Below are 57,671 nucleotides of genomic sequence, written 5' to 3' on the forward strand. Positions count from 1 at the left end.
AACCTTTACCTGATCCTCCACCTGGAATACGATCATGGAGTCGCAACCAAAGCGTCGTTCCATAGTGCCGTCATTCACCCTGGCAAACCATTTTGAGCTCAGTTTAAGTGAATTAAAGCTATAGTGGTTAAACACGCCAAATGGATAGCTCAGGCTGTGCGCCAGGCGGGATACATAATCTCTTTCATCCGCTATCAAGCCTCTTGACAGGTCGAACCGGGTTTGAATATCAAGCCGGTAAAACAGGTCGGCTACAATTTGGGCTTCCGTTGCTGATAACATAATTCGATTATTTGTCTATCCACCAGTCAAATTTTACCGGGTCCGGAGCTATGTCATGGATATGATCCATCTTCCTGGCAAAGAACCGTCGCAGCTTTTCTCCGTCCTGATCCGTTTTGCGCAGATCGGCAACATAATTATTCAGGTGCTTTTTGAGCAAATAATGCAATGCAGTCCTCAATACTTTGATTTTGTTACCACTGCGAGTGATAAAAACCTGCTGTCCGGAAGGCATTAATTCTTTCGATGTCGCATTGATATACCATTCGCCTTTTGTTCGTGCTTCATGTAAAAGACCGCAACGCACTTTGTCATAGAAGTCGAGCGCCTTAAACGGCAGATCCGGTAATTTTTTTCCGTTCTTCGCCGTCCAGAAATGGTTTTCGAATATCTCTGCTGACTGAAGAAAGTTGGTAAATACTTTTGCACTCTGCTGGTAATGAAAGGACGGCGCCCCGGCTCGTTTTTGATGATGGAATATTTGCCCTGTCCTGAGCGTCGCAAAAGTTTCGATCAGTGCGCACTGGGCCGTTAAAATGGTGAATCCTTCCCCTTTACGCTTAAGGTTCAGGATCATGTGCTCCATCGGTAAAAAATACTTTCTCTCGAACCGCTTGGTCAGTATGTCAATGGCATACTCCCAGTCCGTATTGTACTGATAATTATGGATAAGTTTAAAACGGCATTTCTCCCAGGAATCCCTCTCCTGAATTTCTATTTCCATTGTGTTACTTCTTAGGTCTGGCCGGTAAATGTAATTATTATAAAGATCATCTCCATTCCATGTATTTGCCCGCTCCTGCAGTGCTAATGTAATAATGCATTCGATTTTGACAGGATGAGATGAACAATGGCCAGGTTTTGACGAACAAAAATAGGAGGGCCGTTCTACCTGATGAAGATAGCGCAATACATGAGTTGTTTGAAACCGGTTCAGTTAAGGTTTTACAGAGCGCAGGTCCGGTTCAATGATCCTTAGTTTATCTGGGATAAAAAATAAAAAAGCCGTACAAACAACAACGCAAAAATCGTGATACTTAACTTGGTCTTGAGCACTCGGAGGGCATTGTTCAGTTGCTTGGATACATTGTTCTCTGAAGTACCTAGTTGCTGTGCGATGTCCTTATGGCTTAGGTTTTCTTTCCGGCTCATCTCGAAAATGAGCTTCATTTTTGGCGGAAGCTGCTGAACGGATCTTTCAATATAGGCCTCCAGCTGTTTTTCTCTGATGCGATGATCGGTTACTTCCCCGGAATGGCTTTCCAGGTAATTGGATAAGGAATCAAAATATTTCGTGGTTACTTTCTCATGGGCGAACAGGTCAAATATTTTGTTTCTGACAGCAGTAAAAAGGTAGCCGGCAAGGTTGATTGCGGGTAGGTTGGTTTCTCTTTTAAACCATAACGTGGCGAAAACGTCCTGGACAACGTCTTTTGCTTGTTCTTCGTCGCGGAGCTTTTTATAGGCGTGGGTGAAAACCAGGTAGAAATAACGCTCATAGATCTCGTTAAAGGCGGAATGGTCCGATACTTTAAGAAGGTCGGTGAGTTGAATGTCTGAAAGGGTTTTACTACTCGTCATCCGCTAACATTTTAAAATGTAAGCCCCAGACAAATTGGACTGGACGTCATAATACGGCCGGAACCCACTTGTCAGGTACGAGGCTCTGGTAAAGCCGTCCTCTTTCGAGGTTCCCCCATGACATAGGTGAGCTCCGGCCCTATTGATATATAGGGAACGGAGGCTACACTTACCGTCGCGGGAGATTTACCAGATTTCGTGCGAGGCTCGTTAGCAGTCCTTATTTATAATATTAAGAAGCTGCAAAAATAATTTAAATCCTAATGATTAAGCTAAGTTAAAAAACTTACCCCACATGTAGGGTATTGGCTGGCTTTTTTTTGTATTCTTTTATAGTTGATGTCGGAAATAGTTAAATTATCAACCATAGAGCAGCATGTAATTAATTTCGTAACTGAATTGCGAATAAAACATCAGTTGACTCAAGCTGATATCGGAGCTATTATTGGCGTTGGCAGATCATTTGTTAACAAGGTGGAAGACAAAAAAGAACGCGCAAAATATAACTTAAATCATATTGATAAATTAGCAGATCATTTTGGTCTATCTCCAAAAGACTTTCTACCCGAAAAAGCAAATCGACATTTGTAATTGGGCGTTACCTTCGGCCCAGGCTTTCGTTGCAAGTCCTCGCTATCGCTGTAGGCTTTTCACACAATCCTTAACGCGAAGAGCGACCGATTTTTTACTATCGTATTTTAACTTTATCTTTGCATTGTAAGTACTACAAATCGCACACGCCTTTATTGCCGTTCTGGCAATTTTGGGAAATCGAACACATATATGGAACTCTTCAACTATCTAAAAAAGGAGGCATAATGCTGCTTTGGGGTTTTGCTATATCTGTTATTGCTAACGTGATGCAGATAGCAGATACTATCAAGGGTTGGGTTAAAAAATAATCCTGCCGGAATAGTAAAATTAAAGTCACAAATTATAAGTGACCAAGGCTGGAAACAAATTCCAGCCTTTTCGTGTATTATACGGACGATGAATTAATACTTATTGGTAAGTGTTTGAGACAGTCGATATAATAGATGCTGCTTTATTGATTGTTTTAAAAAACTTGTTCTGAATTGCATAACTTGCCTAAACTAAACATTTCATAATTCAAGATGAACGAACTTGTAAGACGTAGACTTATTGCAGTAGCTAGGGCTAAAGGCGAACAAACGATTACCTATCAAGATCTGTCAGATCAGTGCCAGTTGGGCTTAATTATGCGGGAATCAGAGTTTGCAAGGGCGGAAATAGGCCGGATTCTTGGTGAAGTATCTGCATATGAAGAATTGAATCACAGACCCTTACTAAGTGCGCTCGTACTATCCAAAGGTAGTAGCTACGAAGGCGATGGGTTCTTTAAACTCTGTGAAGAACTAAACTATGGTCCTTGGAAAAAGTTACAAAAGGACATCACTTTCCCCATTCTTCAAATGAGACGCTGTTACGACTTTTGGAAGAATGATGATAATTTCACGTTGTATTACTAATCCAACCTATGAAGTATTTTAAGGCAGATCGACTTCCTAATAAATATCTCGAATCAGAAAATATTTATCCTGGTCAAGAATTGAAAGAAATGCTTTAAGAGCTCTATCCTAACGATAAATTTTAGCACAAGCCGATAATTGTAATTTACTATGACAATAAAAGAAGCTATCTTAAAAAGCCTTGACGATATCAAACTACTGGCCAATTATCTTGAAATTTATAATCACATTATAGAAAAAAAATATTACAGTTTTGGGTCTAAGACACCTGTATCAACACTATCAGCCACACTTGGTGACCTTATCCGAGACGGTGATTCTAGAATAAAGCGTTTAAGACAACCTGGCGAAACATATTTATATTATTTAACCAAAAATGAGTCGACCATTGGAATTGAAGTGTTAACTGGGGCTACCGAACCCGAGCCCGAAAAGGAATTGATCAAAAGTTCGTTGCCTCCGAAGTCCAAGACGTATGATGAGCGCTCACTTCATAAATTACTAACCAGTTATTTGAAAAATACGGAGATTTATTCAAAGACGATCTTCCACGAGTTATCAAGTAACAAAGACGCAAATCAAATTTGGACACATCCTGACATGGTCGGAATTAAGTTCCTAAATTTGAAGAATAAAGTAAGCCGAAATTTTTTAAAGACTGTAAGTCGAATAGACACCTTCGAATTAACTTCCTACGAACTTAAAAGAGAAATCAATAGTGATACAGACCTGAAAAGAGCTTTTTTCCAAGCAGTTTCCAACTCGAGTTGGGCACATTACGGCTATTTGGTCGCATTTGAATTTAATAGCGCCCTTGACGAAGAAATGGCTAGGTTAAATCGTTCTTTTGGGATAGGGATTATAAAATTGGCAGCAAACCCTTATCAAAGCAAAATACTATTTCAAGCTAAACTCAAAGGGTTAGATTTTAACACTATTGATAAGCTTTGTAAGATAAATCGAGAGTTTGAAAAATTCATTGAGCAAGTTGAAAAGTTAATGACTGCAGAGGATAGATATTATAAATCTACGGAGAAAGAACTTCAAGAATTTTGTGATGGGTATTTTTCAAATGATACGGAATTCGAAATATACTGCAAGGAACGGTACATTCCTATGCAGGAGCCGTTATAGAATTCAAAATTGAAATCGTTTAGCATTTCAATTTTGGACAGATAGTAATATTGTTATATCTATACAGGAATATATTTAAAGTTTATTAATTGCTTATTTATATTTACTAACTTTTATAAGTAAGCCTTTCCACAATGAAACTTCCTCAAAGCGTTATAGACCGGGATATATATTATTCAGAAATCAACAAATTGTTGAATGACAAGGATTGCTATATTATTATCGATACAAATATCCTGGCCAGCTTTTACCGGCTGCATGAGAAAGCCCGTAATGAACTTTTTGCCTGGCTGGATCCATTTGTTAAATTAAACCGCCTCAAAACACCGGTTTGGGCGCTGAATGAATATACAAAGAAATTTATTCGCGGTCAGGTTAGCGATTACCTCAGTTCAAAAAAGAAACTTGATACAATCAGTAATGATTTTGAGGAGGCCAAAAAGTTTTTGTCCCTGCACATAGACGTCTCCAATCTGCCAGCGGGAATATATAAAGATTCAGCAGAATACGTAGATGACCTTAAAGCCATTGCTGCCAAGGTAAAGAAACTTCAAACACTTGTTAAATCAAGCGGCACACCGTACATAAATGCGATAAATCAGCAACTTAAAACGCAGTTTGACGGAACATCTCTAGAGAGTGATATTTTTGCCTTGTCTGAAAAGGTTAGCGCCAGCGGGCCAACTAGGTTTTTAAACCAATTACCCCCAGGTTATGAAGATAAAACTAAGGGCTTTAATCCCTATGGTGATTTAATAATCTGGGAAGAGATTATTGGGTTTGCGCGAGATAAAGGGGCTGAAAAAGTTATTCTTTTGACCAATGACATGAAGCGGGATTGGATGTACATCCCTCAAAAAATCGTTATCAAAGGTATTGAAAGACCTAACCAGGAATTTAAAATCGTTGATCCGCGCTTGGTTTTTCAGTTCAACCTGGCTTCGGGAACTGATAATTTTCACATAATTAACCTTGAGCTGTTGGCTCACATTTTAATAGATGGCGGCAACACGGGGGTATACGAGTTGGCAGGTGCACTTCAGATTGAACGTTTAGAGGAGCACAAAGAAGCCAAGAAAAAAGCAGAGGAAACAAAGTCGGAGGAGGTTTCTGCCTCGGAAAGCGATGCGATCATTCCGGAAGAAAAGCTATTAGAGAAACAACTGCAAGTTAATGAAGCTCCCTTGCCTGAAGAAGATGCTAAAATAGAAACGCCTGCAACAGTAATAGATGAACCCCAAATTCTCGTTACTGAGGCGGAACAATTTCAGGCGGTTGACGCGTACCAACCGCCGGGCATAGAGAGTGGTTCTTATAGCTATTATGCTTTAGCTGATAAAGAATATCTGGAATATAACGATGCGCGCATCGGCGCCATCATTAACAAATTAAGAAGCCATAATTGGTATGTTCAAAATCCGGCGATTGAAGAGATGGCCGAGATATTTTCATCGCCGCAAAAAAATAGTGTATTCTCTAAAAATGATCTTTTCGTTTTAGGACGGAACATTTACCAGGCAGCTGCTGGCGGTGCGTATACCGCTGTTCAATATCTTGAAGAAAATTCACTTAACTCAATTAATAACAATAACATTCAAATACATTTGGTGGCAGGTATGGTCTATGAGATATTTTTCAACTGTCAGGGATATTTGCGCCGCCCGGATTACAAATCTGCTTTCATTGACCCTGTATTTGCTCTTCTTAAAAACTCGCTATACGCGCCTGTAGTTGATTTTATCCAAAAAACACTTCAACCATTTAAGGATACACTAATTGAGCTGCCTTCTGCTGATCCGAAACCTGTAGGTTTCGAGGTTTCATTATTGGCAGAAAAGGATGAAAACGTAGATATTCAAGTTGTCGACGGAATCTACTTTAACAATGAGCAATTGTTTATTGCCAACAATGGTGCTGTTCGTTATGTTGTGAAGCAATACTTGCATGAGAAAGACATTAGGGAAGAACTAAAACGTGCTTTTGCAATACCCGGTTGGCAGCAGATAATTACCTTTAATCCGGCAGTAGATAAACAAATTTTGGTAGCCCGACCTAACAAGATACTTTGGCGCGGTCCCTTACCAGCAGCCCCTGAAGTAAAAAGCACGTCAAGCGACTTTTAAATCAGAATTGTCTTATGACTGGAATTAGTAATTTTACAATATATGAAAACCGGGCTAATTTATTTTGATAATAATGCCACAACGCGCTTAGATCAGGAAGTGTTGACTGCAATGTTGCCGTATTTCACCGAGTTGTATGGCAATTCTGCCAGTCAACATCATTTTGGTTTGGAGTCAGCGAAAATCGTTGACCAGGCGAGAGCAAATATTACTTACAATATTGGTGGTTCTGACGGAAAAATCATATTTACATCAGGCGCGACAGAAAGTATCAATATCGCTTTGAAAGGAGTTGCTTTTGAGGCATCGGAAAAAAAGACTAAGATTGTTACATGCGCTACCGAACATCAGGCAGTTTTGGATACCTGCGCTTATTTAGAGCAGATTGGCTTTGAAATTGCCTTTCTTCCTGTAGATAGTATGGGGTTAGTTAGCCTGGCTCACGCTGAACAGATAATTGATGAACAGACATTGGCTGTCGCTATAATGCTCGTTAATAACGAGACCGGTGTCATTCAGCCAATCCGTGAATTAGCACGGCTGACTCATCATCACGACGCTTTATTAATTTGTGACGCCACTCAGGCCATTGGTAAGATTCCCGTTGACGTGGATGAGCTTGATGTGGATATAATGATTTTTTCAGGCCATAAATTTCACGCACCGAAAGGTATCGGAGCACTTTACATGAAAAGAGGCGGGCAACTAGCTGCATATATGCACGGTGGCGGTCATGAATATGGAATAAGGAGCGGTACGCTAAATGTGGCAGGAATTGTAGGATTGTCAAAGGCTTTGGAAATAGCTATTGAAAATCTAGAGCAAAACACCATGCACATTAAACAGAAGCGTGATTTGCTGGAGCGGAAATTGCTTGCCATAAAGGGAACAAGACTAAACGGACACCCGGATTTACGGGCACCCAATGTATCAAATATCAGCTTCCTTGGCATTGACGCCAACACATTTATAAGTGAAATGACCTTTCTTGCGGTAGCCAACGGTTCCGCCTGTACTTCTGCAGTAATTGAACCATCTCACGTACTAAGAGCTATGGGCATCGATAACCAGACCGCATTTGGTGCTATCCGTTTCTCATTGAGCAAGTTTAACACGGAAGCGGAGGTAGAAGAAGTGGTTTCATTAATCAGTCAATATTTGCTACGGGTTACTCCAAACCATTAGCCTCACCTATTTCTCCGTCTGGCTCCTCCATAGAAATAATCACTCCGGACCCCTCGTTTTCAATAGTTATTTCATAGTTCTTAAACTCTGGATCAATATAGTATAATTGCTCTCTAAGTCGCTGACGTAATTCTATCGCAGGTTTCAAACAATGCTCAATAAAATCGTTATCATTGACATCACTTAAATTTGGAAATAACAACTTTAAAAATCCTGCAGACATGCGCATGATCGCCCGCACATCACGGAAGTCTTTAGAGCCGATCATATAGCTTCTTTCTTCCACAAACCTATCAAATTCAATTCGTGAGCGCATAAAGTGAAATATTTCACCTAAAAAATCTGCTTTAAAACCCACACCATCGGAAAGTGCACCAACGGTCATTCGGGGTAGATTCCAGCCCGGCAGAATGCCATGTATCCGGTCCAACAGTGCAGACTCTTGGAGCAGCTTAGGGAGTTCGCCAAACAGGTTGTGCTTATTTACAGGCAATCCCTTTGAATCGATTTGAACGTTCGCAATAAACACTGCACCAGCATCTGCAGAAACCGTATATTTCCCTTTTGAATACTTACCCTGTTCCAAATATCCTTTCAATTTGGCAACTGTTTCATCTGGACTGGAAAAAGAAAGCGTTTGGGCCTCATCAAAAACAACAACATCAAATTGTGTAAACAAGCCAGGGACTTTGGTATTTTCATTGTAGAACAAAACCGCTGGAGAAACTGCGCCCCCTTCAATCAACCTCGAATACCTGGAAAATTGTCCAAATAAGAAAGACTTACCTGTCCCTTTTGGGGCTAATTCAAACAGATTTACTCTTCTTTGCACGAAGGGTAAAAGCCTTGTTAACAACGCTTGTCTTTTCTGTTTAGTTCCATATCCTTTGTCTTCCGCGCTGTAACCTAATGAGTTGATCAACAATTGCAGCCACTCATCAAGGGAAAACTTGTTCCTGTTTTCTACATACTCATCAAAATCAATGGCAGCGGCCTGAAGCGGTTTAAAATCATTAAGCCATACTTCTCCTCCATCATCCGTTCTTCTATATCCATAAATCGCTAGCCCCCATAGTCCACCTTTAAGCAAACGAGGGAATTTACTAAGGAGAATTTCTTCGATAAACGCTTTCTGATTACCCAAACTGCCTGATTCCAAATATGTTTGATCACGATTAAGGTTAACTTTAGGTGATATATACTCTAACACCGAAACATTATCCCCGTTTCTTAAGCGTTGTTTCAGATCTTCTACCTCATCTTTCGTTGGCATGTATTTGTGAATGAATCCAATAACCTGTTGCTTAACACTTTCGTCCCAGTCACCGCCTTTCAGTTGCCGGTCGATAAGCCATTCACCCACAAAAACCGGAATGCTTTGCTCATTTAAGCCCGAACTGCTGTAAAGGCTTTTATCTATGCTTGACGATTCATAAATATTAGTGATCTTATTTTTTAAATTCTTATCCATTATTAAAAGTCAAAATCGTCCTCAAAATCGTCTTTAGTTGTAGCCACTATACACTGCAACTGTTGGCTGATACGCTCGCCCATGATTAAACAATCTATGTTAAAGTTGAGTTCTAATCTGCCGCCCCTTGCTTTAACTTGTAGCTTTTGCGGTATTTTGATTGATCCTTTAACGACAGCGTCTGACTCTGAAGCGATTTGTAACGGCAGCTCAAAAATACAATTTTGATCTTCCGTTACCGATAGTGATAATATTTCTATTGCAGTCGAACCACTATTTTTTATCTTAATGCGGAAATCTTTCTCTGTCTTTCCAAAAGACAAGTCCTTAATACCGATATACCTGAGTTGTACCTGTATTTCAATAGCTGTCGAAACCTCGCAAATCATTAATGGTACGATTGTTTCTTCAGGACTTAATCCACCGTGCCGGTATCCCGAATCATGTTTCCCGAAATATTTATAACCTCTTGCAATTGCCCAGTCAGCTCGGTTCTGTGACACACTACTCTTCAAAACATACATTTCTTCATGATCAATCTGTTCGTGCGATAAACTCCCTTGCAAAGCCACACATCGTTCTCGGGCGCGGTCTTTCACGGCTTCCTCCAAACGAATGTTTTTTATATTTTGCCCTCTACTGAGGCATTTGGTTGCGCCATGGTCAGTAGATATCACAAATTTTATCTTTTTATCAGTTGAATCTTTAATGATTTCGCTGATCATTTTAATCCTCTTTTCGAGTATCTCTTCTATTTGCGCAGCTCGTGAAGTGTCAAATTCAGAATCATTTTTATGAAGCAGAGTATCAATCTCGTGAGTATGCAGGCAGCAAAGATCACTTTTGCGTTCTATGGTTTGCTGAAAATCATTGAGCTTTGTAGTATAATAGCAACGTTTATCATGCAGCGCCTTATTTAGTAATACTTGTCGGTTACCAAAATCCTGCGGCGTGATACTGGTGTCAAATGTCCCCGCAAGCATTATAGGAATACCTAATTCAGTAATAGTTGGAAGGGTGGCCAAACTCCACTTAAGATCGATTTTATTGATGCCATATTTTTTTAATATTCCTCTAAGTGCCGGAGCAAAATAAGCAGGAAAGCCATCTATTATCAACCAGATTACCTTGTATCCTGGGTCATCTAAAATTTCTCGGATCTCGGCAATGACATCCAGATTAGTTAAAATGTTGGTGTTATTCAGTATTGCACGATAATTGTTATAAAGCCAATCTGAATAAAGCGTTGAGCCTTCGTGGATTTTAAGAAGTATTTCAGGTTCTATTTCCGCAAGTTCATCGTAGTAAAACTTAAAGGGAATGAATGATTCAATTGCCCAGCTAGTCCATTTCTCATTTTGTTCGGGGAGTAATAAACCGTCTAATTCGGGCGCAGGGGTGAAAACAGGGCGGCATAATAATCGGAGGCTTTGCTGCTGTGAATAGTTGAGCCTTCCGGCAAATCGCTCGGAAAGTATTTGGTAATCCTCCAGGGCTAATTGCTGTTTTTGATGTATCAAAGCATTTGCTTCACTCGGGTATGCGCCAGAAATTATATTCAAACTGTATGTTTTATTTTCAAAGCTTTCAATGATAAAGCGATACATTGATTTTTCAAAGCGATGGTTCACTGGCAGTTCCGGCATTTGCTGTGTGAGTAATTCCCGAAGCTGTCGCTGATCAATACCAAGATCATGTAGGTAACGAGCATGATCATGTTGCCAACGCTCAAAGTATAGTTTGTTCTTAGCACAGTAGATACTTTCACTAAGAACTTCTGCGTACTCCGTATCAACGTTTAATAATGGGTCAGTCAGCTCATTTAAAAATTGCGTATCAAGGTTCCTTAATGATAATATTAAACTCCGCCAAAGTGATAGCAAATATTCATTATCAAAAGGCCGCTTTTGCTTAGCGCAAATTTGTGATAATGTATAGAGTACATTAACTGTAATAGCATCCTGAGGCATTTCACTGCCGAAAAAGTGCTTAAATATCTCGCGCTCTGAGGGCACAATTGACTCATTAATTAAATCGAGTGCGTAAATTGATGCGTCTGAAAGTTCAGAGGGTAAAATCATCCCGGGATATTTTGCGGCAAGTACGGATCTCGGCGTAACGAGTTCAACAAAGGCCGGAACATCCTCGAACCAACTGGTAAAAGGCGCTTGGTAAATATGGACATAGTCAAAATCTGCCGATCCTTTCATTGCGTAATTTAAAAGCATACCCCTTGCCTGCCGGTAAGTGCTTTCATCAATAACTAAAAAATCTCTCTTAGTAGTTTTGTGCAAATGATAATAATCAATCAATATCTTCATGTGCCTATTTACTTTGATCTGCTAAAACATCCTGTAATATTTTAATGATCTGCGATTTCGAAAGCTCATGTATCTGCTGAATAGCCTCGATCTCGGCGTTGATCTTTGTCTTGGCATCATCCATTCTGGTATCGTGAGGATATTTCCATTTATGTAAATAGGTGTAAACTTCATGCATTTCTTTCACGAATTGACGCTGCAGATCTGCATTCCATAAGTAATAAGACTGGTTTATATGGAACACGATTCTCATACTCTCCACTAAATTATAGAATTCTTCATCTGAGCTAAGCTTACGGACCAGGTTTAGAAACGGTATTGCCCGTAAGTCGGTTAATAAACCAGTTTCGCGGTCCGCGTTCGAACTGAAAGCTTCCATTCCCCGAACATTCTCTTTTAATTGAACGCGAAATTCGCTTACAGAATCTGCCTTTATCTTTAACTTTTTCCCTAAATCTGTCACTACGTCCATTAATGGACGTTTGTAGTCTTCAATACCTGATTTAAGTTCTGCTAAATTAATGATGTAACGTTGAAGTACCTCATCATTCCAATATTTAAACTCCCTCAATCCAAAGCCCGATGGCAACACGTTTAATAAAAACTCCCGGACTTCTTTTTTCTGGATTGCTGTCAAAAGGCCACCTTCTAAACTATTTTCGGGCCAGTTTGCACACCGTGTATTTTCAGTTAAGGCGCCAAACCAGATATCTGAAATTGCCAATTGAAGTTCTTCAAAATTGACCAACCCACCAAGTCCAAAAACCTGACTTATTTCTCTACAAAAAGCTTCTTCAGAAATCGGTGGTTTCCATGAATTTAAAGCCGTTACACATTTGGCATATTGATCGGCGATTACTCCTATTTCTACTGGGCTCCATTCTTCCCATTCCTTGTTGATCACACCTTGGAGTCCGGCCTGAAGCCATTTAAGCGGGATGTATTTTAAGAATTTATCCTTTGTCGGCAGGCCTGTTTGATATTCCTCAACAAATGTATTGATTAATGCATTTTCAAAATGCGGAGACTTACTCAACTGAGGTAATTTGTTCCACCATGTTTCAAAAGTCTCCTTGAATATCGGTTCGGTGGCGCACTCGTTAGCCGACATAGAGAAACACGATCTGGCAATTGATTGATATATAGCAAGCGGACTTCTCGTATAAATTTCAATTTGCGTTTTGTATTTTTCAATTGTGGAGACGTACTCATGCGTTTGGTAAGCGAGATTATTCCAGTCTTTAACAGGCGGGTTCGCTAATTCTTCTAGGTAAAATTTAGCAATGTCGATTGGCTCCGCTGACCGTAATTTTTTTAGCCAAGCCATTATAGCTTGATCTTCAAAAACAGCCAAAGACTTTATAGTATATGATAGATTATTAAACCATAATTTCACGACCTCCCTAAAATCTTCAATGTTTGCAATTGAGGTCTTAAAAACTTTATTAGACAAAGCGCTAACTACTTGCTGTTTAAAGGCAGTTTCCTCAATGTGCGGGTATTCTTTATAATTCTTTAGCTTAGCAATTAATTTGGGAATATTATCAGTGTCATTCTCAAATTCCTCCTTACTTCCGATTGACAAAAAGAAGCCAGGAAGAGTTACCATGAAAAATTCCCTCGCGGCCTTTTCACGATCCACACCGGGCAACGTCGCATTTTGTAAAAATGGTTGAAGAAATTCCTTATAAAATTTTTCTATATCTTCCTTTTGCTTTATTAACTCCCAATTGAGCGGATTGAAAAAGTTGATTAGTCCGTCAAACCTCTTTGATAATTCGCCAAAATCGTTTGCATTCGAATCCTTACTAAATAATGCATTAAGCTGTTTAAGATATTTAATCTCAAAAGACGACATTTCTATTTTACGTATGGTGAGCGCCGAACCATATTTAAACAGATCTTCAACAGTATTCGGATCTTTGTCCAATGCGTAGGCCGGTCGTTTCGGATCAATGATCAATAGGTTTTCTTTATTGGCACGAAGAAAACAAGTAAAAATAAATTTGATCAATGTTAGTGACAGTCCAAACGGTTCTTGTAAAAGCGGTTTTATAAAAGCTGTTGGTGATACCAGTTGATCCACTTTCAATGTTTTATCAATCAATTTAAAAATTGCCTCTGCCGGTGAGCCGGGATCAGGTAACTTGATCTCTCCATAATGAACCTTATTAAGCGTAACTATTTCTGAAGTGATTTTAAGATGGTTAAAGAAGTTACTAATGATCCTGGTTGTCTGTGCCTTATTATTGAGATTAATGAGTGGAATCCTGTTTTTTTCAGCTATAAGTATTTCTGAAAGCGCAGTTTTAACCACTTCCGATTTAGCTTTTGTAAACCACAGGTCATCATCTTTGACCTTTGGCACATTGGTAAAAAGTTCATTAATGAACTCATCCATGCTATGTTCGAAAGCCCTTGGGCTCTTAATTTCAGTACCAGTTCCCAATTTTGAAAAACTCCAAAGCCAATTTATCGGCTCGAAAAGGTTTCTAATTTGCGATGTAAGCTCAGAATACAGTCGGTTAAGCTCACTTTTCACCCGTTGTAAATGGTTTGGGCTACCAGTTACCTCCGTGTTTTTTTCAGCACGGTTCCAAGCCACAAAATCGAAGGTCGTAGAAAATATCTTATTAAATATTGTGGGTGATTTGGTATAAGCGAATACGGTGTATTTCAGTATTTCGGTAAAATGGCTGAGTTTATTTTGATAAATTTCTAAATCATTTTCGTCTTTAGCAAGAAGGTAAATAACATATCCTTGTATTTGTAAGTCTTTATTCTCCCAATGATAACTTTTTTGAAGCGCTTCCAGGGGCTCATCCAACTCATCCGGATTACTGATCCACAATGTTCGGAATGAGCGATTACTACCGTATTGATCATTGTGCTCATCAAATGCATAGGCTTCCGGTCCACGGATTTGTGTCCAGATGTTTTTACTGGTCCCCAATGTTAATGAGCCGATCTTTGATTTTTCTTCCTGTATGATCTTGCTCAGATTCCTTGAACCAAAAGCTGGAAATTCATATATGCCTTTTTGATTCAGTTCCAGAATTTCATCACTAACTAAACTATCCATTAATTCCCTGAGATCATTGGTATGGACATTATCCATCGCCCACAATAATACTTCGAATGTGGGCAGTACTTGCTGCTTGCGGGTTGCGGTCAGTACAAGAATATTTTCCATCACCCTTTTAATGACCGGATCATTCCGTCGGCCTAATGATGTACGATACGCGTCGGTCAGAGAAGCTACATTTTCTGCACGGGCATCAGCTAAGTTCCCCTCAAAAAAAGTTAAAAGCATATCGGGGGTATATAGACTGATTTTTTTGCTGTCGTCGAAAGTAGCCGTTTGTTCAAGATAGTTTTTCAAACTCCCTTCGCGGATTTCTTTCGGACTCAGAAAATTGAACATTGAACGGGTATTTTGGGCATATTGGTTTGAAAGTAGCGGAAGTACAAAAGAGGTCAACGGATGCAATGGATATAAGCCCTTTATTATCTTTTCTGTGATCCAATCATCGGCCCTATCTTCATATAAAGCAAAGTTCCCGGTCTGATCAAGTAATTCACACGAAATTTCAGGAGTGATCAAGTCGTTTTTAGCTATTTCATTTTTCGTTAAAAAGACTTTGCCCATCAGCTCTTCACTTTCAGCATCTTCTATAACCAATTGATGCCTTACAAATCTGCTGTTGATCTTTTCGATATTTTGAAGTTTATCTTCAGCAATGGTAGAGGGATTCTGATGACTGGCAGCAATGAAAATGATATTTGAATTAGTGGTCTTGTTTTTTACATTTTCCAAGAACTCCTGTATCTTGAGAGAGGCGGTATGCGATGTTTTGTTGATTAATTTATCCAAAACACCTGCAAACTCATCATGAATAACAACTATGCCCTTATAGCCACTGCTCAGAATGTGCTGAGCAGTATCAGCAAATGCCTGATAAATATCACCGTGCACCTCTGAAAATTCAGACCCTACAATCTCTTGAAAAATTCTTTTAAAGGTTTCATAGGCGGAGCCATCACATTTTTTTAAAAGCTCAATAAAATCGCTTCCGCTTTTCCCGATGATCTTACTTTCAAATTTGGTATATAAAACTTTATTATTATGCTGCCAGCCTTCGAGCGCTTCTGCGGCCCTTAAGTAATGCGTTTTAGGGCGGAAAGCTAGTTTTTTTTCGGATAATGCAAAGTTGAGTGCTGCGAACATCGACTGTTCAAAGTCTTCAGTCCCGTAACTAGGTAGTACAATAAGATATTCTGAACTGGTTCGCCAATATTCCTGAAGTATGGTTGTCAGACCATCTTTATAAATACCTTCTTTGTCTTCAATCTTTTTCCTTAGATCCAAAAAGTAATCAGGGTCGCAACTACTTAACAAATACGCAAGGATAAGGAGCAGATACGACTTGCCTGTACCATATGACGCAGTGATTAGATGTACTTTACGGCTGTCCCTAAACGATAGGCTCTCAAATATCTGACGGATGATATTACGGGAACTGGAATTAGGCAAATAGCCATCCAAATACTCGTTTTTCCCATTCAGTTTATAGTCAAAATCACGTTGAACGTTGACTTCCGCTGAAAAAGCTGATGAGAGTTCGATTATTTCACTGATTTTCATTATATCAATATAGTGATAGGTACGGTTTAATATTCTTCGTAAATGTGGGTTTCTGTAGCTGTTTGACTAGCATAAAAGTTTCGGAACGTCTCAAATAAGATTTCAGAATAAAAAGCAAGGAATATCGGCAATTTGGGCTCTTTTACAGCCAGCTTAGCAAGCAAGTAATCCAAATATTTAAGATCCTTAAATCTTGGTGCAAGAAATATTTCCAGGTTAAGTAGCAGTGTGGGTTGTCGAGGCTCAATACCCAAGATCAAAGCGATCAGCTCATCATCAGTCATAATGACTTTTTTAAAATCTAAGTATGCGAAATTCAGGAGCTTTAAACCGCAATTTTCAAAATCTTTCAATAGTTCTGGATCGTTTAACAGGATGATGCCGGTCCGTTTCCTAGAAAATGTCACCTCTTTAACAAATTCGCTAATACTCTTCATAATACTTTTCGATTAAGTCACAGGGCGAACCGTTAAAGGCAAATTCGATAAGATGCAGATCGGCATGGTGCACGAGTCTGGTCATTTTGATATTCATTAGGTCGACCATATTTGCTTCCAGTTCCTTAGAATTCCAATTAAAGAATTTTGACACGTTATTTCGTTCATCCAGCAACTCCTGAAAGCTCATAGAGGTCCTTCCTCTGCGCTGAGTGTAAAGGATATAAGCAATAAGATATATATTGACATTATATGGCTCGGACCGCTGGAGTACATCATCAAAAGAATGAAAAAGGTTAAGTGACTGAAAAGCAGCCGGATCAAGGATCCCAGCTTTTGTCCGATTAATCAACCCGTTTAACTTAGTTCCTTCGTAATCTGTCTTAACCATATTCCGCTCCGCCCATTGTTTAAATTTCCTTATGATCCCAGTATCATCCGCAGCCAAGTTCAAGTCATTGATCAAAAAGTTTAAAAAAGGGTTGTTTTCTTTCATTGACCAATGATACAACATCACCCATTGCGTAAATGGATCTTTGAAGCGAGGGTCATTCTGATAGATAAGTTGTCCTATCGTCGTAAATGAATTTTTTTCACCTAAAAGTCCAAAATCACTAAGGTATTCTTTAATGCCGCGAACCTTATTCATCCCAAAACCGGATTCTTTTAAAAGATCTGCATTACTAAGCGGGCCTTTCCCTACTAGATTAAAAACTTTATTAAGTTCTTTTAGATCAATCGAAAATCCTTGATATTCCTTTAAGTATTGCATATTAAATAAAGCAGGCTGCACATCCAATTTCACCGTCTTCGTAATCGGATAAGATATCGATAAGTTTACTTGATATGTTACCCTGTTTTTGCCTGTCGGTTTCTTTTTTTAGATAATCTTCCTTGATTTGCATGATCCGGTTTGGCAGGATGAGTTCAGCCAGTGTTTCATTCTGGTTCCACGTATACCCTTTTTTTTCGTAATCAAGCGCTTTTTGAAATAGATCAGGGTGTTGCTCATAAAGCCAAACCCACTCTATTTTCTGTTGAAAGAAACAAAAATAACACCCGGAGCGGCTCCTGGCGTATTCTCCCTTTTTTCCGTTGACTTCAAATTCTATTTTCTCATAATATTTTGGTACACCAACTCCACTTTCTCTCAATATTCGAAATATATCTTCTTTTACCAGTACCTCATCATTTTCAATTAAAGGGAAATCATCGGTCTGAGCGAGGGGGTAGGAAGTCGTTTTGAGATAGGCGTAGATCAACGCATTGGTTAAAACGATATCCCTTTCCAAAAGCAATTCAGCTTTTTTCTTTATTGTAAATTTAAGATTAGTAGGTCGCTGCAGTAATTCTTCAAAGTCGTGAGTAGGTTTAAATTGCTGTAAGTTAAGTTGCTCCATTAAAAATGGGACATTCTTATTATGAAATGCTTTACTGATTACGTCTTCGCTCCAGATATTTTTTCTAAATGGAAAGATAGACTGTATGTTAGTTTTTTTTGAAATGTACCCATCCCTGTTTTCGTCACCCCTAATACCTACATAGGATATAACAGGATCATCAGCAACAAATTTTTCAAATGGTGCGAGTTTAAGCGTTTGAGTACACCAGCGGGCCTGAGTCGAGGGAAGGTATTGAAATTTAAGGTTCAGCAAATAATCAAAAGAATCGTATCCATGGTTTGCCTCGTCAATACTGGCAGTTAATTGAACGATTTTCTTATCCAAAAATATTTCAAGGTTCTTGATTAACTCATAAGTTTCGTCAAGTTCCTTGCCGGTATCAGTAGTATAGTATTCTATGTCTAAAGATGGATAATGGGTCTTCATGTAAATAGCGAGTGCTGCACTATCTTTACCCCCGGATATCCCCAATACGTGCCTTACTTTTCTCATGATTGTATAAATTCTTTTAACAGGTTGGCTAACGCCACAATATTTAATTGATCATTAGATCCGGAGCTGCTTAAGGCCATCCTTAGCTGGTTTTCAATTACTGAAATCTCATCACGCTTATTCTTGGGTAAACGTATAATAGTCTTGTTGACGCCGTCAATAAAGGAATTGATCTCAAATCCTAATACATCTTCGGCGTGAATATCGAAATCCGTATTCGCAAGATCGGCCAACTTGTCCAGGCTGTTAATCATGGAGACAAATTCATCCTTAAGTAAGAATTCGTCGTCATCACTAAACGCTTCTAATGCTTTTCCTGTTAAAGTCTGTGCAATTGAATTCAACCAAGCTTTTCTATCATCGATATTGGAAGTTACACGTTGTAAAAATATTTTCTGTTCTACAGCTGTAAGATATGGTTTTAGACTTTCATACCTGGCAATTAACGTAGGTTTGTAAATGTCGAATCCTGCGTCTGTCCCAATGATACGGTCTTGTATAGTATTTTCAAACCTGTCTATCAACGTATCATAACATGTCCTGATTTCTTTAATCGTCGCCTCCAAGGCCGCCACATATTTGGGGATAAGCTCAGGGTTTTGCGATAGTTGATCAGTGTGGTATCCCAAAGCTTCCGGGAAATCTTCGAAAAACGTTTGCTCAAGATCCTCTGTGCCTGCAATTACCTTTCTCAGCGACTTGGCTTCCTTACTCAAATTTTTCTTGGTAGCCTTGGTGAATTCCGGCAGTTGACGATAGAAAGATAAAAATGGTCTGATTGTATCAATAAAGTTTTGATTATTAAGTGTCTCAGCGGCCGACTGCTGTAAGAGTTCACGATATTGATTAAACAAAGAAAGTCTCGTCCCCTCGATATCGAAGGCTTTGATTTCGTAGCGTTCCGGATAACGGATGATCAGATCAAGTGTTTCTTCAGTCATAAACGGCACATAGCCATTCTCACCAAAAAGTGCAAACTCATCCCTTTTAATAAACAAAAATGTAGGAACCCAAAAAGAAATCAGTCCTTGTTTGATCTTGAATGGCTTTGTAGAAAGGACCTCAATGAAATCAGTGAGATTTTTCCTTCCTCCCCGCGCACTTTCCAAAAAATCCAATGATATGTTCCATAACGGAGCAAAGTTATTTTGGTTATCCGCTAAATTGATATCACCAATGGAAATAGAAATATTATTCGCTTTTATTAACGATAAATAGATTGTTTTTTCGGGAGGAAATTTATCTTTTTCGAAACCTAAATCGATCTGATCCCAATTGTTAACCAGTGCTTTAAAATAGTTTTTCCGTGCCGATGCAATTGACGGTGATATTTTATGCTTATTCAGCAATTCATTGTTAAATACAGGCGTGTTGGGGTAAGCTGTCTCACAAACAGCTGAAAGCAGCTGATTGAAACTTCGTTTATTGCCTACTGATTGTTCTTTTCCATTCCAAACCCATTTTAAATTTTGGTTATCAGTATGAAGATTGCCTAATATAAAATGATTTAATGTCCGCTGGCTTGCCTCAAGGCTTTCGTTCAATAACCTGACGGCAACTCTATCTTCACCATTTTCTTCCTTTACTTTTTGCAGTTTTTCCAGTTCAAATAGCAGGTCCTTGATGGTTTTTGAATTCTCATAATAAACATACAGGCATGAGGAATCTTCGTTTAACAGCGAATGTGCTTTTACGTCGTCCAGACTCACTTTTTCATTGAATAGCAAATAGATAAAGCCATCAATCTCACCGGCAGCCTGATCAAATCTAAGCTTATCGGTAATCACAAATTCAAATACCCGCGGGGTTCCTGTTTCGTACGAATAGTTTTTTGCCAAAACCGGAGGCAGAGAATAGTAACGTTTTAAAAGATGGGCAACGTCGTTCACTTGGTCAACTTTGCTGGCCGCTTCGATCAAAGCAGCCTGCATATCCAGCGATGTGCCTTCATTTAAAGTGAAACGCTGCAGGTGATCCCGAAAAAGGATAACATTTTTTGATTTCAACTTTTCAATGAGCGGCTTAGGGTCAGCTATTGATAAACATAGCTTGGCATATTTGCTCAGGAAATCGTTATTTAATTTACTACCCTGTGCCGCTGTGAGATTTAATAAGCCAATGGTTTTAACCAATTTGCTTAAGTCATCTACCTGATGGTCAAAGGTGCGCTCAACCTCGTCCAAGATATTCCTGATCGATTTCCAGGCTGCATAATCAGGATTATACTTTGAATGTAGGTATGAATAAAAATTAAAAAGCAGGTAGTCGTAAACGTGTGCCAGACTGAAACAACGGTTTCCGCGCGAAACTTTGGAAATACTGGTGTGATCAGACGAAATAAGAAACGAGAACAGGCTTCTTTCATTTTGACCATAACGTTGCAAGGCAATCGTCAGAACATTTGCCGACAACAAGTCAAGTGGTAGCAGGTCCAAAGCGTCTTCGGATGACAATTTATCTGCAAGTTCAAAAGCTTTAGAGCGTTTAAACAAATCTGAAAGTTGTAGAGCCAGCATTTCATCATCCGCGTCTTTTCGTGTTACTGTGCGTAAATGTTCAGCGGCTAACTTAAGTAATTGTTCAACCGGTTCGTTGAAGGTTAGCTCCTTGAACCTGCCTTTTACTTTGGCCCATTCCTGCCTCTGGGCATTTTTCAATCCAAAAGCGTAGGCATCAAAATTTTGATGTACAGTAGTAAGGAATAGAATATTGTATTCCGGTTTAGAAACAAATTCAGCTAGCTGTTGCAAAAAGTACAATTCCTTTTCCGGATAGTGTTCAGAAGCGTATTCTAAAAACTTACCGAATTCATCAATCATTATGATCAATAAGCCTTGCTTTATTGCGGTCCTATAATGGTAAAAAAGTTTGGAGAATACGTCATTTAGCGACTTTTCAATGTCAGCTTCAAATAGATCTGCGAAGCATTGTATGATCGATCGGTGGTCACCAACCAAACGCAAGACTTCTATATGATCCCGCTCAAAATGGGTCCCTGAAAAATAAGGTTTCCCTTTTACAATATTTTGTTCTAAAGCCCACAAAAAAGAACTTTTTCCCGTACCGAAAGAACCAACAATATTAAAAACATGAGTACCAAGTTTAAAATCGTTAATTATCTGATGAAAGATCCGCTTCGAATTTTCAGTAGGGTAGTAAATCAAATCCCTATCCGCATCCCGGTCAATATTGACAGATGGGCTAAACTGGTTGATATTTGGCTTGAGCAGCATAATAAGTTCTTAATATATCGGCGGATTTAGGTTTATTTTGGAACTGCAGTTCTCGAATGCCTGCTTGTTCACTTAATACTCCGTGACCTAGTGTTTTTACAATTTCTTTGATTTTATTATATAGTCCGGCCTTGGTCAAAGCAAACACACTTCCCGGTGAATTTTCATCAACCTCTAACTGGTTAAGGCTGATCGAATTTTGATAATCTCCATTTTCAAGTATCGCATACAGAACAGCAACCTCGGGAATATCTGGTCGTTCAGCGGGAGCGATGTAGTAAACATTTTCTGATTCTTTTTTGGCATCTTCCTTTTGCTTAACGTAAAAATCTAAAAGGTTTAATTCTGTTAAAATCCCCGAAAAACTATCTTCCTTATCTTTAATTCCGTCGGTGTTTAGGTACAATTTAACAAACACTACAAAATCTTCGTTAACACTATTTTCACTTATGTTTGAAGAGCGCTCCTCCAACTTCAGCTTAATGAAATTGAGGTAGTCACTTTTGGTGAACTCTATCTTACTTTTTCGATATTCGTTAAAGATCAGATTATACGTGGAAGCATAACCTATGGCTACTAAACGGTAGTGCAAAATCCATAGAGTGGCTTCATCTTCCAAAAAAGGATCAAGCCCAGTATCTTGACCAAACATCAGATGTGAAAAGTCCGTCAAGTTATCTTGTTCATCGGTTAGGCCAAATGCTCTCATCCAAAACCGGATGGAACGTACCATGTTGTTACCCACACCTAAGACAATTCCTGCAGCATTTTTATTGAAGTCGTGCCCATTGTATAAAAAATCATATCCCTTTTTTAGCCACAATAGTCGGCATTGGAAGGTATCATGGCCTGAAAAGGAAAATCTGTTACTTTTTTGAATCATTATTTGCTTGGCGTTTAGGTCAAGGGGCAATTATATCGCGCAGTTATTTTAGCTTAATATGAAGCATATGTAAACTTAACTAATTCTCGGTAAAGCATGGTTGTAAAATTACTAACGTTTTACCTTCCCCATCGATAAAAATATTTTTATAACCTAAAAATTATATAAAGTCAGATGATCTCTAAATTTATTGTGGAGAAATATTTGACATGCATTTATTCATACTATAAATTTTCCTAATATCATCTATCTTATTGTTTTGAAGTAATTCCATGATTTTTATTTAGCACCTTAAAAGTACTTTGTTTGATATCTTCAAATGTAAAAGTCCTGCCTAAGTCTTTCCCTTCGGCCATTATTTCATTTAATATGTCATATTTATCTTTGGGATGCATGTGTTTACCGTTTCCTCCTAATTTAATATGAAGTTCATCAAGAGTTCTGAATAAACTTTTAATTCTGGTCGCATTGACAAAATCAACAAAACTATCCCATGTTGATTTCATCTGTTCATCTGTAACGGGGTATATCTTTTCTGCATTGCGTATGCTATTTAATGGTGCCCGGTTCAATAGCTTTTCCAAACCAAAAAAACTTTGTTGTGGGCTTTTGACGTGCGAACTTTTCATATAATAAAACAACGCATATTCTCCTAACAAAAGGCAGTACGGGAACCGGTGTTTTGAATGATAGTAAGTAGCAGTCTCATTTTTATCAGCATAACCTGGAGCGCGCAAAATTACGTATCTGATATCTTCGAACATAGCCTTAGTTGCAGTATCTCGCTCATCTATAACTTCCGCAATTAATAATTTATCAAGTGTAACGCGGAGCCGATTTTCCTCATTTTGAGCGAGTTTAAATCCTAGTTTGCCATAGGCCGATAGTCGCCAAACAATAGAGGTCCAAAAAAGGAATGCCGTTAGTGAAGACTTGGTACTTTGATAAACTTCGGATCCGTCAATATTTAACGTAGGGGCATAAGCGCTTTCTAAGCTACTAAATTTCTTTTCGCATGAGGTACAGTATATGTAATCGGCTATAATATCACTTCTTGAGGCTGTTATATCTTCTTCAGTAAGTTCGCCGAAGACTTCGTCCAATTTGTTTGTACTTACATCACGGCCGAAATATGGAGTCACAAAGTCTTCTGTTATTTTGAAACCAAGTTCTTTATCTCTTCCCTTAACGTGATCTGCATTATCGATTGTTTTCATCAAAAAGTGAGGCACTACGTGAGAACCTGTTTTATCTGCTTCATTAATCAGACATAGTGTGCATTTAGGCATAATCTTAGTGGCTGGATTTTATCTTATAATATAATAAAAAAAAATCATACAAAAAGAAGGGAGGCATGAGCCTCCCTTCTTTATTTAAACGTGAACCTTTGCTTTACGCGACTGCTTTTTTGCAGGAGCATCCTCCTTTTGCTGCTCGCTTTGCTTTTTACCGGTTGTTTGCTGCTGTTCTGGCTTTAATAACTCTTCTCTTTTGATCTTTTTCATTTGATGGTCGAAAAGATCCACGGTCTTGAACTGAGGGCTGGCGGCGATGAAATACTTTTTGTCTTCACCGTTACGCTCGAGGGTAATTTGCTGCGTGTTACCTTTTCTTAGCGAACGGTAGAGGTTCTCAGTACCTTCCGGGGTTGTCAGTTCTTTGATGCCCTTATCTTTCAATACAGCATCAAGGTCAAAGCCATAATTTTCATTAAATCGTTTGATCTCCTTGTTGCCGTTCTGTTTTTCGCTGCTATTATCGAGTTGCAGCCAGGCATGGTAGCCTTCGCCTTCTTTATTATATAGCTGCTTGTAAACGGCACGGCCCTCCATCAGGTTAAAGGCTTCTTTGGCGGTGACACCATTGCCTTTATTGATATAAAAGGTTTGGTTTTGTTCGTTTTCCTTGCCTTTGTGGAGGGTCGTATCGAACTTATTGAAGAAATACATTTCCTGGTTTTCACCAGCCTTAAAATGCAGGTTATAATCAACCGTTTGTTGATTGAACTCATGTTTGGCTGCTAAGTTAAATTCCGGCACTTTCTTGTTGATGTTTTTTTCCAGGTCAGCGTTCACCTGCTCGCCAAATCCAAGGTTTAACAGGCTTTTCTTTAAGAATTCTAAATTTTGCGTGTTCATATTATTTTGATTTAAAAAGTTTGAGATTTTGATGCGATCGAAATAATCCGGGAGCTCGTCAGCGATAAAAGGACCTTCCAGCCCTCTTTGAAGTACTTGCCTGACCTCATCTCTTGATATGTCCGGAGAAAAGATCGCATAGAAATATTTTTCTTGACCAGGGTGATAAATAGCGGCATCCAGATGATCAAATAGCATAGGCCCATTAGTTTCTTGCCGTTGGATATTGAATGAATAATTCGCGACCAGCGAACCGATACTTTCCTGGTAAGGTAGCCGGAAGTCGTAAGTTCCGGCGATGATACGGTCACGCAGGTGGTCAACGATCTCAGGATCCGCGTAACCGAGGTCGGCCAGTTGCGTTTTCAGCTCATAAAAATTTACGGCGGCTGTCATGGGATTATTTATTGATTTTTAAAAGGACGGGGTATTGGTCCCGCAGCTTTACTTTGATCTTTTTTACCTTTTTGCTGAAAAGGTCTTTGGCAGCGTTGACACCACCGGCTGCAGCTTGCGCGCCAATGCTTTGATCCATACTCAAAAATTGCATGCTTTGGATGGCGTTGTCTGCCCCTGAAGATGCTGCACCGCCTAATTCCGCTTCCGGTGCCGGTATCCCGGGCATGCCGTCAAGGCTAAAGACCGTAAGATTGACCGGAATGATCTGTTTATCCAGCCGGATGTTTTGAATGGTCAGTAATAGCCGCTGGTTGGAGACCTGGCAGACACCGAAGATCTCATGCCCTTTAGGCAGGAGTTGATTTTTCAATGTAACGCTATCGGTTAGTTTTAATTTAACCGCCGCCCCGTCTTTCACTTTTTGCTTACCGTCAACAATGGCAGAAATTGCCCTGAAAACTGGGTCGCTTTCCCTTTTTTTCGTGCTTTGGGCTTTCCCGATCTCTGGATTCTGGATAGACTGGATCTTGGTCAGCATATTACTGAGTTGCTTCATTTCCGGGTCGTCGCCACCCGATGATTTCATGGACCGCATCATCTTATGCAATCTTTTGATTTCCGGATCGGGGGCCTGACTGGCGTAGGTTTCCGTTTGCGGCTGGTTGAGTTGCCGGTTGAGTTGAGCCAGTTTAGCTTCAATCTTCGCGGATTGGAGATCAGCGCTGCTGACTGGCGTGCTTAATTTGAGGGCTTTAGCAGAATCAGTAGCAGATACTATTTTCGGATCAAAACCCATGGCTTGGACGAAGTTTTTGCTTACCCCATCTTTTGTGGTGGATGTATCTTTACCTGCTGCCTGGTAAATATCCATTTTGTCTTTTTGCTTATTGTCTTTGAACTGGGCCGATGGAAGTGCTATATCGATACCCCGATCTGGTATGACTGATGCCGATTTTCCGCTATCCTTTCCGCCGCCTAATGCCCAGAACGCCATGGTCAGGAAAGGCAGGATTAATATGGGTATAGCGAGGTAAAACTTGCGTTTCTTTAAAAACTCATCAGTATGCGCCGGAGCAAGGCCGGCTTGCGGTTGATTTTCCATAATGTTATTTTTTAATAGTTAATGAATCTGTTGGCTGTGGTTGACCGGACGGCAGACCAATATGTGTCGGCTGATAGCTGTTGCCCACAATGTTAATAGCGTTTTTACCGTACGGGATAATAAGGCAGAGGATCAATCCGGCTGTGGAGACTGCGCAAAAAGCAAATAGCAGCCATTTCTGGCGTGCCCCGGAAAGGCGGTTAATTCGCGCATTTAACCTGCTTGCGAGCGCTGACTGCCATTTAATAATGTTAAAGGCGATCGCTTTGGCCAATTGTTCAGTTGCCGTATTGGACTGCGGTTGTTTATTCCGGATCATCATTATTGGTTTTGAATGGTGGTATCACGGTTAGCCAGTATTTGCCAGCGCTGGATCAGGAAACCGTGCGGATTGTTGTCTGTCTGTAACTGTATGTCCCTGACCTCTCCCTGAGTCACCAGTTTGCGGTAAACGGTGCCGCTGGAGCGGACCAGTTTTTCTGTAGCATAGCAGGTAAACAGATAAGGGAATTGCTTGCCTTCGAGCGCAGTACTGTCGATCCTGATCTCCTGGGATATGTTAGCCGATATCAGGTTATTATAATACCCGGATTCCTGGAGGTTATCATACTGTCGTTTAGCGGACTCGTCAGCGAGGTAAAGCGCCTTGCTTACATTGGCATGGATCGCTTTATCATCAGGGCTGAGATCAAAAAAGTACTGGTGAAAAGTTTTGATATGGTCGCGTAATTCAACTGGCAGGTTACTGCTCCGGTCAGCCGCTACAGCTTCTAACACTTTACCGTTATACAGGATATGCACCCTGTTTTGCGCCTGGTTGATGACCTGGTTGCTTTTATAGATGCAGAAGCACATGGTGATTACATTGCCGATAATCAGGACAATACTGAATTGCCGGATGTGCTTGAACGCGGTGTCGATATTTTTGAGATGAGTAAACATGGTTTTTGATTTAATGGTGATCGATCTATTTACCCGAGAGTTTTTGCTCCTGGTAGCTATTTGATTTATTATTACCGTCAGCGCTGTTGTAGCCTTCCATGAAGTTTCCTGGTGCACCCGCGAGATTAGCCGCGCCTTGTTGCATACGGCCACCGGCTAAAGAGCCCGTCTGCATCGCCGTGGTGGAGGCATGACTGACCATTGAATTGACTTTTTGAAGTAATCCGTTATTGCCTCCGGCGTTAACGATATAGCCGGCCACGCTGGGGACCGTGAAATACCCGATGATGCCGATAATGAGGAATATAAGGTAAGCTGTGTCTGTCGAACTAAAGAAGGTGTCCCCGGCAGTTTGCACCTGTGAGATGTCCAGCTTCAACATGTTTTCCTGCACTTTGCCAATAATGGCCCCGAAAATGTTGCCGACGGGTAACCAGAGAAAAACATTGATGTATTTGGCCAGCCAGGTGGTCAGCGTATGCTGAAAACCGTCAAAAACGGACAGACCTAATACGATCGGGCCGAGTATGGCCAGGACGATCAGGTAAAAGGTGCGAATGGTATTGATACATAAGGCAGCAGCTTCGTAACATACCTGTAAGATCTCGGACATCCATTGTTTGATGCTGTTCCTGAAATTATAAGATTGCTTGTCCATCCAAAACTTCATTCCCTGGTCGATACTGTCAAAGACCCCGGAATTGCCGCTACCATCTTTGTCATTAGGGTGAGTGTATTTATACCAGCGGTTTTCATCACCGCTGCCATTCTCTCCAACATACATTTGCCAGGTTTCCGTTTTCTCGACAGCTGCTTGTTTGGCCTGTAGGAGTTTCGTTATTGCGGCATCCGAGTTTTTGACCATACCACCGGTGGCGCTGACGGTTGGCGACATCACGCCGTTGATCACCGCGATCACGGTAGGGAAAAGCAGGATACAGAGGCCCAATGCAAAGGGCCTTAGCAGCGGATAAAAGTCGATAGGTTCCGCACTGGCGATCTGGCGGTAGACCCTTGCGGCGATATACCAAAGCGCTCCAAACCCGGCAATGGCCTGGCCTACGCCGATCAGTTGACCGCACATCGGAAACATGTCATTATAAACGCCGTCCAGGGTTGCCTGCAGGCCATGAATGTCGGTTGCGAGGCCTTCCGCCCGGGAAAATAATGGAAAAAGTATCCCCGTTACCGCAAGCATAGCGGTTGTAATTATTGTCTTTTTCATAAGATTGGGATTAGTTAGTTATGCCATATAGCTGCTTAAGCGTCTGGGTATCGGCCGTCGCTTTACTGCGTTGCAGGGATAGGCTGACGCCCTGGTTGTTGAATGAACGCAGGAACTGAAGTTTATCCGAACTGGTTGCATAAATGCGGTCAATCGCTTTGATCCGGTCGGCATCCGACATCCGTAGTTTGTTCGCAGTGATCACATTGGTCAGCTCCCCGATATTATCCAGGGTTTCTGCCACCAGTTTGTTGTAAACATCCCCCATATAATTGAGTTCGCTGGTACTGAAACTCCCGCTCTGGCGGAATTGCTTATAATTTCGTTTGTATTCACTTACGAGACTTGCCTGGATGGAGATAATTTCCGCTATCCGGCCGTAGTTCCGGATTCCGGGGCTAACCGCCATCAACCCGTTCAGGTAGACACTATGCAGGTTAAAATTCCCTTTAGAAAGCGAAGAGATGGTGCCATATCCCTGCTGATAGATCTGGTAACCGGTTTTCATATCGGATAATATGCTTTTCATTTGGGTCAGCTTTTCTATGTTCAGTAACAATTGCTGCAATTCCTGGCCTTGTGCCCGGCAAGTGATTGGCCGTACGGCCATTAAGCCCAAAAGACCGAATATGACCAATATGCCAAATTGTTTTTTCATGACTATTAGCTTAATTAATACCATAAACTTGTTCAGAGACAGCCAGCTGCGCCTGTTCCTGTTCACGCCTGACAGCCAGTATTTTCACCTGCGCGGAAAAGCCGGAAGTGAATTTATAATTTGCCTGCATCGCAGCGTGGACCTTGGTGATCAGGGTTAACCGCTCCGCATCACTCATTTCTACCTTATTGTCACTGATGACATTTTGCAGGGTGTTTAACTGTTGATCACAGTCCGCCAATACAGCCGCACAAACTTTTGACAAGTAGTTTTTTTCGGCTGATGTCATCCCGCTGGATTGTTTGATCTCCTGTGTTCGCTCCAGGATGTCTTGTTGCCAGGACATGATCGCTTTGACCATCGGGTCATTTTTCACCACTGGGTCGGCAGTTTTCAAGCGTTTATAATAAGTCGTGTGTAAACTGTTCTCTGATTGGAGGTAACCGGAAATATTGCCCAACCCATTGGAAGCGATGCTGTAACCTTTTTTGAGATAGCCGGAATAAACCTGCAAAGCGGCGATCTGTTGTAACAGGTACTTTTTCTGCGTTTTCTTTTGAGAAAACCACTCCGCAAACGTCTGGGCATTTGCCTTGGCTGCCATTCCCGTACTGATTGCCGTAATGAGCGAAAACACCAACAACGATCTGGCACGCTGCCGGATACCGGCAGACCGCGCTTTTATCTCTTTAATTGATTCCATAAAGTGCCTGGGTTGTTTTGGTGTCGCCTAATTCTTTACTGCGTTGCAGGCTCAAAACCTGGTTTTGCATGTTAAAACGTCGCAAGTCGTCGTAGTTTTCATCCAGGTGATTACCGGCGCGATTAACCAGTTCCAACCGCTGCTCATCGCTCATTTGGGTTTTTCCCGGGTTAACCACCAGGAGGATTTGATCAAGATTGTCAACGCTTGCTGAAAGTATCCCGGAATAAACACTTTGCATAGCTGACAATTCCGCAGCGTTGAAATGCTGATCTCGTTTGAGCATTCCCCAGGCTCGGTTATATTCAGCAACCAGCGCAATCTGTTTCACTGTCAGGTCTTTGATCCGTTGATAATAAGTGATCGTTGCCTTCACTTTCCACAGCTCATCATAATAACCACTATACAATTGCCGCTGCTGGCTGGTCCAGTTCGAGATCTCGGTAAGCCTTAAGCGCGAAAGCTGATTTTCCAATACTTTCTGTGCGTTTTGCAGCCAGATCGTTTGGTTCTGCATGCGCTGCACTTTTAGGTCGATCGCTTTGATCACTTTGGTCACGGTCAGCTTAATGACCTCGCTAACGACAAATTGTGCATTAGCCTTTTCGGCATTGAACGAGACCAGCACGATAGCCAGGCTCACCGGTAATGTTACTTTTAAAATTTTCATAGCACCTCCCTTTCCGCTGTTCAGCAGATCGAATTTTAATGATGATTTGTTATCGTTTCTTACTTGATCTTTCGGTAAGTGGCACCGAACGATAGTGTGCCTGCAGCTTGATTAATGTAAATTTGTTTGCCAATTTCCGTTTCCTGCAGTGCTTGTTTTTCTTCGTTAAATGTCGCGATCCAGTGCTGTTGCTTATATTCTTTAGGTAAGATTTTCCCCTCGCGAATGCGATGGAAGCCGTCTCTGCGTTCCACCAGAAAAGTTTTAGTTTCTATATTATAAGCCTCAATAATAATGGTATCCGTTGCAGTGCTGTAGTCATTTTTAAAACTCATTACATAAACACCGGCGATAGAATTTTCTCCTCTGTTATTGCAGGCTACAGCCAGCAATAAGTAGGAAATTAAAATGATGAATTTTAACGGTTTCATATCCTTTTATTAGTTAATGTTTGTTTGATTTTCCTGGACCAGGGCTGCAATCCCTTTTTCGATACTGCCATGTTGCAGTGCATATTCCTGCACTTTGACCCGCTCTTTACCCTCGGTCGTATAAGCATAGTATTCTTCGGGACACAGTTCATTCTTGACCACTTTCATTACCTGTCCTCCCAGCTCGATATAGATCTCCCTGTTATCCTTATTGACCGACAAGGCTTGCTGTTTACCCTTGTCAGACATGCCAAGCGTATCCTGGAGTTTATCGAACTTGTTCATGAACTTTCGCATATCCATCATTATCCGGATATCGGAATTATTAATGATGGCATCCTTGATGATCGGCGAACTGATCAGGTCATCCAGTTCCTGGGTAGCTACATTAGGTACGCCATTGAATTTACGCATGGTTTTGAAGGCATATTGGATAAACCCGGCCATACCTGAATTCGCTATAGCTTTCCAGGCTTCGTCAATAGTGAGGACTTTTCGGATGCCTTTTAATTTCCGCATCTTGGAAAGGAACATTTCCATCACCAGCAAGGTGGCAACTGGAAAGAGAATGGGATGGTCTTTAATAGAATCCAGTTCTATGACCACGAACCGCTGATCCAGCAGGTTCAGGTTTTCAGTGGCATTGAGCAGGTAATCAAATTCCCCGCCATTATAATATGGCCTGAGCACGTACAGAAAATTGTCGATGTCAAAGTCTTTATCCTTTACACGTTGCTCCCTTAGGATCTGAACATAGTGGTTTTGCAGGTAGTCATAAAAGGAATTAAAGCCCGGGAATACTGTTTTATTGTTGGCCAAATGTTCATAATAGCCCTGTAAGGCGTTGGATAGCGCCACGTACTCGCTTCGCATAAAACTTTCATTCTCCTGTTTCCAAAGTGTAACAAGTAATGCCTTCAGGCTTTCTTTCTTCTCGGTATCCAGAAACTGGCCTTCCGGTAAATAAAATGGATTGAACCGGATCGGGTTGCTTTCCTCATAGGTGAAGTAATAGCCGCCCACCAGGTCGCATAAGCCTTTATAACTACCTCCGATATCAACCGTTACGCAATGCGCGCCCTGGTCATAGAGTGAGCGCAAAATATGGTTAACCGTCATAGACTTACCGCCACCGGAAGTTCCGCAAACCAGCATACCCATATTGGAAGTGATACCTTTGTTACGCGGTGCGTCAAACAGATCGATATAAAAAGGCTTGCCGGTCAGGCGGTCACAAAAACGAATGCCTGTTGCCGGTGGGTCGCTCCTGTAATTACCCTCCAGGTTTAAAAAGCAGGTGGCCTGTTCCAAAAAAGTGTCGAAGGTATCGTTTACCGGAAAATCCGCAGCGTTGCCGGGAATACCGGCCCACCAGATCTGCGCGGCACCGTCAGATTCTTGTTTGCTGCTTGCGCCAATTTGTGCCATGGCTGAACCAACCATATTTTTAATATCCTGCATACTATCAGGTTGATCGGTCCAGGCCAATACATTAAAATGCGCTTTGACCGGTAAACGCTGCTGGCTGATTGCTTCGTTTAAAAAGTCATTGGTTGCATCCCTGCCGATCGCGTTTTCCCTGCTGTACGCCGATAATGACTGAAGCCGCAATTTTTTGGCTTCCAGTTCTTTGATGGTTTTCCCGGTATCTCCAATAAAGAGATATTGATTGTAAATATGGTTACAGTTCAGCAATAAGTTGAGTTGCGCGGCAAATCCTAGAGGGAATTTTGTTTTATCAGTGCAGTATTTATCGTATGTGATCCGGCTGCCACACAAGGCTGGAAGGTCCTCAGCATCACCAAGCGTGAATAACTGCGCATGCTGGTCACCGATCTGGAGCCGGTCCTTTAAATGAATATCCTTTAGCATCGGTAGTTCGTCCTTTCTTTGCAGGAAACAATATTGTTCCAGTAAACCTGCGGATAACTTTGTTCCGCTTAACTCATCGTCACCAAGCCTTCTGACTTTCACAAACCCACTGTCGCATAGAATGTGCTCAAACTGGCCCGTTTTTTCCAGAAATTCTGGTAAGGCCCTGGCATCCGTCGTTTGTTTAGGGCTGACGTTTTTGCGCATGATGCCGGAGAACCCGCTGTTGGCTTGTTTTCGGTCATCAGCTTTTTTTGTGAGCATCAAATAGCAGGTGTGATCAAGAAAGGCCCGCCCTTTAAAGTGGCGGTCTGCCGACGTGGTTAAAAAATTCTCCGGTAAGCCCTGGGCCCCCGCATAACTGTTACGCATAAAAATATCCTGCTTATGGACGATGCTATGCTTTGGCAATACTTTTACCGCTCTGATCCACGACTGGTGATACGTTTCGTAATCTTCATCTGAGAGCGTAAATATTTCCGGTAAGGCGACTTCGTAGGCCACCGTCAGATCTCCCTGTACAGAAACCATACAATCGTGCTCCACTTTATAGATCGGGAAAATTTTTTCTGCTTTTGAGAATGCTGACATAACTATTTCTTTAATCGGGTAAATAATTTACGTGAGTTGAACTTCAGGTAACCCGGAAGATATCGTTTAGCCGAACGTTTCATCAGTCCGTACTGTCCGTACTTATGGCTAAGTTTAAAGACTTGATAAAAAAGTCCGGTACCTAAAACTGATATAGTGAGAATGCACAAATAAACAGGTAGCCCACATATATAGATGCTTGCGAACAAGACGAGCAGGCCAACCAACCCACCAGCCAGATAGCCGATGTATTGTGCTTTTAATCCTTTAAACTCTATGGGCTTATTAATCCCTTTATTGATTTGATAAACTGGCATATAAAATAATTTAAACCCCGAAAAATGATTTTAAAACGGTAGCAACAACTACCAGGAAAATGCAGCTGCCAAACCAGCTTGAAGCGACCTTGCCGGTATCATGTTCGCCATCGTTCCATTTTTTGTAAACCTTTATGGCACCCACAAGGCCGATGATCGCGCCGATGGCGTACATCAGGTTGGTACCGGTATCGAAATAGCTCTTTACCTGGGAAGTTGCCTGGTTTATTCCGGCGTTGCCGTCCTGGGCGAAGGCGGCCTGCCCGGCCACAATAATTAATCCGATAAGCGTAGACACCCACCTGGATGCCCTTTGTAAGGTCTCCTTAACCTTAAGTGTGTTCTTTTTCATGCTGGTTGATTTTCGTGTGCTTCGTTAGTCCAAAGTGATTGGAGTTCAATTAATGTCAGGGAAAAGGGAAACTGGTCAGCACCTTCGATGATCAGGTAATCGTTTACCTGTTCTTCGTAGGCCGTTCCTGCCAATGAGTAATATTTCTGGATGATCAGCCGGAAAAGCATTTCAAAGTTTTCCTTTGTTTCGCTGGATTCGTTAATTACACGGATGAGCGTTTTAACCTCAGAGAGCATCTCTGAAAATTCACCCAGCAGGTGGATATCCTGCTCATTTTTTACCGGCGTTGGAATGACCGGTGTTTCCGTTTCGTCCGGCGGCCCGAATGACAGATCCTCCTGTGCCACAAAATCCACCTCCTCCGGTTTTATGGCACCGGCAACGCTGTAACCGGGAATTTGAAAATCCCCGTCGGAAAACTTGCTTACGGCCGGCTTCCTGCCTGTCAGGCGATAGATAATGCCATGCAATTCTGTCTTGTAAAAGGTCAATCCTACATATGCGTAATAGACAATTGCTATTAAAAATATAGCTGACCCATAAGTGAACCATGAAATTTGATGTAGCATAATACTTAGTTTATCCGCCCGTTTAATTACTGACGGTGACAGGACAAAATTCTGAATATGGACTGCCGAAACCCTCCGAGTTTGTCCGACTCGGATTGCAAGTTTTTTGGGGTTAAATAAAAAAAGCGGCAATTAGCCGCTTTTTGAACCTTTTACCTAAGCTTTTTTTGCAGGCGCAGCAAAAAGGCGCTTTTCATTTCATCGATATAAACCGTCGGACTGGGCCGGCCGCATAGCCAATCATAGGTGTCGTAGAAGTTCCCCAGGGATATGTTAAAGGACTTCTCGATAAACTTGACGATGCTCTTGAGATTCTTTTTTCCGAATGCTTCCGTAGCATGCCAGCAATAGATCAGTTCGATCAGGGCGCATTTCGTTTGTTTCCAGTCAAAATCCCTGAATTCAGAATCTAGTTGCATGATGGCATCTTTCTGGCCGATCTTCTGGATAGCCTGCTCCAGATGTTCCTGCATCAGTTCGCTGGCCAGCACCTGGGCGAGTTTGTGATCGTGGGTAGTGCTGAACGTAGGATCGAAATCTATGACGCATTGATCCGGATCGAGATGTACATCATAGTTTCCACGCACAAAATAATATTCATCGAGGTAGGTAGCCTGTGTTCGTACATACTGATAAAAAGAAAGGTTGCTCTCGAAGAAATGGTAAAGGATCTTGATCTCATTGGCAAAGTAGTCGGATACCACCTTGCCGTCACCAATAGGTTTCCGTATTTCGATATTCAGCAGGGACTGATAGAAGATCAGCTGCGATTTGAACTTTGGTTTGATGTGTTTGAAAAAGACGATCTCTTCAGCCGGCGTACCGGGGTCGTTCAATTTGCAATAGTCTTTTAATTTACGGAGGTATTTTAAACATACGTGGATTGACCGTTCCAGCCTTTTGATCACCTGATCCTCCTCGAGCACCAATTCATTAAGATCCCTGTTTAGGTCTGCGTATAGCCGCTCACTAAATTTAGTTATCATCGTTTTAGCCTTTTAGTTTTCGGCTTTGCCACCCGTTAGCCGAAACAGGTGTCTCAAACAAAGCCTCGTGTGTATCATTTTTCCATAGTTGTTTTTTGGTTAAGGGAAATAAGTCTTATTAAGATAGCTGAGCATTTTTTGCAGGAAATCACGAACAACCGCAGCGGCAGATTGGTCAAGATTGTAAAAGGCCCGGCCAAAGCTTTTATGCGATATATGCGGCTGCTTCTTCGTGGTGAAATGTTCCGTGAAGAAACGGATGATCATGGCAACATTCTCGACCGGAAAACATCCGGTTTTGTAAAATATCCGGATAAACAAAGCAAATTGAGGTACCGATAGGTTAAGCGGTAACTGAAAGCCAGACTTCCCTTTTTTTATTTGATCGGATGAACCGGCTTGTTCCTGAAGCCACGGAATGATCAGCAGATCAATTGAAAGCAATTCGGTTTGCAGCGCCTTTTCAGGGTTTACAAAAACCCCGGTTAGCGATTTGAGCTGTTCATCGACCAGATCATACTGTTGGTTTTTCGCACCGGCCTGGCTGATTTGTAGTGAAATGTAACGCTGGTACCAATAAAAAAAATGCAACGTATTCAGATTTTGCTGATAAAGCGCATGAACAAGACTTGCAGTGGTCGTATTTGTACCACACAACAAGAGCTGGTGGGTCATACGAAGCAAATTGACCGACTGGTCTGCCTGCCGGTACGATATCCCTGAAACGAAACCCTCTGCTGCTACTTCATGAACTGAAGTGAGGACGACTTCAATCAATGAATGATCCACCGATGGATTTTGATAGGCAATAAGTTCATGCTCAAATGAAGCGAACCTCAAAAATAAAAGGGTGCAATGGTAAATGCTTGCCTTATGGTCAATATCGAAATATTGATAAAAACGATGACGAAGAAATTCAAGTACCTGCTCCAGGTTAGCAGTTAGTTGCCTATAGGCGTTTTTCATTATTTCAACTTCCTCCTCCGAAAAGCCGGAGGCCGGGATTTGCCTGCTGACCTCATCGGCAAGCTGGATGATACCGGCCTGGTGATATTGTACATACCGTTTGATGACCTGCTCTTTCGCATTGCTTAACAACTCATGCGTCCATTTTTTCTTCAGGTCATCGCAAAGCTTTTGGACATAAGTAACCTGTTCAGCTATCCTTTTTTGAAAGCTGATATCGTTCGCGGTGCTCGTTTCATTTATAATTGCACCGACCGAATTTTCGAGTTCATTAATTTCGGATCTAAGCAAAATGCAAACAACTTGGTTAACATATAGTTAATGTATAATTATCGACCCAGACTACATGAGCGAGGTTTTTGAGGACAAACGGCAAATAATTTTCTATGCAGTTAACTTTTGACCAGCCTGATGCGTATTAACAGTTGTTAATGTAATAATGGTAATGTTGGTTGGATCGGTTCCCGTTTCTGTGTCACCAAAGACTGTTCTGATCGTCGGCGATTTGAAATCACAGATCGTACTGATCTCTCGGGTCAGTTTTTTTGACTTATTATTTTTCATGGCGTTAAGTTTTGACTCAAAACTATCCAGTCATGAAATCTCGCTGAAGTTTGTTACGCTGAGAGGGTTTTGCTATATGTAGAAAATTATCAATGGTATTATAATGACATAAATAAAGTTAGTAATGACGAGAAAGCCTATCCTTATTCGCCATCTTATTTTTTGGTTAATATTTATTAGCTACGAGCTGACATTTATTCATTTTACCGTAGGTGCAATGGGGCGGCTGACGAACTTTCTTGTTTTCTATCCGCTTAACATAGTGCTGTTTTATTTAAATGCACACCTTATACTAGATTTTGCATTTTTTAGAACGTCAAAACCCTACCTCATTTCTATCACCCTAACCTTCATTGAACTAACCGCATACTTAATTATCAAATTTTCACTTGACTGTCTGATTGCCAGCCCTGAGCATCCCATCGTTAAACATATCAAGCTTACTGAGGTCTATGCCGTAACAAATATTTGGAGAGGGTTTTATTTTATTGGCTTGAGTATCGCGTATTGGTCCATGCTCTATATGATTCGGTTTAGAGAACGTAATCACCAGATGGAAACTGAGCAATTAAAATCAATCGCCAAAACTTTAGAGCTCGAAAATAAGTTCATTTCCGTTGAGAACGCTTATCTCCAAAACCAGATCAGCCCGCACTTATTATTTAACTCCTTGAATTTTATTTACAATGAGGTTTATAAAGAATCTGCCGATGCCGGAAACAGTGTTTCCCGTTTGGCTGACCTAATGCGCTATTCCCTGGTCAGCGCTGATGATAACCGCACTGTTTTGCTAAGTCAGGAAGTGGGGCAGATAGAAAACTTGGTTGAACTATGCCGCATGCGGTTTCGGGAACATTTTCATCTCCGTTTTAGGAAAAAAGGTAAGCTTTCCACCGTCCAAATTTTACCGCTCATTTTGATCACGCTTGTGGAGAACATGATGAAACACGGCGACCTGGGTGATAAAAAGTATCCGGCTGGCATACTGCTTGAACTGAAGGAAAACCATTTGCATTTTGAGACCCGCAATAAAAAGCGGAATACGAACCTTTATCCGAATACAGGACTCGGCCTTAAGAACATTGAAAAACGGCTTAGCAACTATTACCACCAGAACTACCGTTTGCTGACCACGAATGAAACTGATTTTTTTATTGTAAACCTAACCATTGAACTATGAACATCAGCTGCTATGTAATAGATGATGAAGCAGGAGCAATTACGCTGCTGAAAGAATACATTGAGCGAACACCCGGTCTGGAATTGCGGGGTTCTTCCCTCGACCCGGTGGTTGCGCTGGATGAGCTGACTAGTGCAAACGCACCCGATATTACGTTTGTTGATGTCGACATGCGCCTGCTTTCCGGCATGGAACTGGCCGGTATGGTCAATCTTTATACAACGGTCGTTTTTACCACTGCCTTCCCGCAATACGCGCTGGAGGCTTTTGAAAGAGAAGCGTTCGACTATTTATTGAAGCCAATTACCTATGAACGGTTCGCCAAATGCATCCATCATGCGAAACGGAAAATGAAATTGACGGCTAAAAACGCTTACCCCATCAGGGAAGACTTTTTCACCATCAAAAGCGAGGTAAAGGGCCGGATGGTCAAAATCAAATTTGATGAAGTGATCTATATTGAAGGTGCGATCAATTATATCCAGATCCACACTGTTGACGGTAAGCACATGACTTACTTGACCATGAAGGAGATCGAACGCCATTTGCCTAAACCCCTGTTTGCCCGCATTCACCGCTCTTTTATGATTAACGTTAACTTTGTAAAAGTTATTGAACGCGCCCAGGTCAGAATGCAAAATGGAGAAGCGCTGGTTATGGGTGATTATTACAAACAACGGTTTCTCGACCTGATGGACGAGCATCTTGTTAAAACTGATCGTTAGTTGGTTTTATCGGTTCGTTTGTTACGCCCCTTAACAGACAGCAGGTATTTATGCAGCAGGTAATAACAAATCATTTCCTGTTTACGGGATTCATCCGTGAAAATGCGGTTTAGATGCATATGGATAATGCTGCGGAGGTAGCCTGCATCCTGGGCACCTGCCAATTGCGCCCGTATGGGTTCCATGCTCTTTATGAAATCCCTGCCAGCTCTCAATGAGCCGCTGTGTAAGGCAGGATCGGCAAGCCCAAAAGCATTGATGATTTCAGGTGTTAACTCGCGGTACTTTTTATCCAGTTCCACCTTGATCGGTCGGTCTGTGAACTCTGGCCGGAATTGCTGGAAACTGTTTAAAGTAAAACTGATTTGCTCATCAAGTCCGGGAATGAACACATTGATCATCACTTGAGTGGAGTAAAGCGCAAACATATGCGTACTGGTCGCCGGCTTTGTTTTTACCTGCTGAAGAAAATGCATGACCAGTTCACTGCTGGCCCAAAAAAAGCGTTCGGTATTTTCTATGCCTCCGGCGGCATATCGTTCCAATTCCCGGGTATAGACATCGATCTGGTACTCCCGGATCACATGCTGTTGAATACGGTCTTCCAGCCTGCTCTTAAACGCCAGCAGGACTTCGCTGATCGATACAGTATTAACCTTTAGCCGCAAACGTATATGCGGGGCGTGGTCTTCATAACGGATAAAGAACCATTGCCTGATCTTGTCGTTGTTATATCGTTTAACAATCAAAGGACGCAATCGCAGCAATAAGCGGTTAATGCCGATCTTCGGCGCATATATTTTAAGGTAAAGCCATTCCGAGCCGGGGATATATTTACGCCGGGCATTTGCAGTGGTTATTTTTCGGTCCGGGATTGCGGGAAGGTTGAGCGGACCGGCCGGTAGCAGGAACGCATTATATTGCCTGACTTCTTTCTGATCCAAAAATTCTTTCAGGACCACGTATTTCTTTTGCCGGATACAATTGCAGAAGAATAAAACATCCTCTTCACGATCTCTATCAAAAACCAGCTCCTGGTCTCCTTCTGCAAGGGAGAAATAACGGGCTAAACGGATCTCGTGGCTTAACTTTTTGAAAACTGCTATATTATTATCCTGGTCATAACCTTTGAGTAGGGCGAGCTGTGTATCTTGAATGATCCAGGTGGCAGGTGACAAGATGCTACTCTTATATTCTACCCGGGGGTAAAAATGCAGGTTCGGGAAAAATTGAGACAGGTCCAGTCCGAGGGCAGAGTGAAAGTGCTGATACGGAAGGTCGGCTAAAAAGCGGAACAGCGGCAGCTTATTCAGGCTATGGTTATAAGCAGTGGTTAGTCGCGGTATTACGATCTTTTGGTGCTTTTCCGAAAAGAGAATTACCGTGTTGTTGACCATGCGGATATAAAGATCAGAAAGCTGGATTTGCTGCTCTTCGGGCAAGGTCGAGACCGCCGTGATCGGCAATTCATAAGCATAAACGTGTGCCCTGCGGTTGATATTATCGGTATGCGGATCGGAAAGATGAAGCAACTCTGCGAAGATGATGTTTGGGTTTTGAGCCGCTAAGTTTTGCGCCATCGATTGCGCCGCCGCCGCTATTTTTTCATCCGCCACCGTAAACCGTCCCATTAGTGCCGGAGCATTAACGCCTCCAACGTTTTCTATCAATAGTTTATCGTTCGAAATACGGAATAGTACCGACATGCCAAGCATTTGCCGTGGGGCGGCAATGGTTTTCAGTCGTTCAAGATCTGTATCATTGAGCCGGATCACCGGGTCTGCCAGGTTGATGCTCAGCCAGCTTTCCATTAATAGACTGTGTACCGTTGACCAGTTGCCTTCTGCCGGTAACTTGTTCCTATAAGGAATATGCAGTGTTTCAAGCAACGGGTTATTCCTTTCTGATTCCGGTTGCTGGTAGCCGACGCCTGCCTCCGGATCAAGCGCCAGCAAAAGCGGTACGGCCTGGCCCTCGAAATGCTGCTGATAGTTATGCATGAATTGCGTGAGGGCCGGCACTTCGCCCTTTGGGCAAAGTAATTCCAGTGCAGCTATCCCGTCGCAAAGCGATGCCTGGTGCCGGGTATCAAGAGTAATGCCCGGAGCTTTGTTCATTAAAATCACATTCAACTTATCAGTAGCGGTTTCCCATCCGGTCATTATACCGGTTAGGTCCTGCTCCAGCTTTTCCACGGCAGCCGGGTTAAGATCTATAATCTGATTTTGACGTGCCTTTACAGTCCTTATTTTAGCTTTCATTGGGCCATCGTTCATTTTTGCCGCCAAACGCATCAGATATTCAGGGCCAGTGATCGATGGGCGAAGCCGGTTAACGAGGAGTTGAGAATCAATAAGAAAATCAGCGTACTCTTCAGCCTCTTCCTTTGTACATTGCGCAGCACGCATGATAGCATCGGAGATCTCCGGGCGGGAACATCCATCTCGACAATCGGTAACCAGCTCTTTAAGTAGCCTGGAGAACGCGATGGACTGCAGCTGGTAGTCCCGTTTTTTACCATTTTCATCAAGGCCGGTCCGGAAAAACCGGTATTCATTCATTACCCGGTATATCGAAGGATTGCTCTCAAAGACAGATGCAGGCTGTAATTCATTGTCCAATAAACCCTTGCTTAACAGCGTTTGAAATGCCATGGAAGGGGTAACGTAAGCCTGCAATTGTCTAGAAATAGGTTGGGTCGAAGTTTGAGCTGACCATTCGGCGAGCGATACTGAAGCAAACAGGCCGAAAGGTGTCGGCCGAAAACAATAGCGGTTGATGTATTTTTGTAAGCTGTTGGCTTCCTTTTCAGATAGCCTGGCGATCTGGAAGGCCCTTCTTTCTAATGAAGCGTAAAATGAAGGGCTCGCTAACCTGATTGCTGCCAGGAAAAAGGGATCGCTTAAAAAATGTTTCTGACTTGCAGCGTAACCAGGTGGGCTATTCACCGGCATCCTTAAAAGCACATGTTCTGAGAAAAGATATTTCATGATCAGCCAGGCTAAATCTTTAGTTTTACCGGGCGCAAATCAGCACCTAACTCGATATTTGATTTACCATTATCTGCCTCTGATAGAGACGTTTCCTGATCACGACATTTCATCTGCCCGGTTTTCCCATGCTTGAACCTCACGCAATATATCGCCAAAGGCTGTTCACTTTACCTCAGTTATATCACTCCTTCACTGCAGATGTTGCTTCTGTTACTTGCTTCGCTAACGCTAAAAGCGCCGCTGCATTAATCAAGCCCTCATTTTTCGCGATCAGTTCTCCTTCGGCGTTGATAAAGTATAACGTTGGGTATCCTTTCAGGCTATACCTGGCCGCAAAAGGAATGCCTTCGCCCTTCTCGGCGTCAAGAGAGACATTAATAAAATTGTTATTGAAATAGGCCGCAAGTTCCGGGTCTTTGAACGTTGTTTTTCGCAACTGTTTGCAGGGAACGCACCAGACGGTAAAGGCATCCACAAAAATGATCTTCTGTTGGGCTTTTGCCTGTTGCATAGCCACAGATAGGGAGTTCTCCAAAAAACGAATATCCGCCTTTTTCTTGCCGGCATCCTGTCCGTTACTTACCAGCGGGATATTAATCAGCAGAAAACCCATGAAGATGAATAAATTACGCAGCCTGATTGTATATTTAGGCATGCATTGTCCAATTTGTACTTTTATCATTTTTTTTAATTTATGTCCGGATGGTGAAGTCCGTTAATTAGGTTATTCGTTATTCATCTCAAGTGAGCGACGTACCGGTTCTAATGTTTATCGAGCTTTTTTTCAATACGCTGCTGTAGTTCTTTTTTGAATTTGTCGTCAAGCTTGATGTGCTCATTGGGCTCCGGCTCATGAAACAGATCATGTACCATTTTATTGATGACTAGACTCTGTTGTTCAAAAATCCGGCACACGGAGCAACCCGCCAGGTGTATCTTCAACTCCAGTTTTTCACGCATACTTATGGTGCCGATCTGCTTTTTTTCAATCAGAAACGTCGCTTTCTTGCAGTTATAGGCAATTTTCTTCAATTCACTATCTTCCATCTTCTTCTAATTTAAATCCAGTTTTTTTGCAGGCACGCGCGTAAGTTTAACTTAGCCCTGTGAATGATCACCCAATAATTGGACGAGGTAACTTTAAGTTCTGAGCATATCACTTCTGTCGTCTCCTCATCCATGTGCTTCATGGTAAAAACAGACAGCCACAGTGCGGGCAGCTTTTGCATACATTCTTTAAGAATGTGATTAAACTCCTTACCCAAAAGAGGGTTGTCGGCTTCTAAACCAAAGGCCTGCGGGCGGTGTTGTGCCTTCCAGTGCCCATCGTCCACTTCAAAAAAGTCATCCAAATCCTGGGCTTGTATCCGGGCTTCCTGCCTTTTCAAGAGCCCCGATGATTTTTTACGGTAGACGTCGATGATCTTATTTTTTAAGATCGCGGTTAGCCAAGTGCTTTCCGAACTTCTTCCCTCAAATTTTTCTGCTTTCTCCAACGCCGCTAAAAACGTTTCCTGCACCAGGTCACGGGCGAGTTCCTCATCATTGATTCTGGATAATGTGTAGCCGTACAAATAGTCGGCGTATTTATTTACCCATTGCGAAGGGTCGCAGGTATGTACTTTTATAGCGGTTATCTGACCTTTTTCGATCTGCATCTTAATTTTAAGATTAATCCATAAATAGAATTGTTTCACCAGGCGCTTGCTGATGTGCTATTTGTTTGTGATTGGTCGTAGAACCCACCGAATCCTTACATATCTTTTTTAAATTTTTTGTAAGGATTTGATGCGGATGGCGACAAAACCCAAAAACTCCAACGAAATAGCAATGGTACCATCTATAAAATTTACACTGATAACCTGGTTGGTTATGATAGGGTTTGGTTCACTTTCGTTCGCTTTAAAAGATAAAAAGCGCGCATCCCGCATCCATCCTTCACATGCCGCGAAAAGTGTTAGCTGCATAGAACCCTTAACATCGGTTGACTGTTCCAGTTGCCCACCAGGCTCGTTTAGGCTGGACGGACGGATTACCGGGTAAAGTCCCGCCCGCAACTCATTAAAATTGGCGGCGAACCAACCAAATTCATCATCTATAATCATTAATAACACTTTAAAACATTCAACTATGGTAAAATTAGCATTATTGGTCAGGCTGGAAGCCAAGCCAGGAAAAGAACAGGAAGTCGCAGACTTTATTAAAAGCGCCCTGCCGCTTGCAGAACAGGAACCGGCTACTGTTAGCTGGTATGCGCTACAGTTAGGCCCCTCTACCTTTGGTATATTTGACACCTTTGAAGCCGAGGAAGGCCGTCAGGCTCATTTAGGCGGTGAGATCGCGAAAGCTTTAATGTCCAAAGCTCCTGAATTACTAGCCCAGCCGCCGGTTATCGAACAGGTAGACCTGCTGGCCGTGAAGTAATGATTGAGAAATACCTAAGCGTGGGTTGCCGAAAACCGGCAGCACTGCGCTTAGCTATTCAACAGAAGAAACAATTGCTTTTCAGATGATAAAAACACGGCACTTATTTGTACTCCTCTGCATTTTACTTGTTTTTTCCGCGTCTTGCCGATACCTGCGAATACCGGATAAAAAGGCCAAATTGGAATTTTCCCGCCAGGATCTTTTTCCGCACTTTATGTACATGTCGGTTGACCATGTCAACCTGCATTACGTTAAAGCAGGCAGCGATACCTTGCCAACCCTTTTCTTTATCCATGGGTCACCGGGAAGCTGGAAAGGTTACCGGGAATATCTCATGGATCCTGACTTATTGAAACATTTCCGTATCATCGCTATTGACCGTCCCGGCTTCGGTTACAGTGATGCCGGGCATGCTTATCACCTTTCCGATCAGGCAAGGCTAATCTATGGTATAGTCAAAAAGGAACAAAATGACAGACCACTGCACCTTATCGGTCATAGTCTCGGAGGCCCCGTCGCCGTGAAACTCGCGCAGGACCATCCGGAGGCTTACGCTTCAGTGACTTCATTAGCTGGCTCGATCTCTCCTTACGATGAGCCAAAGGAAAAGTGGCGCGCAATTTTTGTCCATACCCCCCTGCAATACTTGTTGCCGGGACCGTTCAGGGTTTGTAATACGGAGATATGGTATTTTAAGAAGGACCTTTTTGATATGGACACCTGCTACTACAGGATGAATATGCCGGTTACTTTCATACATGGTGACAAGGACAACCTGGTCACCGTTAAAAATGTTGCTTATGGAACTCGAAAGCTATCATTTAACAAAAAAGTGAAAGTAATTATTATTCCCGGAGCGAATCATCACATTCCCTGGGAGCATTATGATATTATAAAAAAGCACTTACTGACTTTAGCTACAAATTAAGTAAGTCATTCGAAAGTTCAATGGCCCGGGCAGCCCTGACCATCCCGGCTTAGTTTCCAACGATCGCTGATTTCAGCTTACCAGCCGAGCGTCTTGTCTTCAAATCCGGTAATGATCTATAAAAATCAAAAAGTTTGTAAGGCTTTCCCGGCGCCTGCGACAAACTGGGAAAAGTAACATAAAACCAACGCATTAGATCATGAAAAAAGCATTCCCGCTGATTTTGATATCTGTCTTCACTGCCGGATTCGCATCAGCACAAAACCCGACTGAATTACACCAAAAGCATTTCAACATTGATAAAAAGGGCCTGGCAATCAATGGGTATGATCCTGTAAGCTATTTCACCGGAAAGAAAGCACTGGAAGGTAAAAAAGATATCACCCTGACCACTGAAGGTATTACTTACCGGTTTGCCAATACGCAGGACCGCGACCTTTTTAAAAGCAACCCGGCCAAATATCAGCCCCAATTTGGTGGCTGGTGTGCCTATGCGATGGGTGCGACAGGTGAAAAAGTTGATATCGACCCGGAGACCTTCAAGCTCATCGACGGCAAACTATACCTGTTCTACAACGCATTTTTTAACAACACCAAAAAGTCCTGGGATAAGGACGAAAACAACCTGAAAACCAAGGCGGATGCCAACTGGGCAAAAACCATCAGGTAATCAACAATTAAATTTAATTCATCCATAAAAAATCAATTCAAAATGAAACGTACCATTCTTATTGCATTCGTTGCGCTGTTCAGCATCGTCCAGGCCAAAGCCCAAAAATCAGAGATCTTCGCGCCGGGTGGCAAAGCCATTAAAGGTTATGATGCGGTAGCTTTCTTTAAACAGTCTAAAGCGGTCAAAGGGGCCGACAGCCTTTCTTACCAGTGGAAGGGTGCCAACTGGCTTTTTGCCAGCCAGGAAGATCTGGATGCCTTTAAAGCAACGCCCGAGAAATATGCACCGCAATATGGCGGATTTTGCGCTTACGGTGCTTCGGATGGCAGCGGGCATAAATCGCCAACCCAGACAGAAACCTGGACAGTACTGAACGATAAGCTTTATTTTAACTATAGCCCTAAAGTAAAAGAGATTTGGGTAAAAGACCAGGAAAACCTGATCAAAAAAGCCGACGTAAACTGGACGGAGTTAAAAGATAAAAATTAAAATATTCCTAATAGGCCGGCCGTAAGCGACCGGCCTTAATTCCTCAACAAATGCCGAAAGAAAAAGACAAGAGGCCGGTTTTGATCACTGCCGGCCCGACCAGAGAGGCGATTGACCCGGTTCGTTATCTTACCAACCACTCTTCCGGTAAGATGGGCTATGCGATAGCGGAAGCTTTTCTCGACAAAGGCTTTGAAGTGGTGCTGGTTTCCGGCCCTGTCGGGTTAAGTCTCACACACAAAGATCTCACCATTATCGATGTCATATCCGCGGATGAAATGTACAATGCATGCCGCGCCTATTTTCCACTAGTTCAAATTGCGGTTTTTGCCGCTGCAGTTGCCGATTATAAGCCGGCAGAAGTTCGTAGGCAAAAGATGAAAAAGTCCGGAAACGAGTTCAGCCTGCAACTGGTCAAAAATGTAGATATCGCTCTTGAATTTGGAAAGGTCAAACAAAAGGAACAGGTATCAGTCGGCTTTGCGCTGGAAACAAACGATGAGGAACAGAACGCGCTCAAAAAACTGTTTACAAAAAATCTCGATATGGTCATCCTGAATTCCGTACAGGACAAGGGGGCTACATTCGGTTACGACACCAACAAGATCACCATGATTAACAGGGATTTTGTTGGCCGGACTTTTCCTCTAAAATCTAAAAAGGAAGTCGGTAAAGATATTGCTGATGCTGCGATCAGCTATGCCAGCAAACAATATGCATTAAATAAAAATCATCATGACCTACACACAATTTAACGTACTGGTTTGGGCACTGCGTCTCGTTGCTGCAGGTATTATGCTGCAAACCTTGTTTTTCAAGTTCACCGCCGCCCCCGAGTCCGTGTATATTTTTAGTAAACTCGGTTTGGAGCCGTGGGGCCGGATTGGCATCGGTTCACTGGAACTCATTGCCTCTGTCCTGATTCTTATTCCCCGAACCACCAGCTTCGGCGCTTTTATCGCTGCCGGTATTATGGCCGGAGCCATGTTTTCCCATTTGACCAAATTGGGTATTGTAGTACAAAATGACGGCGGCCAGCTATTTATTTTAGCGCTCATTGTTTTTGTCGCCTCTTCCTTGCTCCTGGTCATCTTTAGGAAACAGAATTTTCTCAACCTTATTTTTTGATGAAAAATCTTCATCTAACACAATAATGATATGAAACTCAAAGAACCCATCTCCCATTTGTTGAGGCAGCTCCAATATGTACTTGACGGATTGACTGATGCACAATATGCGCAGCCGGTTAAAGTATTGTCCGGTTCAACAACAGGACAGCATACGCGTCATATACTGGAATTTTTTATAGAACTCAATCAGGGCTATCTAAGCGGTATTGTAAACTATGACAATCGCGTGCGCAACCGCCTGATTGAAACGAACAAAGACTTTGCTATACAAACCTTGCTGGAGATTGCAGACGGCCTGGATAAACCTGACCGGATGTTGTTGCTACATGCCGAATACGGTAACGATGAAGCTGAACCCTTTCCCGTTTTTACCAATTACCTGCGGGAACTCGTTTATAACCTGGAGCATATGGTTCACCATATGGCGCTGATCCGAATTGGCGTGAATGCGGTGGCCGAACTGGAGATCCCGGAGAGCTTCGGTGTAGCCGCTTCTACGCTCAAATTCAGGAAGGCATGTGCACAGTAACTTATATTCCGGCAAACGATGGTTTTTACCTTACTTCTAACCGCGACGAAAGCATTAACCGGGCTACGGCTATCCCGCCAAGGGAATATGAGGAAGACAATATCAAACTCCTTTATCCCAAAGACGTGGACAAAAACGGAACCTGGATCGCCGCAAAAAACAACGGCGATGCAGTTGTACTGCTGAACGGCGCTTTTATCAAACACACCCTTCAGCCTCCTTATCGAAAAAGCAGGGGCCTTGTATTAATGGATATCATTAAAGCGGACTATCCGGACCGTTTTTACGCAGCAATGGACCTGGATGAGATAGAGCCATTTACGATCTTGCTGTATGTATCAGGAAAATTGCTGGAGTGCCGCTGGGATGGGGAAAGGAAACATATTGCAGAATTAGATAAAACCAATCCTTATATCTGGTCATCAGCTACCCTGTACGATAAAATGGCTATCGCAAAAAGAAACAGTTGGTTTAATGAATGGCGCAAATTAAGCTATGCAAAGACAAAAGAGGGCATATTGCATTTTCACAGGTTTGGCGGAGCAGGCGATTTAAAGGACGGCCTGGTGATCGACAGAGAGGGAAAAATGAAAACCATGAGTATCACCAATCTAAGCGTTACGCCGTTCGGTACGACCATGACCTATAATGATCTTAAGGAGAACAAACAATACAGTAGCGAACTTGCTATTGATCCTCGGGTTGAATTGAGCGTGGGTAAAGCCCCAAAAAGTCAGTTGCTGGCTTTAAGGATATTTCTCATCAAACTATTTAACTGGGAATTCTGGCCTTTCCGGGTGGTTTATCTGCCCATCATGCCATTTTGGTTTTGGCTGAGCCTGAAGGCCAGATCGCTTTTCTTTTTTAATACCTCAAATCCCTTGATTAAAAATGGCGGTTTCGCCATGGAAAGCAAAGATCAGATTTATAAATTAATGCCGGATCGCTATTATCCCCGTACGTTACTGTTTAATAAAGAAACAGATGCTGCAGTGAACAGTTCAGCTTTGCAGGAACAACGCTTAAGTTTCCCGGTAATTGCCAAACCGGACATCGGCGGACGAGGCGTTTTAGTGAAAAAAATAAATAACGAGGCGGAACTTACCGATTACATTAATAAAATTAAGGTAGATTTTCTTTTGCAGGAATTCGTCGATTTTAAAAATGAGGTAGGCATATTTTATTACCGGATACCGGGCGAAGATAAAGGGCAAATCTCCGGGATTGTGGGTAAAGAATTTTTAACGGTGACAGGGGATGGAGAATCAACCGTTGAACAATTATTGATCAGCGAACCGCGTTTCCTATTGCAGCTTGGGGTATTACAGCATACCCATAAAGCGGTGCTCAAACAGATTTTATTGGCGGGTGAAGTGCGTACGCTGGTGCCTTATGGCAATCATGCCCGAGGTGCTAAGTTCATTGATTTGAGCCACCTGATTAGTGAACAGCTTACGGAAACGATTGACAGCGTATGCCGCCAAGTCCCTGAATTTTATTTTGGCCGGATGGATGTCATGTATAATACCTGGGAAGAACTAAGTGAGGGGAAGAACTTTTCTATTGTTGAATTGAATGGTGCAGGAAGTGAGCCGACGCATGTTTACGACCCTAAACATTCCATATGGTTTGCCTGGAGGGAAATCATCAGGCACTGGAAGCTTTTATACCGTATCAGCAAGCTTAATCATGAACGACAAGGGCTGCCTTATCTGACTTACCGTGAGGGACAGGAAATGCTAAAAAGCAATGCGGCATACGAAAAATTAGTATCATGAGCCTTGCCAGATACACTAAGCTTTTCCTGGTTGCTTTTAGCATCAGTTTTGTTGGTTCCCTGCCAATAGGCACCTTAAATACCAGCGTTGCCAATTTCGCCCTGAACAATAATTTCACGGGCGCTTTCCGGTTTGGATTCGCCGCTGTATTGGTAGAAGTAGGGCTCGTCCGCATCGCCCTGATCGTGATCGATAAGCTGGCTCACCTGAAAAGGCTTTTCCTCCTCCTGGCCATAGCGGCCTGTATCGGTATTTTAATATTGGCTTACCGGACACTGGAAGCCGCCTTTCATATGAAAAACTTCGCAGACGTTTTGCCCTTTGTCGGTAGGAATGCCTTTTATTCCGGGTTGGCCCTCAGTTTGCTTAACCCGCTTCATTTGCCTTTCTGGATGGGCTGGACTGCTGTTCTAAAAGACCGAAAGGTGTTGATCAGTACACCCAGGGCTTACAACCTTTATATTTTGGCTATCGGGTCAGGAACCTCCATCTCATTTATTATTTACGGCATGGCGGGCAATTATTTGATGGACGCGCTTAAGGCACAGCATAACCTGATCAACTGGATCTTGGGCTTCACGTTGTTGATGACCGGGTTAGTGCTGGCCTATAAGTTGTTTACCAAACAGTTTTTAAAGCTTAAAATGGCTCCGGACCGCCCTGTTAAACGAGCTCTGAAAGATCAAACAGAGAATAAAGACAATTGCAGACTGGCCTCCTGACGAAATCTCTTCTCGGGTTTGGCCGGTGAATTTATAGCCAAAACCAGATGGCAGTTACTCTTTTGCGGTTTCTTCAATAGCTCTTATGGCGACACCGGAGCTATATCTGGATATTCCGGATGGCTTAACTAGGCAATTCCGTGGGATGTAGAGCACCGATTTATGTTATCGCTTTAGAAAATCGTAATTATTAATCAATGAGTTGATATGGTCAAAGTGTTACAGAACTAACGGTTCGCTATCCCGGACGTGGCGATTGATGGCTCGTAATATCCAGATAGTGTTATAATTAGATCAATAAAAAACATACTAACATATTTTGATTTTTTGTCAGTTGCGTTTACCTTTGTCCGCAATCAACTATAAAATGGCATCGACCACACTTCTGATTAATGATATTCTCCCGGAACAGATCCTACAGGCCGCGCTGCAACTGTATTTAAAACACGGTCTGAAAAAGGTAACGATGGATGATGTATCCAAGGTTATCGGAAAAAGCAGGAGCGCCATTTATTATTACTATAAAAACAGGGATGAGATATTTGACGCGGTGATGGAAATGCTCATCCGTGATATCATGGACGAAATCAAGCTGGCCGTAGCTAAAGGTGGTTCAACGGAAGAAAAGTTAAAGATCTTCTGCCTGGCCAAAGTAAAGCTATCCGAAGAAAAAAGCGGTGTTTTTGCCGCCATGGAGGCGGGCATGAATGTAGACGAAAGATCCCGGCATGCGACCACCCTGACCGCGGTGCACAAAAAGCTGATGAAAGCCGAATCAGATCTGCTTGCGGCGGTGTTCGCTGCCGGGGTCGAAAAAGGGGAAGTAAAGCGGGTGAAGCCAAATGACCTGGAACGGGTAATTTTTATATTGCTGAGCAGCATTCGCGGTATCCGGCGGGAAATGAAGCAGGATAATGATTTCAGCGAATTAAAGCCGACGGTTGATACGTTAACGGCTATGGCCATGCACTGGATGAATAATTAATTTTTTTTTGCACAAAAACTGACATTTTATCAATTTATGTCAGAATGTTTTTATTTGACATTTTTATTTATGGCAATTTTAGGTAAAACAGATATGTTTAAGGCGTTCAGGAGCCTTAACTACACCTTGTATTTTTGGGGGAGGTCAGTATCGCAATTTGGAACATGGATGCAGCGTACCGCGGTCGTCTGGGTTGTGTACTCCATGACGCATTCTACGTTTATGCTGGGGCTGACCATCTTTGCCGAACAGTTTCCCTCCTTTTTGTTCTCGGTTGCCGGCGGTATTGCGGCTGACCGTTATGAACGCTACAAAATTATCAGGCTGACGCAGATCGTATCCATGATCCAGGCGTGCCTGCTTGCGGTACTGGTGATGACCGGTCATTATGTGATCTGGGAAATACTGGTATTAAGCGTGATCCTGGGTGTAATCAACGCCTTTGACGTTCCGGCGAGGCAGGCCATGATCCATGAAGTGTTGTATGAAGAAGCAGACCTGCCCAGCGCACTTTCCTTAACGTCCGCGACAGCCAGCCTTGCTAAATTACTTGGCCCTGCCTTATCCGGCATTGTGCTTGAAAAGTTCGGGGCGGGCTTATGCTTTCTTTTAAACGCAGCCAGTTTCGGCGCTGTCATGCTTTCACTGGTATTTATGAAATTACCGGCTTACGTTCCTAAGAACATCAAAAAGAAAGCGATCACGGAATTAAAAGAGGGATTCAACTATATCGTCCGGACCCCGGCGATAGGCCTGGTCATCCTGATGCTGAGTATCATCTGTTTGCTGGTCATGCCGTATGACACTTTAGTGCCGGTTTACGCCAAGGTCATCTTTAAAGGCAATGCCGCCACTTTCGGTTATATCACCAGCTTTATCGGCATCGGGGCGGTTTGCGGGACCATTGTCCTGACCTCCTTAAAGAAAGACGCCAATCTCAAAAGACACCTGCTGGTCAGTACCGTAATCCTGGGTATCGGCCTGATCGCCTTTTCACAAAGCGGGAATTTGCTCATCGCTCTGTTGTTCGCCGCCATAGCGGGCTTTGGGACGGTTGCGCAGGGCACGCTCAGTAATATCATCGTTCAGTCCGAATGCGCGCCGGATATGCGCGGACGGGTGATCAGCATCCTGATCATGGCCTTGTTCGGCATGCTTCCCCTGGGCAGCTTGTTGGTAGGCTCCGTATCGCAAAAGATCGGTGCGCCCAACACCATGCTTTGCCAGGGGCTGATCGGTTTGGTGGTCGCGGCAGTGTTTTTCAGGTTCTTGCGTGTTCCTGTCGCGGGCAGCCCCAAACTAATCGCTGACGAAACCGAGGAAGAAATCATAGAAAAAATATAAATCATTTAGCTTAAAATTCAAAAAAATGGAACAATCGACAAAAACAGCTTTTTTGGTAATGGATATGCAATTGGCGCTGTTAAGCCATTTACCTGATCATTCGGCACTGGTAGCCAATGTTAAAAAGGCTATTGCAAAAGCCCGTGACTATAAAATGCCGGTTATTTATGTAGTGGTGGGTTTCCGGCCTGGCGCTCCGGAAGTAGGGTTAGGGAATAAATCATTTTCCAATTTTATAAAGAAGGAACAGTGGAACGCTGAATTTGCATCGCAATTTCTTAATACCCATCCTGACCTGGCTCCGCAAGCGGAAGACATCATCGTGGTCAAGCGCCGGGTTAGCGCATTTACGGGAAGCGACCTCGAAGTGATCTTAAGAGCTCAGGACATTCGACACCTGGTAATGACGGGCATAGCCACAAGCGGTGTAGTACTCTCCACACTCCGTGAAGCAGCGGATAAAGACTACAAGCTTACCGTTATAGAAGATTGCTGTGCAGATACCGATGAAGAGGTACACCGGCTGCTGATGGACAAAATTTTTATCCGGCAGGCTGAAGTACTTGAGCTGCAGAGCTGGTTAGCATATTATTTACGGCATGACGGGTAATTATTTGATGGACGCGCTTAAGGCACAGCATAACCTGATCAACTGGATCTTGGGCTTCACGTTGTTGATGACCGGGTTAGTGCTGGCCTATAAGTTGTTTACCAAACAGTTTTTTAAGCTTAAAATGGCTCCGGTAGATCAAAGTCAACCTCATAAGCCATAGCCCTAATAGAACTAAATATTAATAGAACGGTTATCGATTGTCAGTGTCTCTGCGCTGAAACCTGGTTATTACCTTTCGTCTAAATAAAGGAAAGAATTGTGTGCCCTAAAGTTTAGAAAGCAATAGTATATTGAAAATTGATAACGCCACTCCTCGTCAATCCGTCTGGCCGGACTTTTCTTACGATGAATGGTGTGCCGACCACGATTTCAAAACGGTTCGCGTTTTTAAAGGTTTTTGTAGCCACAATACTTCCGTTTAACGTGAAACCCTGGGACCCATCAATCAAAACGCGGTCACCAAACCGGTTCTCATAGGTATCCGTACCAGTATGATAAATCCCGGAAATGCTAGGCTTCAGTGTAATAGCGGATTGGGGAAGGAAAAAATAATAGCCAATTCTGCCTAAGAGATCACTTTTTCTCCGAAAATTATTTGTTGGCGCAAACTTAAGCGTCCTCGGATCGGTGTATTCGTCCGGGAAATAAGTGCTTTTATTTTTCTGAATCACAGGAACCTGTATAGCTGCGTCAAATTCCCATTTCCGGTTAACAATATAATTAACCCCGCCAATAGCATCATACGTACCAATGCTGGCCTGGTAGTCTAAAGGGAGTGGCTTGCCTGCAGCGTTTTTGCCATTGCCGGAGGTAAGCGGGATTTTTACGCCTCCTATAAAGTTCAGGCTGTTGTCGGAATTGATTTTGGGAGCGTAATTGATCGTTCCGTATACGTCCCCGACATCGAACTTACTACCTAAAAAGCCGGTGGCATAAGTAGCCGTTAGTTTTGACTGAAATGAAAACCGGGAATTGAAATTCACCTGGTATTGTAGGTAGGGATTGATCGTACTCGTGTTTTGTTCTCCTAAGCCGTAATTAACCCCAAAGTCAATCGCATGCCGCTTTTGCCTCGTGGTCACGGAGTCCTGGATGTGATTTTTTAATACCCCGAGGCTACAAAATCCGGCGTCACTACAACCCTGCGCATATCCTTCCAGGGACATGGTTATGATAATCGCCAATGTTAAAAAAGTTTTCATAATTCGAGTGATTAAAAGGTTAGTTGAGAAAAACCAAATAGGTGGCTGTACTGCTGACAATAAATTAGTGCATAGCTATAATCTTTGGGGTTGGCTTCGGCGGGAATATCGTAAATCTGGTTGCCCGAGGTAGCTTTCAAAGATCCAAGATTGACAAAATGTACCGGATCCTTCTCTTTACTGATATATACTTTCAGATCCGGCCCGTTACTTGTCGAAAAGTTTTCGAGGGCCAGTTGGTATTTATCACCTGTTAAAAAAATCCTGGCCGTACCCGTTACCGTTCCGTACTGGCCATTACTAAAACCACCGCCAGTGCTTGCCGGTGTGGATTTCGTCGCATCGATAGTTTCATTTAAAGTGACCGCAGGTGTACTTTCTTTTTTACAGCTGGTTGCCAAGGCGGCTGCCAGTAAAAAAAATAGACAGGGTCCAAAGAGTTTTTTCATACTGTATTGATTTAAAGGTTTTTCCTTTGGTCGGAACTTGACGATAATCCTTACAGTAGAAGTTATATTATTATTCAGCTGTTTAATGGATCTAACAGGGACAACGAAACCTGCAAAAATACCCGGAACAAAAAAGACCGCCTCACTTTTGAGACGGTCTTTTCCTTTGTTTCATAATTTACTTGATCGTTACTTTGATCATTTTAGAGATATCGGGCAACGTGGTAAACGGATTTGGGTTCGGAACAACAGCAATCGGCCTGGTGGCTGTTAAAGGCGTGCCTGCCAGGTTAAATTGTGTTATACCAGCACCGGGAAACTGATCAACAGCAGTGCCATCGTTAAATAGCTGGATCGTATTCGATATGTCACCTTTTTGGGTAGCATCAATGCCATTATCGGTTGAAGCAAAGAACCAGTCATTTGAGAAGCCATACATCGTTGCAATCGCCAGGCGATCTCCTTTAGCTGCCGAAAAGTCAGTTGAAACCAAACCTCCCTGTTGGCCTCCGATTACCGGAAGCAATACTCTTGTGGAAGGAGCGGGCAGAACATATACCTGTTTCACACCTGGCAATGTCTTTAGATATGCTGCTAACGTATCCGCGTTGCCCTGCTGTGCCAGTGGTTTCAATCCTTTACCCCTGTCATTCTCTCCAATCTTATAGATAGGATTATCAATACCATTATATATGACAACCAAGATCGGCGAAAGCGGTGTGAAAATGCCGGTAATACCTTTAATATAAGTTGACAGTAATGCGTTATCGCCCGTCTCCGCGATATTCGATAAGCCATTGGCTGTAGGCTTACCGGCAGTGTAAAGTGGGTTAGGGTTCTGTAAGTTGCCACCAACAATATAGGAGACCGCCCAAACACCTGGACTTAGCGGAGTTTCATTCTTTGTTCCACCGGAAATATTTTTCAGTGTCAGGGTGAATACTGAATTTCCGTTGTATTTTAAGTTTGCGCTAACCAGTTGTGATGCTGCAAGATAGGTATTGCCTTGAGCGTCGATCCCATTCACCTCCGTAATGTTTTTGCTTTCCGCCTCTCCGGGATGATTAACGTTTGCCCCTGGTGCCTGGTTGACACGGGTTCCGTTGTCCCAAAGCTTGATCTGTGAAGATACATCCCCTTCAATAGGGTTTCCATTGCTGTCATAAGGCATTATACCCGGGTTGGCAGGTGCAAAGAACAGGTCATTGGACCAACCGTACATCGTTGCAAAGGTTAAAGCCTCACCCTTCGCCGCTGAAAATTGAATGGTAACAGACTGACCTGGCAAAATCAGGGCTGGTGATCCCGTGCCCTGGAAAGTGCCCGATTCAACCAGTGGCTGGGAGTTAAGCACATTTTCCACGCTAATAGTAGATTTGGTCGTCGCGACAGGCTCGTTGTCGTTGTTTTTTTTGCACGCTGCAAGAAATAGCGGCAATAACACCGCTGCTGTTAGTTTGTAATGTTTTCTGAAGATTTTCATTTACTGTAAAATTTCACACTTAGTCGCCGACTGACTTTTCTCCTTACAATAAATTTTTAATTACAGTATAACCGCCTGTGCGTAAAACGATTATTTTTTCACGCCAACGCCTCTATTTTAACTGGCAAAATTGAAATGCAGGACGTATCTGATTGGACTGTGAGTAAACGGATAGAATAATTTACCAGAGAATACATATACGCCGCACCTAATTTCGACTTGCATTCTTCCTGTTATTAGCGTTTGCCCTTGAACTTGAAAGCTTGGAGTTGTGCGGCCAAAAGATTACCCACTTATTAAAATGCAAGAATATTCGACCTGGTTGTACGCGGATTTAACTTCATCGCTTTGCCATTGTCAGTAAATCTGTCCCAAATGCTGAATTGTTCCTTCGTTTAAAATCACAGTTCCTTCTTCTGAAAAAACCTCCATTTTGTCAAAAGGTTTGGTGGGATAAAAAGTGTCAGTAAATACAATTTTGCCATCATTTGTAAAAAATTCTAACGAGGCTATATCGATCAGCAAGCGCCAACTCATCGTTTTACCGATGTTTTTATATGGGGCCTGTTGTAATGAGGCGTATCGTTCATTAAACTTAATACCCGTTGCATTAGTCCTATCCACAAAAATTTCTCCAAGTTTACGGTCATAATATATCGTGATATTTTCATTTAGGTCATTTTTCAAGCGTATCCCATATTTTCCGGGAAGGTGGTTGGTCGAAAAATCGAGGTTAACTTCGAATGCCAATTTTTCAAACTTCATATATTTTGATAAATCTAAATTGCTGTCTATTTTTTCCCGTTCAACCTTTACTTTCTTCTCCAATAAATCCGATAATTCCTTGATGGGC

At 42.3% G+C, this 57,671-nt stretch carries 57 protein-coding genes (2 of these 57 cut by a window edge); 20 read left to right on the plus strand and 37 right to left on the minus strand.

Annotated features, from left to right (window positions below; all coding sequences use genetic code 11):
- The 3 genes from WC615_RS00230 to WC615_RS00240 form a co-directional block, all read right to left on the minus strand.
- On the minus strand, positions 1-282 hold the beginning of the coding sequence (locus tag WC615_RS00230) for a hypothetical protein (RefSeq protein WP_372976128.1). It extends 603 nt beyond the left edge of the window; the window shows 282 of its 885 coding nt (coding positions 1-282); it begins with the start codon at positions 280-282; the stop codon falls past the left edge of the window.
- Between the two features lie 7 nt (positions 283-289).
- Positions 290-1,006, minus strand: coding sequence for a hypothetical protein (locus WC615_RS00235; RefSeq protein WP_372976129.1), 717 nt, complete (start codon positions 1,004-1,006; stop codon positions 290-292).
- Between the two features lie 251 nt (positions 1,007-1,257).
- Positions 1,258-1,863: an RNA polymerase sigma-70 factor gene (locus WC615_RS00240; protein ID WP_372976130.1), complete on the minus strand. Its 606-nt coding sequence runs from the start codon at positions 1,861-1,863 to the stop codon at positions 1,258-1,260.
- Between the two features lie 339 nt (positions 1,864-2,202).
- Here WC615_RS00240 and WC615_RS00245 point away from each other — a divergent pair, with 339 nt between their 5' ends.
- The 5 genes from WC615_RS00245 to WC615_RS00265 all read left to right on the plus strand — a co-directional run bounded on the left by WC615_RS00245 (position 2,203) and on the right by WC615_RS00265 (position 7,795).
- Positions 2,203-2,454, plus strand: coding sequence for a helix-turn-helix domain-containing protein (locus tag WC615_RS00245; protein ID WP_372976131.1), 252 nt, complete (start codon positions 2,203-2,205; stop codon positions 2,452-2,454).
- Between the two features lie 524 nt (positions 2,455-2,978).
- Positions 2,979-3,353, plus strand: a complete 375-nt coding sequence (locus tag WC615_RS00250; protein ID WP_372976132.1) for a hypothetical protein — start codon at positions 2,979-2,981, stop codon at positions 3,351-3,353.
- 150 nt (positions 3,354-3,503) lie between these two features.
- Positions 3,504-4,487 (plus strand): hypothetical protein, encoded by a 984-nt coding sequence (locus tag WC615_RS00255; protein ID WP_372976133.1) that lies wholly within the window; start codon positions 3,504-3,506, stop codon positions 4,485-4,487.
- A gap of 134 nt (positions 4,488-4,621) precedes the next feature.
- Entirely contained in the window at positions 4,622-6,610 is a 1,989-nt protein-coding gene (locus WC615_RS00260) for a PIN-like domain-containing protein (protein ID WP_372976134.1), read from the plus strand.
- 42 nt (positions 6,611-6,652) lie between these two features.
- On the plus strand, positions 6,653-7,795 hold the full coding sequence (locus WC615_RS00265; RefSeq protein WP_372976135.1) for a cysteine desulfurase family protein: 1,143 nt from the start codon (positions 6,653-6,655) through the stop codon (positions 7,793-7,795).
- Here WC615_RS00265 and brxL read toward each other — a convergent pair.
- The 25 genes from brxL to WC615_RS00390 all read right to left on the minus strand — a co-directional run bounded on the left by brxL (position 7,779) and on the right by WC615_RS00390 (position 37,168).
- On the minus strand, positions 7,779-9,266 hold the full coding sequence (gene brxL / locus WC615_RS00270) for a BREX system Lon protease-like protein BrxL (RefSeq protein WP_372976136.1): 1,488 nt from the start codon (positions 9,264-9,266) through the stop codon (positions 7,779-7,781). The two genes, WC615_RS00265 and brxL, sit on opposite strands and share 17 nt — an antisense overlap.
- 2 nt (positions 9,267-9,268) lie before the next feature.
- Complete coding sequence (locus WC615_RS00275; protein WP_372976137.1) at positions 9,269-11,587, minus strand: hypothetical protein; 2,319 nt, start codon at positions 11,585-11,587, stop codon at positions 9,269-9,271.
- A 4-nt stretch (positions 11,588-11,591) separates the two neighbouring features.
- A complete protein-coding gene (locus tag WC615_RS00280) occupies positions 11,592-16,232 on the minus strand; it encodes a hypothetical protein (protein ID WP_372976138.1) in 4,641 nt (1,546 codons plus the stop codon).
- Positions 16,233-16,258: 26 nt separating this feature from the next.
- Positions 16,259-16,669, minus strand: a complete 411-nt coding sequence (locus WC615_RS00285) for a hypothetical protein (protein ID WP_372976139.1) — start codon at positions 16,667-16,669, stop codon at positions 16,259-16,261.
- Positions 16,656-17,474, minus strand: a complete 819-nt coding sequence (locus WC615_RS00290) for a hypothetical protein (protein WP_372976297.1) — start codon at positions 17,472-17,474, stop codon at positions 16,656-16,658. Before WC615_RS00290 ends, WC615_RS00285 begins: the two co-directional genes overlap by 14 nt.
- Positions 17,443-18,564, minus strand: a complete 1,122-nt coding sequence (locus tag WC615_RS00295) for a phosphoadenosine phosphosulfate reductase (protein ID WP_372976140.1) — start codon at positions 18,562-18,564, stop codon at positions 17,443-17,445. The genes WC615_RS00290 and WC615_RS00295 overlap by 32 nt, the downstream gene beginning before the upstream one ends.
- A complete protein-coding gene (locus WC615_RS00300) occupies positions 18,561-21,797 on the minus strand; it encodes a hypothetical protein (RefSeq protein WP_372976141.1) in 3,237 nt (1,078 codons plus the stop codon). Before WC615_RS00300 ends, WC615_RS00295 begins: the two co-directional genes overlap by 4 nt.
- Positions 21,766-22,680 (minus strand): DUF4007 family protein, encoded by a 915-nt coding sequence (locus WC615_RS00305; protein WP_372976142.1) that lies wholly within the window; start codon positions 22,678-22,680, stop codon positions 21,766-21,768. The genes WC615_RS00300 and WC615_RS00305 overlap by 32 nt, the downstream gene beginning before the upstream one ends.
- Before the next feature lie 251 nt (positions 22,681-22,931).
- Positions 22,932-23,969 carry a hypothetical protein gene (locus tag WC615_RS00310; protein WP_372976143.1) on the minus strand — a complete coding sequence of 346 codons (1,038 nt, stop codon included), beginning with the start codon at positions 23,967-23,969 and terminating at the stop codon, positions 22,932-22,934.
- An 84-nt stretch (positions 23,970-24,053) separates the two neighbouring features.
- Positions 24,054-25,214: a hypothetical protein gene (locus WC615_RS00315; RefSeq protein WP_372976144.1), complete on the minus strand. Its 1,161-nt coding sequence runs from the start codon at positions 25,212-25,214 to the stop codon at positions 24,054-24,056.
- A 4-nt stretch (positions 25,215-25,218) separates the two neighbouring features.
- On the minus strand, positions 25,219-26,319 hold the full coding sequence (traM, locus tag WC615_RS00320) for a conjugative transposon protein TraM (RefSeq protein ID WP_372976145.1): 1,101 nt from the start codon (positions 26,317-26,319) through the stop codon (positions 25,219-25,221).
- Positions 26,320-26,323: 4 nt separating this feature from the next.
- Positions 26,324-26,641 (minus strand): hypothetical protein, encoded by a 318-nt coding sequence (locus tag WC615_RS00325; RefSeq protein WP_372976146.1) that lies wholly within the window; start codon positions 26,639-26,641, stop codon positions 26,324-26,326.
- Positions 26,641-27,261: a conjugative transposon protein TraK gene (traK, locus tag WC615_RS00330; RefSeq protein WP_372976147.1), complete on the minus strand. Its 621-nt coding sequence runs from the start codon at positions 27,259-27,261 to the stop codon at positions 26,641-26,643. Before traK ends, WC615_RS00325 begins: the two co-directional genes overlap by 1 nt.
- Positions 27,262-27,286: 25 nt before the next feature.
- Positions 27,287-28,486 (minus strand): conjugative transposon protein TraJ, encoded by a 1,200-nt coding sequence (gene traJ / locus WC615_RS00335; protein ID WP_372976148.1) that lies wholly within the window; start codon positions 28,484-28,486, stop codon positions 27,287-27,289.
- A gap of 10 nt (positions 28,487-28,496) precedes the next feature.
- Positions 28,497-29,144, minus strand: coding sequence for a TerB family tellurite resistance protein (locus tag WC615_RS00340; protein ID WP_372976149.1), 648 nt, complete (start codon positions 29,142-29,144; stop codon positions 28,497-28,499).
- A gap of 10 nt (positions 29,145-29,154) precedes the next feature.
- Positions 29,155-29,847 (minus strand): hypothetical protein, encoded by a 693-nt coding sequence (locus WC615_RS00345; protein ID WP_372976150.1) that lies wholly within the window; start codon positions 29,845-29,847, stop codon positions 29,155-29,157.
- Positions 29,834-30,517, minus strand: coding sequence for a conjugal transfer protein TraI (locus WC615_RS00350; RefSeq protein WP_372976151.1), 684 nt, complete (start codon positions 30,515-30,517; stop codon positions 29,834-29,836). The genes WC615_RS00345 and WC615_RS00350 overlap by 14 nt, the downstream gene beginning before the upstream one ends.
- Before the next feature lie 59 nt (positions 30,518-30,576).
- Entirely contained in the window at positions 30,577-30,948 is a 372-nt protein-coding gene (locus tag WC615_RS00355; protein WP_372976152.1) for a hypothetical protein, read from the minus strand.
- 9 nt (positions 30,949-30,957) lie between these two features.
- Entirely contained in the window at positions 30,958-33,411 is a 2,454-nt protein-coding gene (locus WC615_RS00360) for a TraG family conjugative transposon ATPase (protein ID WP_372976153.1), read from the minus strand.
- Between the two features lie 2 nt (positions 33,412-33,413).
- On the minus strand, positions 33,414-33,728 hold the full coding sequence (locus tag WC615_RS00365) for a DUF4133 domain-containing protein (RefSeq protein WP_372976154.1): 315 nt from the start codon (positions 33,726-33,728) through the stop codon (positions 33,414-33,416).
- A gap of 10 nt (positions 33,729-33,738) precedes the next feature.
- Complete coding sequence (locus WC615_RS00370) at positions 33,739-34,080, minus strand: DUF4134 domain-containing protein (RefSeq protein WP_372976155.1); 342 nt, start codon at positions 34,078-34,080, stop codon at positions 33,739-33,741.
- On the minus strand, positions 34,077-34,652 hold the full coding sequence (locus WC615_RS00375) for a hypothetical protein (RefSeq protein WP_372976156.1): 576 nt from the start codon (positions 34,650-34,652) through the stop codon (positions 34,077-34,079). The genes WC615_RS00370 and WC615_RS00375 overlap by 4 nt, the downstream gene beginning before the upstream one ends.
- 152 nt (positions 34,653-34,804) lie before the next feature.
- Complete coding sequence (locus tag WC615_RS00380; RefSeq protein ID WP_372976157.1) at positions 34,805-35,488, minus strand: RteC domain-containing protein; 684 nt, start codon at positions 35,486-35,488, stop codon at positions 34,805-34,807.
- Between the two features lie 249 nt (positions 35,489-35,737).
- The gene (locus tag WC615_RS00385) at positions 35,738-36,895 is read right to left on the minus strand and encodes a hypothetical protein (protein ID WP_372976158.1); all 1,158 of its coding nucleotides are present in this window, start codon (positions 36,893-36,895) and stop codon (positions 35,738-35,740) included.
- Positions 36,896-36,988: 93 nt separating this feature from the next.
- The gene (locus WC615_RS00390; RefSeq protein ID WP_372976159.1) at positions 36,989-37,168 is read right to left on the minus strand and encodes a hypothetical protein; all 180 of its coding nucleotides are present in this window, start codon (positions 37,166-37,168) and stop codon (positions 36,989-36,991) included.
- Positions 37,169-37,292: 124 nt separating this feature from the next.
- On the opposite strand from WC615_RS00390, the gene WC615_RS00395 reads away from it, so the two are divergent.
- Positions 37,293-38,348, plus strand: coding sequence for a sensor histidine kinase (locus tag WC615_RS00395; protein WP_372976160.1), 1,056 nt, complete (start codon positions 37,293-37,295; stop codon positions 38,346-38,348).
- The gene (locus tag WC615_RS00400) at positions 38,345-39,073 is read left to right on the plus strand and encodes a LytR/AlgR family response regulator transcription factor (RefSeq protein ID WP_372976161.1); all 729 of its coding nucleotides are present in this window, start codon (positions 38,345-38,347) and stop codon (positions 39,071-39,073) included. The genes WC615_RS00395 and WC615_RS00400 overlap by 4 nt, the downstream gene beginning before the upstream one ends.
- Here the strand turns inward: WC615_RS00400 and WC615_RS00405 are convergent.
- The 5 genes from WC615_RS00405 to WC615_RS00425 form a co-directional block, all read right to left on the minus strand.
- Positions 39,070-42,063 carry a lantibiotic dehydratase gene (locus WC615_RS00405; protein WP_372976162.1) on the minus strand — a complete coding sequence of 998 codons (2,994 nt, stop codon included), beginning with the start codon at positions 42,061-42,063 and terminating at the stop codon, positions 39,070-39,072. The genes WC615_RS00400 and WC615_RS00405 overlap by 4 nt on opposite strands.
- Positions 42,064-42,247: 184 nt before the next feature.
- Positions 42,248-42,748, minus strand: coding sequence for a thioredoxin family protein (locus tag WC615_RS00410; RefSeq protein ID WP_372976163.1), 501 nt, complete (start codon positions 42,746-42,748; stop codon positions 42,248-42,250).
- A gap of 80 nt (positions 42,749-42,828) precedes the next feature.
- Entirely contained in the window at positions 42,829-43,113 is a 285-nt protein-coding gene (locus WC615_RS00415) for a hypothetical protein (RefSeq protein ID WP_372976164.1), read from the minus strand.
- A gap of 11 nt (positions 43,114-43,124) precedes the next feature.
- Positions 43,125-43,724: a sigma-70 family RNA polymerase sigma factor gene (locus tag WC615_RS00420; RefSeq protein WP_372976165.1), complete on the minus strand. Its 600-nt coding sequence runs from the start codon at positions 43,722-43,724 to the stop codon at positions 43,125-43,127.
- A 108-nt stretch (positions 43,725-43,832) separates the two neighbouring features.
- Entirely contained in the window at positions 43,833-44,171 is a 339-nt protein-coding gene (locus WC615_RS00425) for a hypothetical protein (protein WP_372976166.1), read from the minus strand.
- Between the two features lie 25 nt (positions 44,172-44,196).
- On the opposite strand from WC615_RS00425, the gene WC615_RS00430 reads away from it, so the two are divergent.
- From WC615_RS00430 to WC615_RS00490, 13 genes are all read left to right on the plus strand, one after another.
- Complete coding sequence (locus WC615_RS00430) at positions 44,197-44,490, plus strand: putative quinol monooxygenase (protein ID WP_372976167.1); 294 nt, start codon at positions 44,197-44,199, stop codon at positions 44,488-44,490.
- 25 nt (positions 44,491-44,515) lie between these two features.
- A complete protein-coding gene (locus WC615_RS00435; protein WP_372976168.1) occupies positions 44,516-45,421 on the plus strand; it encodes an alpha/beta fold hydrolase in 906 nt (301 codons plus the stop codon).
- 199 nt (positions 45,422-45,620) lie between these two features.
- Complete coding sequence (locus tag WC615_RS00440; protein WP_372976169.1) at positions 45,621-46,091, plus strand: YHS domain-containing (seleno)protein; 471 nt, start codon at positions 45,621-45,623, stop codon at positions 46,089-46,091.
- Positions 46,092-46,133: 42 nt separating this feature from the next.
- Positions 46,134-46,583 (plus strand): YHS domain-containing (seleno)protein, encoded by a 450-nt coding sequence (locus WC615_RS00445; protein WP_372976170.1) that lies wholly within the window; start codon positions 46,134-46,136, stop codon positions 46,581-46,583.
- A 50-nt stretch (positions 46,584-46,633) separates the two neighbouring features.
- On the plus strand, positions 46,634-47,338 hold the full coding sequence (locus WC615_RS00450; RefSeq protein ID WP_372976171.1) for a phosphopantothenoylcysteine decarboxylase: 705 nt from the start codon (positions 46,634-46,636) through the stop codon (positions 47,336-47,338).
- Positions 47,319-47,711 carry a DoxX family protein gene (locus WC615_RS00455; protein WP_372976172.1) on the plus strand — a complete coding sequence of 131 codons (393 nt, stop codon included), beginning with the start codon at positions 47,319-47,321 and terminating at the stop codon, positions 47,709-47,711. The genes WC615_RS00450 and WC615_RS00455 overlap by 20 nt, the downstream gene beginning before the upstream one ends.
- Before the next feature lie 30 nt (positions 47,712-47,741).
- On the plus strand, positions 47,742-48,242 hold the full coding sequence (locus tag WC615_RS00460; RefSeq protein WP_372976173.1) for a hypothetical protein: 501 nt from the start codon (positions 47,742-47,744) through the stop codon (positions 48,240-48,242).
- On the plus strand, positions 48,230-50,020 hold the full coding sequence (locus tag WC615_RS00465; RefSeq protein ID WP_372976174.1) for an NRDE family protein: 1,791 nt from the start codon (positions 48,230-48,232) through the stop codon (positions 50,018-50,020). Before WC615_RS00460 ends, WC615_RS00465 begins: the two co-directional genes overlap by 13 nt.
- Complete coding sequence (locus WC615_RS00470) at positions 50,017-50,742, plus strand: LysE family transporter (RefSeq protein ID WP_372976175.1); 726 nt, start codon at positions 50,017-50,019, stop codon at positions 50,740-50,742. Before WC615_RS00465 ends, WC615_RS00470 begins: the two co-directional genes overlap by 4 nt.
- Before the next feature lie 367 nt (positions 50,743-51,109).
- Positions 51,110-51,727, plus strand: a complete 618-nt coding sequence (locus tag WC615_RS00475) for a TetR/AcrR family transcriptional regulator (RefSeq protein WP_372976176.1) — start codon at positions 51,110-51,112, stop codon at positions 51,725-51,727.
- Positions 51,728-51,796: 69 nt separating this feature from the next.
- Positions 51,797-53,071, plus strand: coding sequence for an MFS transporter (locus WC615_RS00480; protein ID WP_372976177.1), 1,275 nt, complete (start codon positions 51,797-51,799; stop codon positions 53,069-53,071).
- A 25-nt stretch (positions 53,072-53,096) separates the two neighbouring features.
- Positions 53,097-53,681, plus strand: a complete 585-nt coding sequence (locus tag WC615_RS00485) for a cysteine hydrolase family protein (RefSeq protein WP_372976178.1) — start codon at positions 53,097-53,099, stop codon at positions 53,679-53,681.
- On the plus strand, positions 53,671-53,844 hold the full coding sequence (locus WC615_RS00490) for a hypothetical protein (RefSeq protein WP_372976179.1): 174 nt from the start codon (positions 53,671-53,673) through the stop codon (positions 53,842-53,844). The genes WC615_RS00485 and WC615_RS00490 overlap by 11 nt, the downstream gene beginning before the upstream one ends.
- 112 nt (positions 53,845-53,956) lie before the next feature.
- Here the strand turns inward: WC615_RS00490 and WC615_RS00495 are convergent, their stop codons facing one another.
- The 4 genes from WC615_RS00495 to WC615_RS00510 form a co-directional block, all read right to left on the minus strand.
- Positions 53,957-54,886 (minus strand): hypothetical protein, encoded by a 930-nt coding sequence (locus WC615_RS00495; RefSeq protein WP_372976180.1) that lies wholly within the window; start codon positions 54,884-54,886, stop codon positions 53,957-53,959.
- A gap of 11 nt (positions 54,887-54,897) precedes the next feature.
- Positions 54,898-55,335, minus strand: coding sequence for a DM13 domain-containing protein (locus tag WC615_RS00500; RefSeq protein ID WP_372976181.1), 438 nt, complete (start codon positions 55,333-55,335; stop codon positions 54,898-54,900).
- Positions 55,336-55,513: 178 nt separating this feature from the next.
- Positions 55,514-56,818, minus strand: coding sequence for a spondin domain-containing protein (locus WC615_RS00505; RefSeq protein ID WP_372976182.1), 1,305 nt, complete (start codon positions 56,816-56,818; stop codon positions 55,514-55,516).
- A 357-nt stretch (positions 56,819-57,175) separates the two neighbouring features.
- Positions 57,176-57,671, minus strand: partial view of a glycoside hydrolase family 32 protein gene (locus WC615_RS00510; protein WP_372976183.1) — the 3' end only. Its footprint extends 1,058 nt past the window's final position; only the last 496 of its 1,554 coding nucleotides appear in the window; the start codon falls outside the window, past its right edge; the stop codon is at positions 57,176-57,178.

The sequence above is a fragment of the Mucilaginibacter sp. genome, assembly GCF_041663085.1.
GTDB lineage: Bacteria > Bacteroidota > Bacteroidia > Sphingobacteriales > Sphingobacteriaceae > Mucilaginibacter.

What these genes read in the sequence shown, in the direction of transcription:
- WC615_RS00235 (WP_372976129.1), bottom strand. Translation starts at nt 1,006, where the DNA reads ATGGAAATAGAAATTCAGGAGAGGGATTCCTGGGAGAAATGCCGTTTT.
- WC615_RS00240 (WP_372976130.1), bottom strand. Translation starts at nt 1,863, where the DNA reads ATGACGAGTAGTAAAACCCTTTCAGACATTCAACTCACCGACCTTCTT.
- WC615_RS00245 (WP_372976131.1), top strand. Translation starts at nt 2,203, where the DNA reads ATGTCGGAAATAGTTAAATTATCAACCATAGAGCAGCATGTAATTAAT.
- WC615_RS00250 (WP_372976132.1), top strand. Translation starts at nt 2,979, where the DNA reads ATGAACGAACTTGTAAGACGTAGACTTATTGCAGTAGCTAGGGCTAAA.
- WC615_RS00255 (WP_372976133.1), top strand. Translation starts at nt 3,504, where the DNA reads ATGACAATAAAAGAAGCTATCTTAAAAAGCCTTGACGATATCAAACTA.
- WC615_RS00260 (WP_372976134.1), top strand. Translation starts at nt 4,622, where the DNA reads ATGAAACTTCCTCAAAGCGTTATAGACCGGGATATATATTATTCAGAA.
- WC615_RS00265 (WP_372976135.1), top strand. Translation starts at nt 6,653, where the DNA reads ATGAAAACCGGGCTAATTTATTTTGATAATAATGCCACAACGCGCTTA.
- brxL (WP_372976136.1), bottom strand. Translation starts at nt 9,266, where the DNA reads ATGGATAAGAATTTAAAAAATAAGATCACTAATATTTATGAATCGTCA.
- WC615_RS00275 (WP_372976137.1), bottom strand. Translation starts at nt 11,587, where the DNA reads ATGAAGATATTGATTGATTATTATCATTTGCACAAAACTACTAAGAGA.
- WC615_RS00280 (WP_372976138.1), bottom strand. Translation starts at nt 16,232, where the DNA reads ATGAAAATCAGTGAAATAATCGAACTCTCATCAGCTTTTTCAGCGGAA.
- WC615_RS00285 (WP_372976139.1), bottom strand. Translation starts at nt 16,669, where the DNA reads ATGAAGAGTATTAGCGAATTTGTTAAAGAGGTGACATTTTCTAGGAAA.
- WC615_RS00295 (WP_372976140.1), bottom strand. Translation starts at nt 18,564, where the DNA reads ATGAGAAAAGTAAGGCACGTATTGGGGATATCCGGGGGTAAAGATAGT.
- WC615_RS00300 (WP_372976141.1), bottom strand. Translation starts at nt 21,797, where the DNA reads ATGCTGCTCAAGCCAAATATCAACCAGTTTAGCCCATCTGTCAATATT.
- WC615_RS00305 (WP_372976142.1), bottom strand. Translation starts at nt 22,680, where the DNA reads ATGATTCAAAAAAGTAACAGATTTTCCTTTTCAGGCCATGATACCTTC.
- WC615_RS00310 (WP_372976143.1), bottom strand. Translation starts at nt 23,969, where the DNA reads ATGCCTAAATGCACACTATGTCTGATTAATGAAGCAGATAAAACAGGT.
- WC615_RS00315 (WP_372976144.1), bottom strand. Translation starts at nt 25,214, where the DNA reads ATGACAGCCGCCGTAAATTTTTATGAGCTGAAAACGCAACTGGCCGAC.
- traM (WP_372976145.1), bottom strand. Translation starts at nt 26,319, where the DNA reads ATGGAAAATCAACCGCAAGCCGGCCTTGCTCCGGCGCATACTGATGAG.
- WC615_RS00325 (WP_372976146.1), bottom strand. Translation starts at nt 26,641, where the DNA reads ATGATGATCCGGAATAAACAACCGCAGTCCAATACGGCAACTGAACAA.
- traK (WP_372976147.1), bottom strand. Translation starts at nt 27,261, where the DNA reads ATGTTTACTCATCTCAAAAATATCGACACCGCGTTCAAGCACATCCGG.
- traJ (WP_372976148.1), bottom strand. Translation starts at nt 28,486, where the DNA reads ATGAAAAAGACAATAATTACAACCGCTATGCTTGCGGTAACGGGGATA.
- WC615_RS00340 (WP_372976149.1), bottom strand. Translation starts at nt 29,144, where the DNA reads ATGAAAAAACAATTTGGCATATTGGTCATATTCGGTCTTTTGGGCTTA.
- WC615_RS00345 (WP_372976150.1), bottom strand. Translation starts at nt 29,847, where the DNA reads ATGGAATCAATTAAAGAGATAAAAGCGCGGTCTGCCGGTATCCGGCAG.
- WC615_RS00350 (WP_372976151.1), bottom strand. Translation starts at nt 30,517, where the DNA reads ATGAAAATTTTAAAAGTAACATTACCGGTGAGCCTGGCTATCGTGCTG.
- WC615_RS00355 (WP_372976152.1), bottom strand. Translation starts at nt 30,948, where the DNA reads ATGAAACCGTTAAAATTCATCATTTTAATTTCCTACTTATTGCTGGCT.
- WC615_RS00360 (WP_372976153.1), bottom strand. Translation starts at nt 33,411, where the DNA reads ATGTCAGCATTCTCAAAAGCAGAAAAAATTTTCCCGATCTATAAAGTG.
- WC615_RS00365 (WP_372976154.1), bottom strand. Translation starts at nt 33,728, where the DNA reads ATGCCAGTTTATCAAATCAATAAAGGGATTAATAAGCCCATAGAGTTT.
- WC615_RS00370 (WP_372976155.1), bottom strand. Translation starts at nt 34,080, where the DNA reads ATGAAAAAGAACACACTTAAGGTTAAGGAGACCTTACAAAGGGCATCC.
- WC615_RS00375 (WP_372976156.1), bottom strand. Translation starts at nt 34,652, where the DNA reads ATGCTACATCAAATTTCATGGTTCACTTATGGGTCAGCTATATTTTTA.
- WC615_RS00390 (WP_372976159.1), bottom strand. Translation starts at nt 37,168, where the DNA reads ATGAAAAATAATAAGTCAAAAAAACTGACCCGAGAGATCAGTACGATC.
- WC615_RS00395 (WP_372976160.1), top strand. Translation starts at nt 37,293, where the DNA reads ATGACGAGAAAGCCTATCCTTATTCGCCATCTTATTTTTTGGTTAATA.
- WC615_RS00400 (WP_372976161.1), top strand. Translation starts at nt 38,345, where the DNA reads ATGAACATCAGCTGCTATGTAATAGATGATGAAGCAGGAGCAATTACG.
- WC615_RS00405 (WP_372976162.1), bottom strand. Translation starts at nt 42,063, where the DNA reads ATGAAATATCTTTTCTCAGAACATGTGCTTTTAAGGATGCCGGTGAAT.
- WC615_RS00410 (WP_372976163.1), bottom strand. Translation starts at nt 42,748, where the DNA reads ATGATAAAAGTACAAATTGGACAATGCATGCCTAAATATACAATCAGG.
- WC615_RS00415 (WP_372976164.1), bottom strand. Translation starts at nt 43,113, where the DNA reads ATGGAAGATAGTGAATTGAAGAAAATTGCCTATAACTGCAAGAAAGCG.
- WC615_RS00420 (WP_372976165.1), bottom strand. Translation starts at nt 43,724, where the DNA reads ATGCAGATCGAAAAAGGTCAGATAACCGCTATAAAAGTACATACCTGC.
- WC615_RS00425 (WP_372976166.1), bottom strand. Translation starts at nt 44,171, where the DNA reads ATGATTATAGATGATGAATTTGGTTGGTTCGCCGCCAATTTTAATGAG.
- WC615_RS00430 (WP_372976167.1), top strand. Translation starts at nt 44,197, where the DNA reads ATGGTAAAATTAGCATTATTGGTCAGGCTGGAAGCCAAGCCAGGAAAA.
- WC615_RS00440 (WP_372976169.1), top strand. Translation starts at nt 45,621, where the DNA reads ATGAAAAAAGCATTCCCGCTGATTTTGATATCTGTCTTCACTGCCGGA.
- WC615_RS00445 (WP_372976170.1), top strand. Translation starts at nt 46,134, where the DNA reads ATGAAACGTACCATTCTTATTGCATTCGTTGCGCTGTTCAGCATCGTC.
- WC615_RS00450 (WP_372976171.1), top strand. Translation starts at nt 46,634, where the DNA reads ATGCCGAAAGAAAAAGACAAGAGGCCGGTTTTGATCACTGCCGGCCCG.
- WC615_RS00455 (WP_372976172.1), top strand. Translation starts at nt 47,319, where the DNA reads ATGACCTACACACAATTTAACGTACTGGTTTGGGCACTGCGTCTCGTT.
- WC615_RS00460 (WP_372976173.1), top strand. Translation starts at nt 47,742, where the DNA reads ATGAAACTCAAAGAACCCATCTCCCATTTGTTGAGGCAGCTCCAATAT.
- WC615_RS00465 (WP_372976174.1), top strand. Translation starts at nt 48,230, where the DNA reads ATGTGCACAGTAACTTATATTCCGGCAAACGATGGTTTTTACCTTACT.
- WC615_RS00470 (WP_372976175.1), top strand. Translation starts at nt 50,017, where the DNA reads ATGAGCCTTGCCAGATACACTAAGCTTTTCCTGGTTGCTTTTAGCATC.
- WC615_RS00475 (WP_372976176.1), top strand. Translation starts at nt 51,110, where the DNA reads ATGGCATCGACCACACTTCTGATTAATGATATTCTCCCGGAACAGATC.
- WC615_RS00480 (WP_372976177.1), top strand. Translation starts at nt 51,797, where the DNA reads ATGGCAATTTTAGGTAAAACAGATATGTTTAAGGCGTTCAGGAGCCTT.
- WC615_RS00485 (WP_372976178.1), top strand. Translation starts at nt 53,097, where the DNA reads ATGGAACAATCGACAAAAACAGCTTTTTTGGTAATGGATATGCAATTG.
- WC615_RS00490 (WP_372976179.1), top strand. Translation starts at nt 53,671, where the DNA reads ATGACGGGTAATTATTTGATGGACGCGCTTAAGGCACAGCATAACCTG.
- WC615_RS00495 (WP_372976180.1), bottom strand. Translation starts at nt 54,886, where the DNA reads ATGAAAACTTTTTTAACATTGGCGATTATCATAACCATGTCCCTGGAA.
- WC615_RS00500 (WP_372976181.1), bottom strand. Translation starts at nt 55,335, where the DNA reads ATGAAAAAACTCTTTGGACCCTGTCTATTTTTTTTACTGGCAGCCGCC.
- WC615_RS00505 (WP_372976182.1), bottom strand. Translation starts at nt 56,818, where the DNA reads ATGAAAATCTTCAGAAAACATTACAAACTAACAGCAGCGGTGTTATTG.